Source organism: Paracoccus shandongensis (assembly GCF_017315735.1).
Classification (GTDB): Bacteria; Pseudomonadota; Alphaproteobacteria; order Rhodobacterales; family Rhodobacteraceae; genus Paracoccus; species Paracoccus shandongensis.
This window is the reverse complement of the sequence record NZ_JAFLRK010000027.1, coordinates 1-48,291: the sequence shown is the minus strand read 5'-3', so window position 1 is coordinate 48,291 and position 48,291 is coordinate 1. Positions and strand designations below refer to the sequence as shown.

Sequence of the window (48,291 nt, the reverse complement as noted above, 5' to 3'; positions counted from 1 at the left end):
TGGCGCCGGTGGACAGCCGGCCCGCTGACGCGCCCGCCGTGCCTGGGCCCGCCGTGCCCGCGCCTGCCGTCGCGTCACCGATGCAGGCGGCGAACGACCCCGTGGCCGCAGCGGGCGGCAGCCCGCGCCGCATCGCCGGGATCCGCCGTTCGGACATGAAGGACCACTAAGTGGCAACCCAACACGTCGATGAGCTGGACGACAGCTCGGCCCCGCTGATCGAGCACCTGAAGGAGCTGCGGACCCGGATCATCTGGTCCGCGCTGGCCTTCGTGGTGGCGATGATCCTGTGCTATATCGTCTGGAACCCGATCTACAACTTCCTGACCCGGCCGATCTGCGCCGCGCTTGAGGATCGGGGCCAGGAATGTGGCCTGATCCTGCTGAAGCTGCAGGAAGGCTTTACGGTCGCCATCCGCATTTCCTTTTTCGGGGGCTTCATCCTGGCCTTTCCGGTGATCGGATACCAGTTGTGGCGCTTTGTCGCGCCGGGCCTGTATCGCAGCGAAAAGCGGGCCTTCCTGCCGTTCCTGATTGCCTCTCCGCTGATGTTCGCGCTTGGCGCGGCCTTTGCCTATTACATCATCCTGCCCATGGTGTTCACATTCTTCCTGGGCTTCCAGCAGGGGCCGCTGGCGCTGCCGGACGATCCCGACACGGCGCAGGGGGCATCGCATCTGGCGGGGATCGTGTTCCAGGGATCGGTCAGCGAATACCTGAACCTGACCACGCGCTTCATCCTGGCCTTCGGGCTGTCCTTCCAGCTGCCGGTCGCGCTGGCGCTGATGGGCCGGGCGGGGCTTGTTTCTGCCGAAGCCCTGGCCAGTACGCGCCGCTATGCCGTGGTCGTCATCCTGGTGCTGGCCGCCTGCCTGACGCCGCCCGACGTGGGCAGCCAGCTGGTGCTGTTCTCGGTCATCTACGGCCTTTACGAGATCTCGATCCAGATCGTCCGCCGCATCGAGAAAAAGCGTGACGCCGAACTGCGCGCCGAGGGTCTGCTGGACGACGATGAATGATGCGTGACCTGACCGACACCGACGCCCTGGCCCGCATCGCCGCCGCGCTGGAACGGCTGGCCCCGCCGCCCGTGCCCGCGCCCTCCTTCACCGAGGCCGCGGCCTATGTCTGGCATCCCGATCCCGACCGGCTGGAGCCCGTGGACACGGTTTCCCGCGTCGATCTGGTGCAGCTGATCGGCATCGACCGGGCCAAGCAGATCCTGCTGGACAACACGCTGCAATTCGCGCGCGGCTTTGGCGCGAACAACGCCCTGTTGTGGGGCGCGCGGGGGATGGGCAAGTCGTCGCTGGTCAAGGCCGTCCATGCCGAGGCCGTGGCCCAGGGCCTGCCCCTGGTGCTGGTGGAAATCGCCCGCGACGACCTGGGCTCGGTCGCGCGGCTGCTGGCGATCCTGGGGCGCGCGAAGGACAAGCGGTTCCTGCTGTTTTCCGACGACCTGTCCTTCAGCCATGACGATACGCAGTACAAGTCGTTGAAGGCGGTTCTGGACGGCGGAATCAGCGGGCGGCCAGCGAACGTGATCCTCTATGCCACGTCGAACCGCCGCCACCTGATGCCGCGCGACATGATCGACAACGAACGCGCCACCGCCATCCACCCCGGCGAGGCGGTCGAGGAAAAGGTGTCGCTGTCCGACCGCTTCGGGTTGTGGCTGGGCTTCCACCCCTGTTCGCAGGACGAATACCTGGCGATGATCGCGGGCTATTGCGAGGCCTATGGCCTGGCGGTCGATCCCGCCACCCTGCGGGCCGAGGCGATCGAATGGCAGGCCACGCGCGGCGGCCGGTCGGGCCGGGTGGCCTGGCAGTTCTTCACCGACCTGGCGGGGCGGCACGGCCTTGCGGTCTAGGGTCTTCCCGGCAAGGTAATTTACGTGAAGGCACCCCACGTCGCGGCTTGCGGGTTTGCTTGTCCCTGCCTAGGTTCCGGCGACCCTTCTGGCCATCGCGGTGTATCATGACGACTGATCAGCTTTCCCGTTCGTGGCCCATCGGCGGCGGCGTCTGCGGCAGGCTGGTGCGGGACTTCGACTGGCGGCAAACCTCGTTGGGCCCCATCGACACCTGGCCCCGGCACCTGCGGATCAAGGTCAATTCGCTGGTCAACTCGCCGATCCCGCAGGTGCTGATGTGGGGACCGGATCACGTGATGATCTACAACGACAGCTATGTCGAGATCGCGGGGAACCATCACCCGCGTGCCCTGGGCGGCACCGTGCCCGCCATCTGGCCCGAAATCTGGGACTGGAACCGCCGGATCCTGGAACGCGGGCTGCGGGGCGAGGTGCAGGCCTTCCGCGAACAGCCGCTGGTCCTGAACCGCAACGGCACGCCGGAAGAGGTGGTCTTCGACCTGTTCTATACCCCCATCCACAGCGAGGACGGCGCCCGCGTCGATGGCGTCCTTTGCACCGTCCTGGACATCACCGACACCGTCCGCGCGCGCGAGGCCCTGGCCGAAAGCCGGGCCGAGCTTTACCACCTGTCCGACGCGCTGCCGATCCTGGTGGGCTTTCTGGACCGCGCGCTGGTCTTCCGCTTTGCCAACCAGTGCTATCTGGATGTCTTCGGCGTCACCCATGACCAGGTGATCGGCAAGCGCATCACCGACATCCTGGGGGCCGACCGGGGCGCCCAGACCGAGGAGATGCTGACCCGTGCCCTTGCGGGCGAGACGGTGAATGTGGATGCGACCGTCCATCTGCCCGGCAAGGGGGCCCGCGCCTTCGAGATGCGCTGCCTGCCCCGCACCGCGGGCGAGGGGCGGATCGACGGCGTTTACATGATCCTGATCGACATCGAGGATCGCAAGCAGACCGAAATCCAGCTGCGCGACAGCAACGACCGCTTCCGCGCCGCCGTGGATGCGATCCACAGCATCCTGTGGACCAACAGCGCCGATGGACGGATGGTCGGCGAACAGCGCGGATGGGCGGCCCTGACGGGGCAGGGGTTCGACGAATACCAGGATTATGGCTGGTCCGACGCAGTCCATCCCGACGACCGCGAGGGGACCGTCGGGGCCTGGCACCAGGCGCTGGAGGCGCGTTCCACCTTTGAATGGGAACACCGGGTGCGCTGCGCGGATGGCGAATACCGCATCTTCAGGGTCCGCGCCGTGCCGATCCTGGACCCCCGGGGCGCCGTCACCGAATGGGTGGGCGTCCACACCGACATCACCGAACAGCGCATGACCGAGGCGCAGTTGCAGGCCCAGGCCGAGGATCTGCAACGCCAGATCAACCACCGCCAGCGGGCCGAGGATCAGCTGCGCCAGTTGAACGAAACCCTGGAAGCCCGCGTCCGGGACGAGATCGAACAGCACCGCAAGACCGAAGCCGCGCTGCACCGCGCGCAGAAGATGGAATCCATGGGCCAGCTGACGGGCGGCGTGGCGCATGATTTCAACAATCTTCTCCAGGTGATCGCGGGCAATCTTCAGATGCTGTCAAAGGATGTCGAGGGCAACGACCGCGCGAACCAGCGGGTCGAGAACGCGCTGTCGGCCGTGGCGCGCGGGGCCAAGCTTGCCAGCCAGCTTCTGGCCTTCGGCCGCCGCCAGCCGCTGGAGCCCCGGGTCATCCAGCCCTGCCGCCTGGTGGCCGAGATGGACGAACTGCTGCGCCGGTCGCTGGGCGAGACGATCGAGGTCGAGGTGATCGTGCCCACGAACCTGTGGAACATCTGCGTGGACCGGGCGCAGCTGGAAAGCGCGCTGCTGAACCTGGCCATCAACGCCCGCGACGCCATGGACGGCCCCGGCCGCCTGACCATCGAGATGGGCAATACCCAGCTGGACGAGGCCTATGCCACGGCCGCGGGCGATGTCGCGGCGGGGGATTACGTCATGCTGGCCGTCACCGATACCGGCTGCGGGATGCCCCCCGAGGTGCTGGAGCGGATCTTCGATCCCTTCTATTCCACCAAGCCCGAGGGGCGCGGCACCGGCCTTGGCATGTCGATGGTCTATGGCTTCGTCAAGCAGTCGGGCGGCCATGTGTCCGTCTATAGCGAGCCGGGCGAGGGGACGACCGTGCGCATCTATCTGCCCCATTCCGAGAGCGAGGAGGAAACCGACGCGCCGGTCTATAACGGCCCTGTGGTCGGCGGCACCGAGACGGTGCTGGTGGTCGAGGATGACGAGGCCGTGCGCACCACCGTGGTCGATCTGCTGACCTCTCTGGGCTACACGGTGCTGACGGCCCGGGACGCGCAGGCGGGGCTGGCGGTCGTGGAAAGCGGGCTGCATATCGACGTGCTGTTCACCGACGTGGTGATGCCTGGCACCTTGTCCAGCCGCGACATGGCGCGCCGGGCGCAAGAGATCCTGCCGGGCCTCGGGGTGCTGTTCACCTCGGGCTATACGGAAAATTCCATCGTCCACGGCGGCAGGCTGGATCCGGGGGTTGAACTGCTGTCCAAGCCCTATCCGCGCGAGGCCCTGGCCCGCCGCTTGCGCCATGTCATCGCCAATGCCCAGCAGGCGGCCAAGGCGGCCGAGGCCCTGCGCGCCGCAGAGCCCGCGCCCGAGCCCGCGCCCGCCCCCGACCGGCCCGTCTCGATCCTGCTGGTCGAGGACAACGCCCTGATCCGCGCCGACACCGCCATCATGCTGGAGGAGATGGGCCACACCGTCGCCCAGGCCGGCAAGGCCGCGCCCGCGCTGGAACGGCTGCAAGGCCAGGGCTTCGACCTGCTGCTGACCGACCTGGGCCTGCCCGACATGAACGGCAACGACCTGGCGCAGCGCGCGGTGGAAATCCAGCCGGGGCTGGCCGTGGTCTATGCCACGGGCGACAGCCACCTGCCCCCGGGCTGCCCCGCGCAGACGGTCCTGTTGTGCAAGCCTTACGGCGAGGACCAGTTGCGCGGCGCGGTGCAGGAGGCGCTGGCCCGCATCGGCTGAGCCCCCTTGGCGAAAGGGGGGTTGCGTGCTATGCAAGATCCGTTCTCAGGGCGGGGTGCAATTCCCCACCGGCGGTCACAGCCCGCGAGCGCCCATCGGCAACGGTGGGGTCAGCAGATCCGGTGAAACTCCGGGGCCGACAGTATAGTCTGGATGAAAGAGAACCGTGGCCGCGTCCTTTCCCGAGGGGCGGTCATGGCTCATGTCCTGGGACCATACGCAAGTCAACGTAAGGTTCCTGAAAGATGACCCACAAGACCCCTCGCATCGCCTTTATCAAGGCCCGCTGGCATTCCGATGTCGTGGACCGCGCGCATGACGGTTTCCTTGCCGAACTGGGGCGCCTGATCCCCGGCGCCGAAGTCGTGGCCTATGACGTGCCCGGCGCCTTCGAGATGCCCTTGCTGGCGAAAAAGCTGGCCCAGACCGGGCGCTATGACGCCGTGGTCGCCGCCGCGCTGGTGGTGGACGGCGGCATCTACCGCCACGATTTCGTCGCCACTGCCGTCGTGACCGGGCTGATGACTGTCGGCCTGGAAACGGGCGTGCCCTGCTTCTCGGTCTCGCTGACGCCGCACAATTACCAGGAAACGGAATTGCTGACGGGCTTTTACCGCGACCACTTCGTCAAGAAGGGCGCCGAGGCCGCGCAGGCCGTCCACCAGATGCTGGACCTGGACGCCCGCATCGCCGCCGAGGGCCGCGCGGACGCGGCATGAGGAAAGGGCGCGCGGGGTTGGCCCGCGCGCCTTGCTTGACTCTCGCAGGATCATGGACCAGCCTTGGTCCATCCAATCTGCCAGGGGGTCGCCATGACGGTGCAGATGAATGTCGCCGAAGCCAAGGCCAGGCTGTCCGAGCTTCTTGCGGCGGTCGAAGCGGGCGAAGAAGTCATCATCGCCCGGGGAGGTGTTCCCGCCGCACGGCTGGTGCCCATCGCCAGGGCGGGCGTTCGCCTGGGCCTTCTGGAAGGCGTCGTGGATCCGGGCTCGGTCCCCGATTTCCTGGCACCCATGAGCAAGGAAGACCTTGCGGAGTGGGGTGCTTGAGCCATGTGCTTGTTGATACGCATGTGCTGGCCTGGTCGCTGGTCGCGCCTTCATTCCTGACGGCTGCGGCGCGAAGCTTGCTGGAAAGCGGGGCAACGATCCATGTCCCGCCCTGTGCCTTTCACGAGATTGCGTCAAAGGTGCGCAAGGGCAAGTGGGACGCCATGCTGCCTTATGCCCGCAGTCTCGACAGCCTGTGTTCGGCGCAGGGATTCAGCATCGCCCCCTATACGGCGCGCATGGCAATGCTGTCCGGGTCGATGGAATGGGACCATCCCGATCCCTTCGACCGCATGATCGCCGCGACCGCCATCGAAATGTCTTGTCCGCTGATATCGAAGGACACGGCCTTTGACGGGCTGATCGGGTTCGCGGGGTGGAAAGGCCGCATCTGGTAACGCGGCCCCGCGCCTTATTCCACCGTCACCGACTTCGCCAAATTGCGCGGCTGGTCCACGTCGGTGCCCTTGGCGACCGCGGTGTGGTAGGCCAGATACTGCATCGGGATCGCATACAGGATCGGCTGGAACAGCCCCCCGCCCGAGGGCATCCGCAGCGTGGCCTGCACCCCGTGGCTGGCCGCCGAAAGCCCGGCCTCGTCCGACACAAGCAGGATCGGGCCGTGGCGGGCCATCACTTCCTGCATGTTGGATACCGTTTTCTCGAACAGCGCGTCATGGGGGGCCAGCACGATCACCGGCACGTCGCGGTCGATCAGCGCGATAGGCCCGTGCTTCAACTCGCCCGAGGCATAGCCTTCGGCATGGATATAGCTGAGTTCCTTGAGCTTCAGCGCCCCTTCCAGCGCCACCGGATAGAGCGCGCCGCGCCCCAGGAACAGCACGTCGCGGGCCTGCGACAGCCATTCCGACAGCGCCCGGCAATCGTCCGACAGGGCAAGGGTCTGCTGCATCAGCCCCGGGATCGACCGCAGGTCGGCCAGATGCGCGGCCAGCGCCGCGTCGTCGATGCGGCCCCGGTCATGGGCGGCCTTCAGCGCCAGGATCGCCAGAACGGTCAACTGGCAGGTGAAGGCCTTCGATGACGCCACGCTGACCTCGATCCCCGCGCGGGTGGGCAGGGCGATGTCGGAATCTCGCGCGATGGCGGAGGTGCCGACGTTCACCAGCCCGACCGTGCGGGCGACGTGATCCTTGGCATAATGCAGCGCGGCCAGCGTGTCCGCCGTTTCGCCTGACTGGCTGACGGCGATGAACCAGCTTTGGGGCGACAAGGGCGGCTCGCGATAGCGGAATTCGGACGCCACGTCGATGTCGCAGGGCAGGCCCGCCAGTTGCTCGAACCAGTATTTCGCGACATGGCCCGCCAGATGCGCGGTGCCGCAGCCGACCAGGCTAATGCGGTCCACGTTGCGGAAATCCATGCCGTCGGGCAGCACGATCCGGTCGTCCTTGACGTAATGGGTCAGCACGTCGCCGATCACCACCGGCTGTTCGGCGATTTCCTTGGCCATGAAGTGCCGGTATCCGCCCTTGTCGATGGCGGTGGCCCCGGTGTCGATGCGCGCCTCGGCCCGGTGGGTCTGGTTGCCCGCCGCGTCGAAGATCTGCGCGCCCGCACGAGTTAGGATCGCGTGGTCGCCGTCCTCCAGATAGGTGATGCGGTCGGTGAAGGGCGCCAGCGCCACGGCGTCGGACCCCAGGAACATCTCTCCGTCGCCATGGCCGATGGCTAGCGGGCTGCCCTTGCGGGCGGCGATCATCAGGTCGGGCTGGCCGTCGAACAGGAAGGCCAGGGCAAAGGCGCCCCGCAGCCGCGCCAGGGTGCTGCGCGCGGCCTGGACCGGGGATTGCCCCTGGTCCATGTAATGCGCCGTCCACAGCGCCACGGTTTCCGTGTCGGTCTGCGATTGCGGCTGGATGCCCAGGGCCGCCAGTTCCTCGCGCAACTCGCGGAAGTTCTCGATGATGCCGTTATGGACCACGGCCACGGGGCCGGACTGGTGGGGATGGGCGTTCACCTCGGTCGCAGGACCGTGGGTGGCCCAGCGGGTGTGGCCGATGCCGATATGGCCGGGCAGGGGGTCGTGGACCAGCCGGTCGGACAGGTTCACCAGCTTGCCCACGGCGCGGCGGCGGTCCAGACGGCCGCTGGCATCGACCGTGGCGACCCCGGCGCTGTCATAGCCGCGATATTCCAGCCGCCGCAGCGCATCGACCAGTTGCGGGGAAACCTCGTGAGATCCGAGGATACCGATGATGCCGCACATCAGCGGGCCTCCTTCTTCGCGCGCAGGGCGGCCATCAGGCGGGTGGCAAGGCCGGGCTTCGTCACCTGGCGGGCGCGGCCAAGCGCAAGCGCGCCGTCGGGCACGTCTTCGGTGATGACGGAACCCGACCCGGTCAGGGCGTCGCTGCCCACGCGCACGGGGGCGACCAGCATGGTGTCGCTGCCGATGAAGGCGCGGGCGCCGATTTCCGTGCGGTGCTTGCCGACGCCGTCGTAATTGCAGGTGACGGTGCCCGCGCCGATATTGGTATGCTCGCCCACATGGGCGTCGCCCAGATAGGTCAGGTGGCCGACCTTGACGCCTTCGTCCAGGACGGCGTTCTTGATTTCCACGAAGTTGCCGACATGCACGTCGCCACCCAGTTCCGCGCCGGGGCGCAGGCGGGCAAAGGGGCCGACCGTCGCCCCGGACGAGATATGGCAGCCCTCCAGATGGCAGAAGGGCAGGATCTCGGCCCCCGATTCCACCGTGACGCCGGGGCCGAAGACGACGTTCTGCCCGATCACCGCGTCGCGCCCGATGGCCGTGTCCAGCGCGAACCAGGTGGTCGCGGGATCGGCCAGCGTCACGCCATTCTCCAGCGCGCGGGCGCGGGCGCGGTCCTGGAAGGCGGCCTCGGCTGCGGCGAGTTCGGCGCGGGTGTTGATGCCCAGGGTTTCCGCCTCGTCGCAGGTGACGACATCGGTGCTGCGGCCTTCCGCGCGGGCCAGCGCCACAAGGTCGGTCAGGTAGTATTCGCCCGAGGCGTTCTGGTTCGTCAGCCGCACGATCAGTTGCCGCAGCAGCGCCGCGTCCAGCGCCATCACGCCGCTGTTGCAAAGCGCGATCTCGCGCACCGCCGCGTCGGCGTCCTTGTATTCGACGATCCGCTCCAGCCCGCGCCCGGTCACGATCAGGCGGCCATAGCGGCCCGGATCCTCGGCCTCGAAGCCCAGCACCACCAGGTCGGCGGGGTGCGAGGCCAGGGCGGCCAGCGTGTCCTCTCCGATGAAGGGGGTGTCGCCGTAAAGGACGACAACCTTGCCCTCGAAGCCCTCAAGCTCGGGCAGGGCCTGGCGGACGGCATGGCCGGTGCCAAGCTGTTCGGGTTGCAGCACGATCCGCGCATCCGGGTCGATCCTGCCCACGGCTTTTGTCACCAGATCTGCGCCATGGCCCGCGACCACGATCACCTGCTCGGGTTCCAGCGTGCGGGCCACCGCCAGGGCGTGCCCCACCAGCGGCATCCCGCCCAGGCGGTGCAGCACCTTGGGCAGGTCTGATTGCATCCGGCTGCCCTGGCCGGCCGCCAGAACCACGATCGCCACCGGCTTCTCTGCCATGCCTGCCCCTCATTCGCCTGTTCAAATTCCTTGGCAGGCGTTCTAATCGGGACCGGACGCCTGGGGAAGCCCCGCGCGTTCACCTTTGGTGTCGGATCATTGCGGGAAGGGCAGGGGCATGGCGGGAACGGTGGTCTTCGATCTGGACGGCACGCTGGCCGATACCTCGGCCGACCTGATCGCGGCGGCGAATGCCTGCTTTGCGGCGCGGGGGCTGGATGTGGCGCTGGACCCGGTGGCCGACGCGCTGACGGCCTTTCACGGCGGGCGGGCGATGCTGCGGGCGGGATACGGCCGGATGGGGGCCGACCTGCTGCTGCCCCCGGGGGCCGAGGACGAGGATTATCCCCGCCTGCTGGCCCATTACGGCGAAAACATCGCCGTGCACACCAAGCTTTATCCGGGGGTCGAGGCGGTGCTGGACCGCCTGCAATCGGACGGGCATATCCTGGCCGTCTGCACCAACAAGCCGGGCGCCCTGGCCGAAACCCTGCTGCACGCGCTTGGGGTGCGGGACCGTTTCGCGTCGATGATCGCGGCCGATACGCTGCCGGTCAGGAAGCCCGATCCGCGCCCCTATCGCGCGGCGGTCGAACAGGCGGGGGGCAGCGTGCCCGCGTCCTTCCTGGTGGGGGATACGGAAACCGACCGCAAGACGGCGGCGGCGGCGGGGGTCCGGGTGGCGCTGGTGTCCTTTGGCCCCGAGGGCGAGGCGATTTCCCGCCTCGCCCCCGATGCGCTGATCGGGCATTTCGACGAACTGCCCGACCTGGCGCGGCGCTGGCTGGGATAGGTGTCGCTCGGTTCCCGACAGCAGGGCTGACCCTTTAGACATGTTAACAAGGCGGCAGCCCCCCGATATGCAGGGGGTGTTAACAAGTTGTTCATGTTTGTCGGTGCCATTGTTCAAGACCCGCAAGGCGGGCTGGATTGCTGATGTCGGCACGTTGTCCCGAGTGTCGCGATGCAGCCTCTTTGCACGTTAGAAGATCAATGCCTGAATTTCTTTCCCCATATGGGATTCCGGCCCGCGATCCACGTTGTCGAGCGTGACCAGTACGGGGACCGCATGATCCTGGTCGTGGGCGACGACAGCCCCATGGAGGGCAAGGTTCCGCCCGGCTATGACGACTACATGCTGCTGGTCGATCCCTATGCGGTCGCGGGCGCCCCGTCCGGCCCGGGCATGGTCGCGCTGACCCAGGGTGCGTCTTCGGGGTGGGGGGCGCCATCCTTTCCGGGACAGGGGCCCGGTCCGTGGATCCAGGACGCATTGACAAACACGCCCGAAAGCGGCCGCCCGGTCAAGCCGGTGCTTCCGGTCAAGCCCGTGCTTCCGGTCACACCCCTGCCTCCGGTCAAGCCGATCATCCCCACGCCCGAAATCCCCGTGAACCCCGAGCTTCCGCCCCTGGCGCCCGTTCCCCTGCCTGATGCGGCGCCGATGCTGATCGCATCGCTGCTGGCCCTGGCCCTGCTGCGCCGCATCCGGGGCTAGGGCACCCCCGGCAAGGGAACGGGAGTCCGTCCTATTCCGCCTTGTCCGCAGGCTTGGCGTTCAGCTGGCCATAGTTCTGGGCGCCGATCGTCTCGTAAAGCTGGATCTGGGTTTCCAGGAAGTCGATATGGCCTTCCTCATCCTCGATCAGGTCGTCGAACAACGCCTTGGACACCTGGTCGTTGACGCTGGAGCAGTATTCCCGCGCTTCCAGATACAGGGTGCGCGCGTCGTGTTCGGCCGCCAGATCCGCTTCCAGCGTTTCGCGCAGGGTCTGGCCGATGCGCAGCGGGTCCAGCTTCTGAAGGTTCGGATGGCCTTCCAGGAAGATGATTCGCTTGATCAGCCGGTCGGCGTGGTGCATCTCCTCGATCGACTCGGCGCGCGACTTGTCGGCGATATGGCCGAAGCCCCAGTCTTCCTGCAGGCGGTAATGCAGCCAGTACTGGCTGACGGCGGTCAGTTCAGACCGCAGCGCCGCGTTGAGATAGTCGATGACCTTTGCGTCGCCCTTCATGGGGGGTATCCTTTGCAACATCTGATTTCGCCCGCAAAATCGGCGGGGCTACGCCCAGATTATCGCAGTGACGCATGGTGTCCAGAAAGAGCGGCATGCACCCGCCGCAATCGGCGCGTTTGCCCAAGGCGTGATAGATCTTGCCCGGCGTGATGATCGTCTGGGGATCGGCCGTCCGCATCCAGTCGATGGCCGCCTTGATCTCATGATCCGAGATTTGCGTGCAGTGGCAAACGATCATCGCGCAACTCCTGTTCGCCGGAAACATAGGGATTCTGTCGGATATGTAAAGCCGAGTTTTTTACTTGGGGTGGGGACGGCTTGACGCAGGGCCGGGCGGGGCGCAGAAGCGGCGGCCATGAAACTGTCCGATTTCGATTTCGACCTGCCCCCGTCGCTGATCGCCACGCGCCCGGCCCGCCCGCGCACGTCGGCGCGGCTGCTGCTGGCCCAGGGCGGCGCGATCGCCGACCGGCGCGTCAGCGACCTGCCCGACATCCTGCTGCCGGGCGACGTGCTGGTGCTGAACGACACCAAGGTCATCCCGGCGCGGCTGACCGGCACGCGGACCCGCCCGACGCCGCAGGGCGAGGCCACGGCCCGGATCGAAATCACGCTGCTGGAACCCGCCGCCGATGGCTGGCGCGCGCTGGCGAAACCCCTGCGCAAGCTGCGCGCGGGCGAGGTGATCCGCTTTGGCGACACACTGTCCGCCGAGGTCGCGGAAATTGCCGAGGGCGAGCTGCGCCTGCGTTTCGACGCCGAAGGGGACGCCTTCGATGCGGCGCTTCAGCAGGTGGGGGCGATGCCCTTGCCGCCCTATATCGCCGCCTTGCGCGCGCCCGACGACCAGGACCGGCAGGATTACCAGACGGTCTGGGCCGCCCGCCAGGGCGCCGTCGCCGCCCCCACCGCCAGCCTGCATTTCGACGCGGCGCTGCTGGAGGCGCTGGCCGCGAAAGGCGTGGAATTCGTCCATGTCACGCTGCATGTCGGCGCGGGCACCTTCCTGCCCGTCAAGGTCGAGGACGTGACCACCCACCGGATGCACGTCGAATGGGGCGAGGTCGGCGCGGATGCCGCCGCCGCCATCACCCTTGCCAAGGCGGAAGGCCGCCGCGTGATCCCGGTCGGCACCACCGCGCTGCGGCTGATCGAATCGGCGGCGCAGGACGACGGCACGGTCCGGCCGTTCCAGGGGACAACGGACATCTTCATCTATCCCGGCTATCACTTCCGGGTGACCGACGGGCTGATGACGAATTTCCACCTGCCGAAATCGACGCTGCTGATGCTGGTCTCCGCCCTGATGGGGCCCGAAAAGATCAGGGAAATCTATGCCCATGCGGTGGGGCAGGGGTATCGCTTCTTCAGTTATGGCGATGCGTCGCTGCTGGTCCCCTAGGGTCGCTTTCCGGGTAGCCCCCCGGCGCCGGATGGGCGAGACAGGGCCAACCCCGCCACCCGAGTTGAGACCACCCATGCTTTCCGTTCTGCGCACCACCTGGCCGCTGTTCCTGGGCATCCTCTTGCTGATGGTCGGCAACGGGATGCAGGGCACGCTGCTGGGCATCCGCGGCGGGATCGAGGGGATCCCGACCTTCCAGATGTCGGTGGTCATGTCGGGTTACTTCGCGGGCTTCCTGCTGGGCAGCCTGACGGTGCCCGGCCTGATCAAGAACGTGGGCCATGTGCGGGTCTTCGCCGCGCTCGGGTCCATGATCTCGTCCGTGCTGGTGCTGTACGCGGTGGAGCCCAACTGGATCTGGTGGACGATCCTGCGCACCATCATCGGCTTCTGCTTCTGCGGGGTCTATATCACGTCCGAAAGCTGGCTGAACGCCGGGTCCACCAATGAAAACCGGGGCCAGACGCTGTCGGCCTACATGATCGTGCAGCTTTTGGGGATCGTGGCGGCGCAGGCGCTGCTGAACACCTCCGATCCGGGCGGATACACGCTGTTCATCGTGGCATCCGTGCTGGTGTCGCTGGCCTTCATGCCGATCCTGCTGTCCGCGCGCCCCGCCCCGCAGTTCCAGACGATCAAGCGCATGACCTTCGCCCGGCTTTACCGTGCATCCCCGCTGGGCTGCGTGGGGATCTTCCTGATGGGCGGGGTCTTTGCGGTGCTGTCGGGGATGTCGTCCGTCTGGGGGGCCTCGGTCGGGCTGTCGGTGGCCGAGATCTCGGCCTTCGTGGCGGCCAGCTATGCGGGCGGGCTGGTGATGCAATATCCGGTGGGCTGGATTTCCGACCGCTACGACCGGCGCAAGCTGGTGCTGATGCTGGCCGCCGTGGGCGCGGTGACGGGGGTGGTGGCCATCGCCGTGCAGCCGGGGACATGGGGGCTGGTCATCGCGGGCGCGCTGATGGGGGGCATCGCCAACCCGATCTATGCGCTGCTGGTGGCCTATACCAACGACTATCTGGAGCAGTCGGACATGGCCGCCGCATCCGCCGGGCTGCTGTTCATCTATGGCATCGGGTCGATGGGCGGGCCGGTGATCACCGGCTGGCTGATGGAGGTGATCGGCCCCGACGGCTTCTGGGTCTATATGGCGGTGCTTCTGGCGCTGCTGACCGCCTATGCGGGCTGGCGCGCCACCCGCCGCCGGGCGCTGACGCCCGAGGAACAGGGCAACTTCGCCGTCATCACGCCCAACGCCACCACCATCGCGGTCGAGGCCGCGCTGGACGAAAAGCAGTCCGATCCCGGCGACCGGCGGGCGTCCGACGCGGCGTAAGCGGGCTGCTTGTTCCCCCCCTGCGATTGGTTTAACGCTGAACTATCGTGACCTGACAGGGGAAACCTATGGCCCAGAATTTCGACATGGTGGTGATTGGTGCCGGGCCGGGCGGCTATGTCGCCGCGATCCGGGGCGCTCAGCTGGGCCTGAAGGTGGCCTGCATCGAACGCGAGCATCTGGGCGGCATCTGCCTCAACTGGGGCTGCATCCCCACCAAGGCGCTGCTGCGGTCGGCCGAGGTGTTCCACCTGATGCACCGTGCCAAGGATTTCGGGCTGTCCGCCGAAGGCATCGGCTTCGACCTGGAAAAGGTCGTGGCGCGGTCGCGCGGCGTCGCCAAGCAACTGACCGGCGGCATCGGCCACCTGTTCAAGAAGAACAAGGTCACGACCATCATGGGCGAGGCGCGGCTGGTCGCGCCGGGCAAGGTCAGCGTGAAAACCGACAAGGGCACCGAGGAAGTCACGGCGAAGAACATCGTCCTGGCGACCGGCGCGCGGGCGCGCGAACTGCCGGGGCTGGAGCCGGACGGCAAGCTGGTCTGGAACTACAAGCACGCGCTGGTGCCGCCGCATATGCCCAAGCGGCTGCTGGTCATCGGATCGGGCGCCATCGGCATCGAATTCGCCAGCTTCTTCAATACGCTGGGCGCGGATACCACCGTGGTCGAGGTGATGGACCGCGTGCTGCCGGTGGAGGATGCGGAAATCAGCGCCTTCGCCAAGAAGGCCTTCGTCAAGCAGGGCATGACGATCCTGGAAAAGGCCACGGTCAAGAAGCTGGACCGCAAGGGCTCGACCGTGACCGCCCATATCGAAACCGGCGGCAAGACCGAGACGCAGGACTTCGACACGGTGATTTCCGCCGTTGGGATTGTGGGCAACGTGGAAAACCTCGGGCTTGAGGAACTGGGCGTGAAGATCGACCGCACCCATGTCCTGACCGACGAATACTGCCGCACCGGCGTTCCCGGCCTTTACGCCATCGGCGACGTGGCAGGCGCCCCCTGGCTCGCGCACAAGGCCAGCCACGAAGGGGTGATGGTGGCCGAACTGATCGCGGGCGGGCACCCGCATCCGGTCAAGCCCAGCAGCATCGCGGGCTGCACCTATTGCCATCCGCAGGTGGCGTCGGTGGGCCTGACCGAGGCCAAGGCCAAGGAACTGGGCCATGACATCAAGGTGGGCCGCTTCCCCTTCGTCGGCAACGGCAAGGCCATCGCCCTGGGCGAGCCGGAAGGCATGATCAAGACCGTCTTCGACGCCAAGACCGGCGAACTGCTGGGCGCGCACATGGTCGGCGCGGAAGTGACCGAACTGATCCAGGGCTATGTCATCGGCCGCCAGCTTGAGACGACCGAGCAGGATCTGATGGAAACGGTGTTCCCGCACCCGACGCTTTCGGAAATGATGCACGAGGCGGTCCTGGACGCCTATGGCCGGGCCATCCACTTCTGAACCCGTTGCGTGGGGCGGGGCTGCAACGCCCGCCCCCTCAAGGTGGCGTTAACCGTTTCGTAACTATCCCTTCACCCATGCGCCTGCCGCGGCTGAAGGAGATAGGTCATGAACATCGCGATCACCAACGGGCTTTTGCTGATGCCGCCCGCCTTCCGGGGCGGGCTGAACGCCTGGTCCCGGACGGACGGCACGCCGGGCAGCGCCACCTGGGCCTCGGCCGACAATGGCGCGCTGGTCCCGGCGGACCAGGACTTCGGCACCTGCCTTGAGGTGATCAAGCATCAGACCACCACCTCCGTCCGCTTCATGGGCGAGACGCCGATGATCCCGGGCGTCTATCTGCGCGTCTCGGCGCGGATCAAGGCAGTCGCTGGCGCGCTGTGTTCCGCGCGCATCGCCGGATGGGCGGGCAACGGGTCGCGCGCCCATGTGACCGGCCTGGTCGAGGTCGGGCCCACCGTGCCCCTGACCGCCTATGGCGAGGTGGTGGAAATCAGCGCCATCGTCGGCGTGGGATCGCGGCGCGGCGTGGACATGGCCTGGGGCACCGCGCCCGTCTATGGCCATTTCGGGCTGGACCTGGTGGGCGCGAACGGCGGCGCCTTCCGCATCGAATCGGTGCGGATCGAGGACGTGACGGCGGCCTTCATCCCCTCGCTGATCGACTGGGTGGACGTGCGCGACTATGGCGCCAAGGGCGACAACGTCACCAACGACCGCGCGGCCTTCATTGCGGCGGACCAGGCGGCCAATGGCGGCTGGATCCTGGTGCCCGAGGGGAAGTTCTTCATCAGCGGCGACCTGGGCATCAACAGCCGGATCCGCTTCAAGGGCACCATCCGCACCCCCGCCGAGACCACCGTGTCCCTTCTGCAAAGCTACAACTTCCCCACCTATGCCAGCGCCTTCGGCAGCGAGACGCTGGGCATGAAGAAGGCGCTGCAGGCGCTGTTCGGCTATACCGACCATGTCTCGCTGGACCTGTGCGGACGCCGCGTCGACCTGGAGGAGCCGCTGGTCATCCGCGCGCTGGCCCCGGACCTGACCGGCTTTTCCAACCGCCGCGTGATCTGCAACGGCAGCATCGGCGTCACCGCGGGCCCCGCCTGGGAAACCGGCAAATGGACCAGCACGGCGACCTATGACCCCGCGCAACCGCTGCGGCTGTCGGGTGTCGCCAACGTCGCCGCCATCGAGGTCGGCAGCCGCGTCAGCGGCAACGGCGTGGGACGAGAGGTTTACGTCAACGCCAAGGACGTGGCGGCCAGGACTCTGACCCTGTCGCAGCCGCTGTATGGCGGGGCCGGGACGCGCAACTATACCTTTGAACGCTATCGCTATCTGTTCGACTTTTCCGGCGTCGAGCAGCTGTCGCGCCTGAACTTCGTCGATCTGGACCTGAACTGCGAAGGGATCGCCAGCGGCATCATGCTGCCCCCCAAGGGGGACATGATCGCGCTGCGCGACTGCTATGTGACCAAGCCCCGGGACCAGGGCATCACCTCGATCGGGCGGGGCTGCCAGGACATGCTGGTGGACCGCTGCCAGTTCCTGTCGAACGAGATGGACCTGCCCGCCCAGCAACGCAACACCATCGCCATCAACGTCAACGGCAACGACGTGAAGATCCGCGACAACCGCTTTGTCCGCTTCGCGCATTTCATGGTGGCCGACGGCGGCGGGCACATCATCTCGGGCAACCACCGGTTCCAGGGCGACGGCTCGGGCGAGGGGTTGCGTTATGCCGGGCTGGTGCTGACCCAACCCAACGTGCAGACCACGATCAACGGCAACTACATCGACAACGCCTCGATCGAGTGGACCAACGAACACAGCGCCACGCCCAATTACTCGGGGTCCGAATTCAGCTTTGGCGGATTGACCATCACCGGCAACACCTGCCTGTGTTCCAACACCGCCGCCTGGTTCACCTGGCTGACCGTGAAGCCCCATGGCACGGGGCATTTCATCCACGGGCTGACCGTGACCAGCAACGTCTTCAAGGCGCTTTACAGCGACATCGACCGGATCGAGCGGGTCGATACCTCGATCGCCGACCTGAACTACAACAACATGCGCAACCGGCAATTCGAGGGGAACACCTTCAACGGGGTCAGGAACTATGTCTCGAACCCGTTGATGTTGCAGCATAACCAGACTTCGGCTTCGACGGCCTGGACCTTGCCGGTGATCGAGGGGCTGCCCTTCAAGGGTTGGGCCAAGTCGGTCCAGTCGGTGATCGCGGAAACCGCCATCACCACTGCGGCCGGGGCGCGCGTCGATGCCGCCCCCTGGGTGCAGACCGAGATCGGCACCACCAAGCGCCAGATCCGCCTGAACTGGCCTTCGGCGGTCAAGGGCAGGGTCAGCATCTATGCCCGGATGGACCGCCCGCAGTAAGGAACCAGACCGCCGCGGCACCGTCGCGGCGGTTTTTCATGCAAGGCCAAGATCGGCGGGCGTCAACCGGAACGCCGCGCCGAAGCCTGCGTTCAGGAAGCCCGCTTGGGGCGTCAGCCGCCAGAAGCGGAAATCGGGCAGGTCGATGAAGACCGCCGCCTTGGGATGCGCCCCCAGCCAGCGGTCCCGCAGCCCGCCGGGATCGGCGATCACCTGGGCCACCACCTGCAAGGACAGGCGCGGCCAGGTCATCGGATCGCCCCGGTCCCCCTGCATTTCCACCAGCAGCGCCGCGCGCGGATCGGCAGCCAGCGCCCGGCTGTGGACCGCCAGCCCGGACAACAGCGCGACCGGAACGCCGTCCCCGTCGATCTGGCAGGCGATCTTCGACAGATGCGGATGGCCCGTGGCCGAATCGTTCACCGCCAGCACTGCGTGGCGCATCATGGCCAGCATCTGCCGGGCCGAGGACCGGGCATCGTCGGTCGTGCTGCGGATCGGACCCTTCATCGCCAAAGGCTGCCGTTCCCGCAGGGGCTTGGCAACGGTTGTGAAAAATTTACAGATCGGCCTGCGATTCGGTCAATTAATTTTCAGAATTTCCGTTTTCATAAAAACACTTAACAGAAATTCCCGAATGTGCTTAACATGCCCTTGGGGAATGGCAGAACGCTTGCCGACGCCGCCAGGCAACTGCGGCCCGCAAGCGTCGCGAGGAGGGAAGATGACCACCGAAACGATTGAAAAGCATCCGATTCCGGCAGGATTTGCAAACGCGCATTGCGGCCCGGGCGATTACGCCCGCCTTTATGCCGAATCGATCAGCGACCCGGAATCGTTCTGGGGCCGCGAGGGCAGGCGCCTGGACTGGATCCACCCCTACAGCATCGTCAAGAACACCGACTTCACCTTCGGCAAGGTGTCGATCAAGTGGTTCGAGGACGGGATCCTCAACGCCTCGGTCAACTGCATCGACCGCCACCTGCCCGCCCGCGCGGGCCAGACCGCGATCATCTTCGAGCCCGACGATCCCGCGACGCCCGCCCAGCACATCACCTATGCGGAACTGTCCGAAAAGGTGAACCGCTTCGCCAACGTGCTTTTGTCCCAGGGCATCATGCGCGGCGACCGGGTGGTGATCTATCTGCCCATGATCCCCGAGGCGGCCTATGCGATGCTGGCCTGCGCGCGGATCGGGGCGATCCATTCCATCGTCTTCGCGGGCTTCTCGCCCGACGCGCTGGCCAACCGCATCAACGACTGCGGCGCCAAGGTGGTGATCACCGCCGACACCGCCCCGCGCGGGGGACGGCGCACCAACCTGAAATCGAACACCGACGCCGCGCTGCTGCATTGTTCCGACCGGGTGCGCTGCCTGGTGGTCAAGCATACGGGCGACCAGACCACCTGGATCGGGGGCCGCGACGTGGACGTGAAGGCGCTGATGGAAACCGCCAGCCCCGACTGCCCGCCCCGCCCGATGAGCGCCGAGGATCCGCTGTTCATCCTTTACACCTCGGGGTCCACCGGCAAGCCCAAGGGGGTCGTGCATACGACCGGCGGCTATCTGGTCTATGCCGCGATGACTCACCAATACACCTTCGACTACCAGGACGGCGATGTCTTCTGGTGCACGGCCGATGTCGGCTGGGTCACGGGCCACAGCTATATCGTCTATGGCCCGCTGGCCAACGGCGCGACCACCGTGATGTTCGAGGGCGTGCCCACCTATCCCGACGCGGGCCGGTTCTGGGAAGTCTGCGCCAAGCACAAGGTGACGCAGTTCTACACCGCGCCCACCGCGATCCGGTCGCTGATGGCCAAGGGCACCGAGCCCATCGAGAAGCACGACCTGTCCAGCCTGCGCCTGCTGGGGTCCGTGGGCGAACCCATCAACCCCGAGGCCTGGAACTGGTATAACGAGAACATCGGCAAGAACCGCTGCCCCATCGTCGATACCTGGTGGCAGACCGAAACCGGCGGCCACCTGATCACGCCCTTGCCCGGCGCCATCGAGACGAAGCCGGGTTCGGCCACGCTGCCCTTCTTCGGCATCAAGCCCGTGATCCTGGAAGCCGAGTCCGGCAAGCCCGTCGAAGGCAACCCAGCCGAGGGCGTGCTCTGCATCGCCGACAGCTGGCCGGGGCAGATGCGCACCCTGTGGGGCGATCACCAGCGCTTCATGGAGGCTTATTTCCAGCAATATCCTGGCTACTACTTCACCGGCGACGGCTGCCGCCGGGACGAGGACGGCTATTACTGGATCACCGGGCGCGTGGACGACGTGATCAACGTCAGCGGCCACCGCATGGGCACCGCCGAGGTCGAGAGCGCGCTGGTCGCCCATGAGAAGGTCGCGGAAGCCGCCGTGGTGGGCTATCCGCATCCGCTGAAGGGGCAGGGCATCTATGCCTATGTCACGCTGATGAACGGCGTCCAGCCCTCGGACGAGCTGCGGGGCGAGCTGGAGAAATGGGTCCGCACCGAGATCGGCCCCATCGCCAAGCCCGACGTGATCCAATGGGCGCCCGGGATGCCCAAGACCCGTTCGGGCAAGATCATGCGCCGCATCCTGCGCAAGATCGCCGAGAACGACTATGGCAGCCTGGGCGACATCTCCACCCTGGCCGAGCCCGAGGTGGTGGACGACCTGATCGCCAACCGGATGAACCGGGGCTGATTTCCGCGGCGGGCCGCCCGGCCCGCCCGCGACCGCGCAAGGGCGGCATCCGGTGAGGAGGACCGGGCGCCGCCAGACCTGCCTGACAAGCGATCCCCCGCCCGCGTTTCCCTTGAAGCGCGACCGGAGAAGGCTTGCCCGTCAGGATCCCATGCCAGCCGGCGGCTGGTTCAACAGGAGGAGGATTGATGGCTTACGCATCGCCCGACGCGACGACCCGTTCGCGTCCCATGACGTCCGAGGAAAAGAAGGTCATCCTGGCCTCGTCCGCGGGCACCATCTTCGAATGGTACGACTTCTACCTTTACGGTTCGCTGGCCGCGATCATCGGGGCGCAGTTCTTCACCGCCTTCCCCGAGGCCACCCGCAACGTCTTCGCGCTTCTGGCCTTTGCCGCGGGCTTCCTGGTGCGTCCCTTCGGCGCGCTGGTCTTCGGCGCCCTGGGCGACCTGATCGGCCGGAAATACACCTTCCTGGCCACCATCCTGATCATGGGCTTCTCGACCTTCCTGGTCGGCCTGCTGCCGGGCTATGCGTCCTGGGGCATCGCCGCGCCGATCATCCTGATCGCGCTGCGGATGCTGCAGGGCCTGGCGCTTGGCGGCGAATACGGGGGCGCTGCGGTCTATGTGGCCGAACACGCGCCGGCGAACCAGCGTGGCTATTTCACGGCCTTCATCCAGACCACCGCGACGCTGGGCCTGCTTCTGTCGCTGGTGGTGATCCTGCTGGTCACGTCCTATGTGAACGCCAACTATCCGGCGGTGCCGCAACTGGGGCTTGACGGCCAGCCGCTGCTGGACGCCACGGGCGCGCAGGTGATGCTGGATCCCTTCAAGGCCTGGGGCTGGCGCATCCCGTTCCTGGGGTCGGTCTTCCTGCTGCTGATCTCGCTCTACATCCGCCTGCAGATGAACGAATCGCCCGCCTTCAAGAAGATGAAGGAAGAAGGCGCGCAGTCGAAAGCCCCGCTGAAGGAAGCCTTCGGCAACTGGAAGAACGGCAAGATCGCCCTGATCGCCCTGCTGGGGCTGACGGCGGGGCAGGCCGTGGTCTGGTATTCGGGCCAGTTCTATGCCCTGTTCTTCATCCAGAACGTGGTGAAGGTGGACCAGTTCAGCGCCAACGTCTTCGTGGCCTGGTCGCTGATCCTGGGCACGGCGGGCTTCCTGTTCTTCGGCTCGCTGTCCGACAAGATCGGGCGCAAGCCGATCATCCTGGGCGGCTGCGCCCTGGCTGCCGCGACCTACATGTGGGTCTTCCCGATGCTGACGGCGACGGCCAACCCGGCGCTGGCCGCGGCGCAGAACACGCCCGTCACCGTGACGGCGGCGCCCGACGACTGTTCCTTCCAGTTCAACCCGGTGGGCACCGCGCAGTTCAACAACAGCTGCGACATCGTCAAGGCGACGCTGTCCAAATCCTCGGTCAACGTCCAGGAAACGGTGGATGCCCCGGCGGGCACCGTGGCCTCGGTCAAGATCGGCGACACGGTGGTGCAGTCTTATGACGGCAACGCCCTGACAGGCGACGCGCTGAAGGCCGAAAAGGACCGCTTCACCGCCGAGGTGAACGCAGCCCTGACCGCCGCGGGCTATCCGCTGGTGGCCGCCGACAACACCACCGTCGCCAAGGCCGACCACTTCTTCGACATCTTCAACGGCCAGAACATCAAGATCGTGCTGATCCTGACCTATCTGATCGTGCTGGTGACGATGGTCTATGGTCCGATCGCGGCGCAGCTGGTGGAACTGTACCCGACCCGCATCCGCTATTCCGGCCTGTCGCTGCCCTATCACATCGGCAACGGCTGGTTCGGCGGCCTGCTGCCCGCGACCGCCTTCGCGATCTCGGCCCAGACCGGCAACATCTATGCGGGCCTGTGGTATGCGATCGTGATCGCGGTGATGACGGTGATCATCGGCACCATCTTCGTGCCGAACGGCACCCACAAGAAGAACATCTTCGCGGACGACAACGTCTGATCCCTGCACGAAGGGCGGGCCGGATCATCCCGGCCCGCCATCCCTGTTTCAGATCGGGAAGGCGCGGCCCATGGCCAGGATTCTTGTCGTCGAGGACGAGGACAACATCGCCATCGCGCTGGAATTCCTGCTGGCCCGCGAGGGACACGCCCATTCCCGCCTGTCCGAGGGCGGCGCCGCCTTGGCGGCGATCCGCAACGAACGCCCCGACCTGGTGCTGCTGGACGTGATGCTGCCCGACATGTCGGGATACGAGATCGTCGAGCTTCTGCGCGCCGATCCCGGTCTGTCGGGGGTGCGCATCCTGCTGATGACCGCGCGCGGATCGGTGGTCGAACGCCGCCGCGGGCTTGCCCTGGGCGCGGACGGCTTTATCGCCAAACCCTTTGAACTTGCCGAACTGCGGGCCGAAATGTCGCGCCTGCTGAGCTGAGGCTCATCCCCGGCGCCCTTGCCACAGAGACCACAGGGCCAGACCGATGCCAAGATAAACGGCATTGACCAGAAGCCCCGTCATGACCTGCGCGGCCAGCGGCTCGGGGCGGGTGGTGGCGCCGGTCAGCGGGATGATGACCGCGACAAAGACCGCCCCCGCCGCCAAGGGCAGCAGCATTCCCGTGATCGGCCTGTTGCGCAGCGTTGTCAGCATCAGGGCGATCAGCAGGCCGATGCGGAACACATCCGTGGCCTGGGCCGCAAGCAGGTCCGATATCATCCATTCCCCCGTCTTTTCCGCAGCCTAGACCGGGGATCGCCGGGCCGTCCAGCGTGATTACAACTGGATTTCCGGCTGGTCGGGATCGACCGGAACCCGGGGCGGGGCAGGGGCGGGATCGCCCGGCCCGCGCAGCGATTCCCCCAGCGGCGGCGGCGGGGGCGCACCGGCCTTGCGGCGGATCAGGACATCGCCATTCTCCAGCCGCTCGGGCGGGTCATAGTTGCCCAGGTCGTCCACCAGCACCGCCAGATCCTCCAGCATGGGCGCAAGATCGGACAGCACGCCGCCCATGTCCCGGCCCAGGCGGTTCAGGTCGAGGCCAAGCTCGTTCCACAGGTTTTCGGCGATGATGCCCAGGCCGCGTTCGACAAGGCCAAGCCCGTCTTCCGTCCCGGTCTGGGCGGGTGCCTGTCCCGGCATGGCAAGCAGGACCAGGATCAGAAGCCTGCGCATGATCACCCCGCATTGGCTGGCCTGGCCGATGCTACGCCCCCGGGGGACGGCCTTCAACGGAAAAGGGCTGGCCAAAGGCCAGCCCTTTATACCTGACGGAACCGCGGTTCCGTTCAGAAATCAGCTGTCGTCGTCGTCCGAAGCAACCGCGGCGATGACGCCCAGCAGCAGCAGGGCCGGGACAACCAGGCCAGCGTTGGTCGACGCGGGCTTTTCTTCCACGACGACGGGTTCGACGTCGACGACGGGGGCGACATAGCCACCGGCCAGAGCCGACGAAGCGGTGAGGCCGAGAGCGGCAGCGAAGGTAGCGAATTTGGTCATGATCATGCTCCGTTTCGTTGAAGGCTGCCGTCACCGGCAACATCGAGGCGACAGTTGCACAATCCCCCGGGGTTTGAAAGCCGCATTGATTCAAATCCGTCGCGGGCTTGTGCCGACTGTTGCATATTGGCCAACACCCCCGGGAACGTCCGGTTCCGGGGCAAAAGGGCGGCCCGGGACAGGTGTGGCAATCCTGCACTAGCCCCGCCGAAAGGCCTGCGAAACGGCGAAAATCAGGGCGGCGGCGGTGACGATCGACGGGCCTGCGGGCGTGTCCAGCCGCAGGCTGGCCGACAGCCCCGCCAGCACCGCGAAGCTTGCGATCAGCGTGGCGTTGCCGACCATCCGTTCGGGCGTGCGCGACAATCCGCGGGCCGCTGCCGCCGGAACGATCAGCATGGCCGAAATCAGCAGCGAACCCACGACGCGAATCGACAGGGCCACCACAACCGCCAGGGCCAGCGACAGGATCATCCGTTCGACCCGGGGATCGATTCCCGCGGCCATCGCCAGTTCCTCGTTCACCGATGCGGTCAGCAGCCGCTGCCAGCGCCAGGCCAGCAGGGCCAGCACCCCCGCCGCGCCCGCCCAGATCAGCGCCAGGTCGGTGCGGCCCACGGCCAGGATGTCGCCGAACAGATAGGCCGACAGGTCCGAGCGCGCCTGCGGCACGAAGCTGATCGCCACCAGCCCGACCGCCAGCGCGGAATGGGACAGGACGCCCAGCACCGTGTCCATCGCCTGCCCGCGCGTGGCCAGCACGGACACGGCCAGCGCCATCGCCAGCGCCACCAGCAGCGTGCCCGCATAGATCGAGGCGTTGAAGGCCAGGCTGACCGCCACCCCCAGGATCGCCGCGTGGGCGGTGGAATCGCCGAAATAGGCCATGCGCCGCCAGACCACGAAGCTGCCCAAAGGCCCCGCCACCGCCGCCACGCCAAGCCCCGCCAAGACGGCTCGGATGAAGAAATCGTCCAGCATCAGGATGCCCCGGCGTGGTGGTGCGGATGCAGGCAGGCCGCATCATGGTCGTGGTCGTGGTCGTGGTGGTGCTGGTAGAGGGCCAGCGTGCCTTCCGCCTCGGCCCCGAACAGGGCGCGGTATTCGGGGGCGCTGCTGACATGCTGGGGCGTGCCCTCGCAGCAGACATGGCCGTTCAGGCAGATCACCCGGTCGGACGCGCGCATCACCACCAGCAGGTCGTGGCTGACCATCAGGACCGCCGCGCCGGTCTGGCGGCGCACCTCCTCGATCAGCTTGTAGAAGGCGACGATGCCGGGCTGGTCCAGGCCCTGCGTCGGCTCGTCCAGCACCAGCAGATGCGGGTCGTGCAGCAGCGCGCGGGCCAGCAGCACGCGCTGGAACTGCCCGCCCGACAGCTGCGTCAACTGGCGCGCGCCGACCTCCTCGACGCCCGTGTGGGTCAGAACCCTTGCCGCGACATCACCGGACACGCGGCGGGGCAGGGACAGGAAGCGGCGCACGGTCATGGGAATGGTCGTGTCCACCTGCACCCGCTGCGGGACATAGCCGATGCGCAGGCCCGCCTTGCGCGCGACCCGGCCCGCCGCCAGCGGCACATGCCCCAGCAGCGCCCGGATCAACGAGGACTTGCCCGATCCGTTCGGCCCGACCACGGTGACGATCTCCTGCGGCTCGATGCGGAAATCCACGCCTTGCAGCACCGTGTCATGGCTGCCGGGCCGGTGGATGGTCAGGCCCTTGGCCTCGATCAGCGCGCTCATGCGCCCGCTCCGGCCTGGGCCTCGGCGCAGGCGGGGCAGAGGCCCAGGGCCTCGATGGTGACGCGTTCGACCGTGAAGCCGGTTTCGGCCGCCAGATCGGCCAGGGCGGCGCGCAGGGGGGCGGCGGGCAGTTCGGCCAGCGTGCCGCAGGTGCGGCAGATCAGGAAGGCGGGCGCGTGGTCCTGGCCGGGATGCAGGCAGGCGGCAAAGGCGTTCAGCCGTTGCAGGCGGTGCGCAAGGCCGTGTTCGACCAGGAATTCCAGCGCGCGATAGGCGACGGGCGGCTGGCGGCCAAAGCCTTCGGCGGCAAGGCGGTCCAGCACCTCGTAGGCGCCCATGGCGCGGTGCGATTCCAGCAGGATCTCCAGCGTGCGGCGGCGCACGGGGGTCATGCGGCCGCCCTGTTCGGCCAGCCGGTCCGCAGCCTCGTCCAGCGCGCGCGCCTCGCAGGCGCGGTGGTCGTGGGGGGCAAAGGCCGGGATCGTCCTGGCGTTGTCCTGGGTCAATGTCGTTACTTTATCACATTCCGGTTGACGTGTTATCATGTAACATGGAAAGGAACGGCCCTGCAATCGACGAACAAGGGACATCCGATGCGCATCCTGCTTTCCACGCTGGCCTTGCTGGCCACACCGGCCTGGGCCGAGCCGCCGCAGGTCGTGGCCGACACGCCCGTGACGGCCTCGCTGGTGGGCCAGGTGATGGGGGATGGCGCGCCCGTGCAGGTGCTGCTGCCGCAGGGGGCCAGCGCGCATCACCACCAGATGCGCCCGTCGGACGCGCGGGGGTTGCAGGATGCCGGGCTGCTGGTCTGGACGGGGCCGGAACTGACGCCCTGGCTGGATCGGGCTGCGGGGTCGCTGGCCGACGGGGTGGCGCAGCTTCGCCTGCTGGAGGTGCCGGGGACGCATCTGCGCAGCTATGGCGAGGAGCAGGGGCATGACCACGATCATGGCGGCATCGACCCCCATGCCTGGCTGGATCCGGCCAATGCCCGGCTTTGGCTGACGGCGATTGCCGAGGTTCTGGCGGCGGAGGATCCCGGCAATGCCGAAACCTATGCGCGCAACGCGGCCCAGGCGGGCCAGCGCATCGCTGACCTGGACGCCAGCCTGAAGGCGCAGCTTGCCCCGCACACAGGGGCCAGCCTTGTCGTCTTCCACGACGCTTACGGCTATTTCACCGATCATTACGGCCTGCGCCCGGCCATCGCGGTGTCGCTGGGCGATGCCAGCGCGCCGTCCGCCGCGCGCCTGTCGGCCATCCGGGACCGGATCGGGACGGCAGGGGCGGCCTGCGCCTTTCCCGAATATGCCAGCGATCCGAAGCTGGTCCAGACGGCCATCGAGGGATCGGGCATCCGCATGGGCGACGCGCTGTCGCCCGAAGGCGGCACCGCTAGCCCGGGCCCCGGTCTTTATTTCGACCTGCTGAGCGGCATGGCACAGGCCATCGACGGTTGCCTGTCCCGTTAAGCCCCTGTTTTCGGCAGGTTATGAAGCCCCCCGCAGCGCCGGAAGATTTCCGACTAAATTACTTTGACATTCCTAAGCGGTTTTGTCAGATTTCCCGGGACCAAGGCTTGAACCCTGAGAGGCTGACCATGACCGCAGCGCGCCCCGCCGATTTCCAGCAACCCGCGACCAGCGTCCTGTCGCGCATCCCGCAGCATGACGCGACGGCCCTGACGCGGGGCGGCAACCAGGCGCTGATCATCCTCGACGAGCAGATCTACCAGTTGCGCATCACCCGCGCGGGCAAGCTGATCCTGACGAAGTGATGCCGTCTCTGGCCGCGCGGATCACCCGCGCGGCTTGCCCCCGGGCCGGCCACCGGGTTTCCCCCCAGGACGTCCGCCCGGCTTGCCCGCAAAGCGGGCATCCCCGCCCGAGCCGCCGCGCGCCGGTTTCGGCCCCCCGGGCTTGCCGAAGCTGCGATCCCCGCCGGGCTTTCCCTCGCCGCGCGGCTTGAACCCACGCTCGCCCGCAGGCTTGCCGTCACGCGGACCGAAGCCGGGTTTCCCTTCGCCACGCGGTTTGAAGCCGCGCTCGCCCGGCTTGCCCTCTCCACGCGGCTTGAAGCCGCGTTCGCCTTCGGGCCGGTCGGCCTTGGGCTTGAAGCCACGATCCCCTTCGGGCCGGTCGCCGCGCGGCTTGAACCCGCCCTCGGGACGATCCCCGCGCGGCTTGTAGCGGCCTTCGCCCTCGGGCCTGTCGCCCCGGGGTTTGAACCCGCCTTCCGGCCTGTCGCCGCGCGGCTTGTAGCCGGGCTTGCCGCCCTGGGTGTCGCGCGCGGGCTTGGCGAAGCGCGGGCGATCCTCGGCGCCTTCCGCGCGGGGCTTGCCGGACCAGGACCGCGCGGGGCGATCCCCCTCTTCCCGCGCAGGGCGGGGCTTGCCGCCGAAACGCGGCCGGTCGGCATCGTCGCCGCCAAAGCGCGGCTTGCCGGGCTTGTCGCCCCAAGGCCGGGCAGGGCGGGCCCCGTCGCCGCGCGGACCGGCGGGCTTGCGGGCAAAGCGGCTTTCGCCTTCCGCACCGCCCGCAGCCGACCGGAAGGTGCGGCGCGGCGCGTCGCCGTCCTCGCTCGGCCTGCGGGGGCCTTCGGCGCCGCGCGGGCGCATCTCGCGCTCCTTGGGGGCGGTTTCCTCGCCCGTCAGCAGCCCGCCAAGCTGGTCGCGCAGGACGCGGCGCTTGACCTCGACCACCTCGTTCTTTTCCATGCCGGTCAGCTTGAAGGGGCCGTAACCGATGCGGATCAGCCGGTTCACCTGCAAGCCCACATGGGCCATGGCGCGGCGGATTTCGCGGTTCTTGCCCTCGCGGATGCCCACCGTCAGCCAGGCGTTCGCGCCCTGCTGGCTGTCCAGCTTGATCTCCATCGGCGCAAATTCCTCGCCGTCGATGGTGGCGCCCCGGCGCAGGGGGGCGAAGGTCATGTCGTTGGGGGTGCCGTTCACCCGCACCCGATAGCGCCGCAGCCAGCCGGTCGAGGGAAGCTCCAGCCGCCGCTTCAATTCGCCGTCATTGGTCAGCAGCAGCAGCCCTTCGGAATTGAGGTCGAGCCGCCCCACCGTCATCACGCGCGGCAGGTCGCGGGGCAGGGCGTCGAACACCGTCTGTCGGCCCTTTTCGTCGGCTTCGGTCGTGACCAGCCCCAGGGGCTTGTAATACAGCCACAGCCGCGTTTCCTGCGGCTCGTCCAGCTTCTTGCCGTCCACGGTGATGCGGTCGGTGGGCAGCACGTCCAGCGCGGGGCTGTCGATCTTTTTCCCGTTCACCGTGACGCGGCCCTCGGTGATCATGCGCTCGGCCTCTCGCCTGCTGGCGACACCTGCGCGGGCCATCACCTTGGCGATGCGGTCGGGGGACTGGTCCGGGGTCGGGACGGGGGTGGGGGTCGGGGTGGCGTCGTCGGTCATGGCGATCTCCTGCGCATCGCTGCGGTGGTAAAGGCGCGCTTCTAGCGGGTGCGCGGCCCCAAGGAAAGGGCGGCTTGCACCACGGCTGCGCCCTTGCGACAAGCGGAGCATGATCCGCTTCACCTCTCATATGGAGCTTGCCCTGGCCGAGGCAAGGGCCGCCGCCCTGCGGGGCGAGGTGCCGGTGGGCGCGGTCGTGGTGGCCCCGGACGGGCGCGTCGTCGCAGTCGCGGGCAACCGCACGCGGGAACTGTCGGACCCCACAGCCCATGCCGAGATCCTGGCGATCCGCGAGGCCTGCCGCATGGCGGGATCCGAACGCCTGCCCGGCCATGACCTGTGGGTCACGCTGGAGCCCTGCCCGATGTGCGCCGCCGCCATTTCCGCTGCGCGGATCGGGCGGCTGTATTACGGGGCCAGTGATGTGCGCATGGGCGGGGTGGAACATGGCGCGCGGGTGTTCACCCATCCGCAATGCCACCACCGGCCGCAGGTCTATGACGGGGTGGGCGCCGATCAGGCGCGGGCGCTGCTGCGGGGGTTCTTCCAAGGGCGTCGATGACGGTTGCACGCCCCGCGCGGCTGACTTATACCGGCCCCACGCGGGTGTAGCTCAATGGTAGAGCAGCAGCCTTCCAAGCTGAATACGTGGGTTCGATTCCCATCACCCGCTCCATCCCCTTCTTGCAGATCAATCGATGGAACGGACGTTGCTGCGCAGCACGGACTGCACCTGCAGGCTTTTGGGATCGACCCGCACCAGATGCCCGTCCGATATCGCATAGCGGCTGCCGCGCAGGTCGGAACCCAGGCCGTAATGGCCGGGGCGTTCGATGAAGTGGACCTCCTCGGACTTCAGCACGTCGCCGGGGGCCAGGGCGCGGGCTTCCTTGCGGGCGGCGTCCGGCGGGGTGCCCTGGGCCTGCGGCGCGAGGTTGGCTGAGAACATGACCAGAACGGCCGCCGCCAGGGCAGTCAGGATCAAGGATGGCTTGAGAGTCATGGTCGTCTCGTCTGGCGCTGTCGATCTGGGGGGAAAACTTGCCCGGGGCAATGCAAGTTCCGCCCCATGGCGCAGGTTCCGCCCGCCTAGCGGTTTTTTTCGACGAAGCGTGGCAACATTGCCGAAAAGTCGCGGCCGCGCCCGTCTTCGTCCTCGACGAACTGGTGATACAGTTGTTGCGCCAGGGCCCCCATCGGCGTGTCCGCCCCCGCCGATGCGGCGGCGGCCTGCGACAGGTTCAAGTCCTTGAGCATCAGTTCGGCGGCAAATCCCGGCTTGTAGCCGTTGTCGGCGGGCGACTTGGGCCCCACCCCCGGCGCGGGGCAATAGCTGTTCATCGACCAGCTGGACCCCGAGGATGTTGACACCACGTCGAACATTTTTTGCCGGTCCAGCCCCAGCTTGTCGGCCAGGGCGAAGGCCTCGCAGGTGGCGATCATGGTGACGCCCAGGATCATGTTGTTGCAGATTTTCGCCGCCTGGCCCGCGCCGGACGCGCCGCAATGGACGGCCTTCTGGCCCATGATGTCGAACAGCGGCCGGACGGTGGCGAAGGCCGCGTCCGACCCGCCCACCATGAAGGTCAGCGTGCCCGCTTGCGCGCCGCCCACCCCGCCCGAGACCGGCGCGTCCAGCGCATCCAGCCCCGCCGCCCGTGCCTTGTCCGCCACCGCGCGGGCGCTGTCCACATCGACGGTGGAACAGTCGCAAAGGATCGCCCCTTGCTTCATGGCCGCGATCACCTGGTCGGCCACCGCGCGCAGGATCTGTCCGTTGGGCAGCATGGTGATGACCACGTCGGCATCCGTCGCGGCTGCGGCGGCGCTGTCGGCCAGGGCCAGGCCTTCGGGCCGGGCGGCGGTGTCGAAGCCCGTGACCTCGTGCCCCGCGCGGGCCAGGTTCAGGGCCATGGGCGCACCCATGTTGCCAAGGCCAATGAATGCGATCTTCATGCCGGTTCCTCCAGGGTCAGTTCATGCGGTCCCAGGGGCGCCAGCAGCGCGGCCACATGGGCGGGGCTGGCGTCCGCCATCCACCGGGGCTTGCGGTCCTTGTCGATGATCTGCGCCCGCACGCCTTCCAGAAAGTCGGTGTCTTGCGTGGCGCGATGGGTGAAGCGGTATTCGCGGGCCAGCGAATCCTGCATCCGGGCGTCGTTCCGCGCCGCGCGCACCATCGCCAGCCCCGCCGCCATGGACAGGGGCGAATTGCCCGCCAGGATCTTCAGGGTCTGGGCGTTGCCGTCCTCCTCCAGCGCGTCGATGATGTCGGCAACCGTGTCCTTGGCGAAGGGGGACAGGTCCATCGTGCGCAGGGGGGCGGTGGGGGCGTCCTCGCCCCGGGTCAGGGACAGGTCGCCGGTGGCTTCCAGCCGGGCGATCAGGTCGGGCCACTCGCCTTCGGGGATATAGCTGTCGGCAAAGCCCGCATGGATCGCGTCGCCCGCGCCCATCCGCGCGCCGGTCAGCGCCAGGTATTCCCCGATCCGCCCCGGCGCGCGGGACAGAAGCCACGTTCCGCCCACGTCCGGGATCAGGCCGATGCCCGATTCGGGCATGGCGATCTGGGTGGTGTCGCCGACGATGCGGTGGCTGGCGTGTCCCCCCACGCCCACGCCCCCGCCCATCACGAAGCCCCCCATGAAGGCCACGATGGGCTTCGGATAATCGGCAATGGCCGCGTTCATGCGGTATTCGTCCGCGAAGAAGCGCTGCCCCAGGGCATGATCGCCCGCCAGCCCCGCGCGATAAACCGCCGCGATGTCGCCGCCCGCGCAGAAGGCGCGGTCCCCCTCGGCGTCGATGATGACCAGTTCGACGCGTGGGTCGTCGCGCCAGCCGTCCAGCGCGCGATGGATCGCCAGCGCCATGTCGTGGCTCAGCGCATTCAGCGCCTTGGGCCGGGTGAAGGTGATGCGCCCGGCGCGGCCCGAGATGCGGATGTTCAGGTCGTCCATCAGTTCCCCCGTTCGGCCAGCATCGCCCGGGCGACGATCAGGCGCATGATCTCGTTCGTGCCTTCCAGTATCTGGTGGACGCGCAGGTCGCGCACGATCTTTTCGATCCCGTAATCGGCCAGATAGCCGTATCCGCCGTGCAGTTGCAGGCAGCCGTTCGCCACCTCGAAGGCGCGGTCGGTCACGTGCAGCTTGGCCATGGCGCAGAACCTGGTGGCGTCCGCTGCGCCGGTGTCCAGCTTCCACGCCGCCTGGCGCAGGAAGACGCGCGCCGATTGCAGCGCCGTTTCCATCTCGGCCAGGCGGAATTGCAGCGCCTGGAACTGGTCGAGGCTTTGCCCGAAGGCGCGGCGTTCGCCCATATAGGCCAGCGTCGCGTTCAGCGCCGCCTGCGCCCCGCCAAGCGCGGCGGCGGCGATGTTCAGCCGCCCGCCGTCGAGGCCCGCCATGGCATAGGCAAAGCCGCGCCCTTCCTCGCCCAGCAGGTTGTCGGCGGGGATGGTGCAATCGTCGAACTGCACCTGCGCGGTGGGTTGGGCGCGCCAGCCCATCTTGTCCTCGGGCGCGCCGAAGGACAGGCCGGGGGCGCCGTCGGGGACGATCACCGCGCTGATGCCCTTGGGGCCATCGGCCCCGGTGCGGGCCATGACGATATAGGCGTCCGAATAGCCCCCGCCCGAGATGAAGGCCTTGGTCCCGTTCAGGCGCCAGCCGTCGTCCGTCCGGTCCGCGCGGGTGCGCAGGGCGGCGGCGTCCGATCCGCTGCCCGGCTCGGTCAGGGCATAAGAGAACACCGTGTCCATGGCGCAGAGGCCCGGCAGCCAGCGCGCCTTGGTGTCGGCGGATCCGAACTTGTCGATCATGCCGCCGCACATGTTGTGGATCGACAGGAAGGCCGCGACCGAGGGGCAGGCCATCGCCAGCGCCTCGAAGACCAGGGTGCCGTCCAGCCGCGACAGGCCCGCGCCGCCGTATCCTTCCGCCACATACAGCCCGCCAAGGCCAAGGGCGGCAACGTCGGCCCACAGCTCGCGCGGGATGGTGCCCTCGGCCTCCCACGCATGGGCATGGGGCGCGATCCGGTCACGGCCGAAATCGCGGGCCATGTCGAAGATGGCCGCCTGTTCCTCGGTCAAGGCAAAGTCCATGTTCCGTCCCCCCGGAAATTGAACATGCGTTTAATTGCCCTGTGCGGGCCGTCTTGGCAAGGCTGTCACAGCCCTTGGCGGCGTTCCCGGACCGGCTGGACAGGCTCCGGCAAGGCTGCCCGATCGTGCCCGCCGCAAGGGCCTGCCCCCGACGGGAAGGGCGGGATCTGCCCGCCCTTCCCGCGGCTCACTCCATGGCGCGGAAGTTGAATTCCCCGCCTTCCTTGATGCCCGAGGGCCAGCGGGCCGTCACCGTCTTGGTCCGGGTATAGAACCGGAAGGCGTCGGGGCCGTGCTGGTTCAGGTCGCCGAAGCCCGATTTCTTCCAGCCGCCGAAGGTGTGATAGGCCAGCGGCACCGGGATCGGCACGTTGATGCCCACCATGCCGATGTTGATGCGGCTGGCGAAATCGCGCGCGGTGTCGCCGTCGCGGGTATAGATGGCGGTGCCGTTGCCGTATTCGTGGCTCATCGCCAGGCCGATGGCTTCCTCGTAGGAACCGGCGCGGACGGTGGACAGGACGGGGCCGAAGATCTCGGTCTTGTAGATGTCCATGTCGGGGGTCACGCGGTCGAACAGGTGCGGGCCGACGAAGAAGCCGTTTTCATACCCTTGCAGGTTGAAGTCCCGGCCATCGACGACCAGTTCCGCGCCCTGGTCGATGCCCGTCTGCACCAGCCGCAGGATGTTGGCCTTGGCGGCGGCGGTCACGACCGGGCCATAGTCCACGTCGTTGCCCGCCGTGTAGGGGCCGACCTTCAGCTTCTCGATCCGCGGGATCAGGCGTTCGATCAGCGCGTCGGCGGTCTTTTCGCCCACCGGCACCGCAACGGAAATCGCCATGCAGCGTTCGCCCGCCGCGCCATAGCCCGCACCCACCAGCGCATCCGCCGCCTGGTCCAGGTCGGCGTCCGGCATGATGATCATGTGGTTCTTGGCGCCGCCGAAGCACTGCGCCCGCTTGCCCGTGCTTGCGGCGCGTTCATAGATATACTGCGCGATCGGCGTCGATCCGACAAAGCCCACCGCCTGGATCACCGGGTTGTCCAGGATCGCGTCCACGCTGTCCTTGTCGCCGTTGACGACCTGCAACACGCCATCGGGCAGCCCGGCCTCTTGCAGCAAGGCGGCCAGCATCAGCGGGACCGAGGGGTCGCGTTCGGACGGCTTCAGGATCATCGCGTTCCCGGCGGCCAGCGCGGGGCCCATCTTCCACAAGGGGATCATCGCCGGAAAGTTGAAGGGCGTGATGCCCGCGACCACGCCCAGCGGCTGGCGCATGGAATACATGTCGATGCCGGGGCCGGCGCTGTCGGTGAATTCACCCTTCAGCAGGTGGGGCGCGCCCACGCAGAACTCGATCACCTCAAGCCCGCGCTGGATGTCGCCCTTGGCGTCGGGAAAGGTCTTGCCGTGTTCGGACGACAGCACCTCGGCCATCTTGTCCATGTCGCGGTTGATGAGGCGCACGAACTCCATCATCACGCGGGCGCGGCGCTGCGGGTTGGTCGCGCCCCATTTCACCTGCGCTTCCGCCGCGCGTTCGACCGCATGGTCAAGTTCCGCCTTGGTGGCCAGCGACAGGTGCGCCTGAACCTCGCCCGTGGCGGGGTTGAAGACATCGCTGAACCGGCCCGAGGTGCCCTTGTATTCCTTGCCGTCGATCCAGTGGTGAATCTCTTTCATCGCATCCTCCTTGATTGCGGGCAGCCTAGCCTTGCGGATTTGCCGGATAAAGGGGCATGGTGGCAAAGACGTTTTGCGATTCTGCAAAGGGGCGGGATGGACTGGGACGACCTGCGCATCTTTCTGGCGGTCGCGCGGACCGAAAGCCTGTCGGGCGCGGGGCGACGGCTGGGCATGGACGCGTCCACCATCGGCCGCCGCATCGCCCGGCTGGAAGCATCCGTCGGCGCCGCGCTGTTCGCCAAGACGCCGCAGGGATACGCCCTGACCGCCGAGGGCGCGCGCCTGGTCGCCCCCGCCGAGGCCGCCGAGCAAGGGGCCAATGCCGCCGCCGAGGCCGTGCGGCGAGAGGCCGGGCTGACTGGCCAGTTGCGCATCGGCGCGCCGGACGGTTGCGCGAACTACCTGCTGCCGCAGATCGCGCGCGACTTGTGCACCGCGCATCCGGGGCTGGAAATCCAGATCGTCGCCCTGCCGCGCGTGGTGAACCTGACCAAGCGCGAAGCCGACATGGCCGTGGCCGTGTCGCCCCCCGACACCGGGCGGCTGACGGTGCAGCGGCTGACGGATTACCACCTGCACCTAGCCGCGCACGCCGATTACCTGGCAGCCACCCCGCCGATCCGGGATCTGGCCGATCTGCGCCATCACCGGATGATCGGCTATATCCCCGACATGATCTTCGACCGGGAACTGGACTATCTGTCGGAAACCGGGGTGCAGTCGGCGGCGATCACCTCGAACTCGGTTTCCGTGCAGATGCAGGCGATCCGGGCGGGGGCGGGGGTGGGGATCGTCCACGACTTCGCCATTCCCTTCGCGCCCGGCGTCGAACGGGTGCTGCCCGACCGCATCGCCCTGAAACGCAGCTTCTGGCTGATCCGCCATGCCGACGACCGCGCCTCGCGCCGGCTGTCGCTGCTGGCCGACCTCTTGGCCCAGGGGCTGCGGGCCGAGGTCGCGCGCCTGGAATCGCAGCTTCGTCGCACTTGACGGATCACGATTCGGGGAAAAGGATGGTCCCCAGCACAATCGCCACCGGAGGATGCACCATGCTTGTCAATCAGTTGCTGTCGATGAAATCCGGCTCGGGCAAGCCGGGGATCGAGGCGCAGACGATCGTGACCATCCGCCCCGACGCCACCCTGGGCGATGCGGTGAAGATGCTGGCCGAACAGCGCATCGGCGCGGTCGTGGTGTCGGATGACGGGAAAAAGCCGCAAGGGATTCTCTCGGAACGCGACATCGTGCGCCAGTTGGGCACCCACGGTCCCGGCGTGCTGTCCACCCCCTTGTCCGAGGTGATGACCCGCGACGTGCAGACCTGCACCATGGGCGACGACGCGCTGGTGATCCTGGAACGCATGACCCAGGGGCGGTTCCGCCACCTGCCGGTCGTGGATCCCGACGGCAACATGGTGGGCGTGGTTTCCATCGGCGATGCGGTCAGCGGGCGGCTGAAGGAGCTCGCCGCCGAGAAAGAGGCCCTGACCGGCATGATCATGGGCGCCTGAGGACGGTCCAAACGCTTGCAATCCACCCAGGAATCCGCTTTCCCTGCGGGGCAGCAAGCATAAGGGCGCCCGTTCATGCGCATCGGACTTTACCCCGGCACCTTCGACCCGATCACGCTGGGCCATGTCGATATCATCCAGCGCGCCATGGCGCTGGTGGACCGCCTTGTCATCGGCGTCGCCATCAACCGCGACAAGTCCCCCCTGTTCGGGCTGGAGGATCGGGTGGCCATGGTGCAGGCCGAATGCGACCAGATCACCACCCGCACCGGGGGCGAGATCGTGGTCCACCCGTTCGAGAACCTGCTGATCGACTGCGCCCGCGACGTGGGCGCGCAGGTGATCGTGCGCGGGTTGCGCGCGGTGGCCGACTTTGAATACGAATTCCAGATGGTCGGCATGAACCGCGCGCTCGACGCCAGCATCGAGACGGTGTTCATGATGGCCGACGCCCGCCGCCAGGCCATCGCGTCCAAGCTGGTCAAGGAGATCGCGCGCCTTGGCGGCGACGTGTCGAAATTCGTGACCCCCCCGGTCGCCCAGGCCTTGGCGGACCGTTACCGCGGATAAGGCTTGCGACAATCCGCCGCGGTGCTAGCATCATCGCGAACGCGCGCCATCTTTGACCGGAGGGATCCTTGACCCGATCCGACCTGCCCGCGCGCGACCACCACACCCTGCCCGACGAGATCCCCGAACCCCGCCACATCGCCCTGTCGGACCTGTCCGACGCGCTGACCCTGGGCTGGCGCGACTTCCGCCGCGCGCCGGCCTTCGGGCTGATCTTTTCGGCCTTCTATGTCCTGGGAGGCTGGGCGCTCGCCTCGGTCGCCTTCGCCTCGGGGCAGGACTGGTGGCTGATCCCCTTCATCCTGGGATTCCCGCTGATCGCCCCCTTCGCCGCCACGGGCCTTTACGAGGTCAGCCGCCGGATCGAGGCGAACGAGCCCCTGGACACCGCCCGCATCCTGCGCGTGGTCTTTGAACAGCGGCAACGCCAGATCCCGTCCATGGCGATGGTGGTCCTGCTGTTGTTCATGTTCTGGGTCTTCGTGGCCCACACGGTCTTCGCGCTGTTCATGGGCGTGTCGGCGCTGACCAACATCACCTCGTCGCCCGAGGTGCTGTTCGGGGGCCGGGGCCTGGTGATGCTGGTCCTGGGCACGATCATCGGTGGCGGCTTCGCGGCGGTGCTGTTCACCTTCACCGTGGTGGGCCTGCCCCTGCTGATGGAGCGCGAGGTGGACTTCATCACCGCCATCATCACGTCCTGCCGCGCGGTGGCGGAAAACCCCGGCGTGATGGCGGTCTGGGGGGCGCTGATCGCGATCTGGCTGTTCGTGGCGATCATCCCCGGCTTTTTGGGCCTGCTGGTCGTGCTGCCGGTGCTGGGTCACGCAAGCTGGCACGTTTATCGCCGCGTGATGGGCGGCTAACCCCGCCCGATAAAGGGCATGTTGGTGGCCATCACCGTCATGAACTGCACGTTCGCCCCTTGGGGCAGGCCCGCCATGTGCAGCACCGCCTCGGCCACGACCGACACGTCCATCAGCGGTTCCGCATCCGGCGCATTGGTGCTGACCTGCGTCAGCAATTCCGTCGCGGCATTGCCGATGTCGATCTGCCCGCAGGCGATGCCGAAGGGCCGCCCGTCCAGCGACAGCGATTTCGTCAGCCCCGTCACCGCGTGTTTCGAGGTGGTATAGGCGACCGACCCCGGACGCGGCGCATGGGCGGAAATCGAGCCGTTGTTGATGATCCGCCCGCCCTGCGGCGCTTGCCCGCGCATCAGCCGGAAGGCGGCGCGGGCGCACAGGAACATGCCCGTCACGTTGACCGCGATCACCTCGCGGAAGGTGGCGGGGTCCATCGCGTCGGGCGTGGCCGGGTCCGCCCCGCGCCCGGCATTGTTGAACAGCACGTCCAGCCGCCCCCATTCGGCATGGGCGCGGTCGAAGGCCGCATCGACGGCGGCCTCGTCCGTGACATCGCAGGGCAGGATCAGCGCGGGGGCGCTGCCCGCCGTTTCCCGCAGCGCATCCGCGTTGCGGCCCAGGACCGCGACCCGCCAGCCCGCGGCCAGGAAGCGCCGCGCGGTGGCCCGCCCGATGCCGCTGCCCGCGCCGGTGATGAGGATGGACGGCATGTCAGACGACCCGTTGCCGCTGCTGGCCCAAGCCCTCGATGCCAAGCCGCATCACCTGGCCGCGCCGCAGATAGACCGGGGGCGTCGCGCCCATGCCCACGCCCGGCGGCGTGCCGGTGGCGATCACGTCGCCCGGATGCAGCGTGGTGAACCGCGACGCATAGGCCACGATCTCCTGCGGGCCGAAGACCATCGTGGCGGTGGTGCCGTCCTGGAAGCGGTGCCCGTCCACCTCCAGCCACAGGCGCAGGGCGCAGGGGTCGGGGATTTCGTCCACCGTCACCAGCCAGGGGCCGAGGGGGCCGAAGCCGTCGTAACCCTTGCCCTTGTCCCAGGTGCCGCCGCGCCGCAACTGCCAGTCGCGTTCGCTGATGTCGTTGATCACGCAATAGCCCGCGATATGCCGGTCGGCTTGGTCCTGCGGGATGTCGCGCCCGCCGTCGCCGATCACGATGCCCAGTTCGACCTCCCAATCGGTTGCGGCCGAATCGGGGGGCAGCGCCAGGTCGTCGTCCGGCCCGGCGATGCAGTTGGTCCATTTGGTGAACAGGATGGGTTCGGTCGGCACCTCCATCCCGGCCTCGGCGGCGTGGTCGGCATAGTTGAGGCCCACCGCCAGGAACTTGCCCACCCCGCCCACGCAGGCGCCAAGGCGCAGATCCTGCTGGGGCGTTCCCTCGACCAGCGGCAGGCGGGCCGGATCCAGCGCGCGCAGCACGGCCAGCCCCGCGCGCGTCAGGCAGGTGCCCGAAATGTCCGCCACATGGCCCGACAAGTCGCGCACGCGCCCCTCGGCGTCCAGAAGCCCCGGCTTTTCAGCGCCTTTTGCACCGTATCTCACAAGTTTCATGCCTCTCCCTCCATGCGGTGACGGGCAAGCCTAGCCCAGGTCGCGGCGCGCGATTTCCCCGGATTGCCACATGCTTTATGCGGCAGGCGGCGAAAACCGGCATGACGAAACGGCCCGCGCATGGCGGGCCGTGATGGCAGGACGGATGGCTTACTCGGACGCGGGCGGGGCCAGCTTCTTGGTCGGGCCGTTGGCCAGGGGGTCTTCCTGCCGCTGGACCGAGCCCTCGAAATGCGCGCCGGATTCGATGGCGATGGTCTTGTGGATGATGTCGCCTTCCACCCGCGCGGTGGCGGTCAGGCGCACCTTCAGCCCGCGCACGCGGCCCACCACGCGGCCGTTCACCACGACCTCGTCGCCCACGATCTCGCCCCGGATGGTGGCGGTCTCGCCGATCACCAGCTGATGGGCGCGGATGTCGCCCTCGACCGTGCCCTCGATCTGGATGTCGCCCTCGGTGCGGATGTTGCCCACGACCGTCAGGTCCGAGGATAGGACCGACGGCGCGGACCGGCGCGCGGGCGTTGTCACCGGCGTTTCCGTCCGCTCGAAGCCGGGGGTCGCGGCGGGCGCATCGGGATTGCTGGTCGCGGTGCCAGGGGCAGGGGGCGTTTGCGGTTTCTCGGTCACGCGGGTCTTACTGAACATTGCTTGCAGCCTTGATGAAGCTCATCGGGTCAACGGCCCGACCCTTCATGCGCACCTCGTAATGCAGATGCGGCCCGGTCGAGCGTCCGGTATTGCCCATATCACCGATCAGATCGCCTTGCGACACCCTTTGGCCGACCTTCACGCGAATCCGGGACAGATGCCCGAAGCGGGTCTCGACCCCCAGTTCGTGCTGGATCTTGATCAGGTTGCCATAGGCGCCCTGGCGCCCTGCATGGATCACCACACCGTCGCCCGTCGCGTGAACCGGCGTGCCGACCGGGGCGGCCATGTCCACCCCCTCATGCGCGCGGCCCCAGCGGCGCCCGAAGCCCGAGGTATAGCGGAAGGACTGCTTCACCGGCATCGCCAGCGGCAGCTTTTCCATGGCGATGCGATAGGTGTTCATCTGGTCCAGCGTGACGATGATCTGGTTGGCCTTGGTCTCGCTGTTGGTCAGGGCCGCGTCGCCGCGCGTGGAATAGCCCATCGGCGTCAAGGGGCCGCCCTGGCCGGAATAGCCCTCGCGAATCGTTTCCAGCACGTCCTCGGGGTTCATGCCGACGGACCGGAACACCTCGTCCAGCGGCTCGACCGAGACGGTGACGGCGTCTTCCAGCTGGGTGAGGATTTCGTCGTTGCGCGCCAGGATCTGCGCGCGCTCGACCGACAGTTCCGCGACCGCCTGCCGGGCCTGCTCGGCCTCCTGCACGGCGGTGGCGCGTTCGTCGGCGGCCTGGCGCAACTCGCCCGTCACGATGTCCAGCGCGGCGGTCACTTCCGCGCGCCGGGCGGGGTCGGCCGCCGCATCGGTTCCGGCCGCATCGGCCACCGCCTGCTGCCCGTCGCGGTTGGCCAGCGCGTCGCGCAGCGAGGACTGGACCACGTCCAGCCCGGCCTCCAGCTCGCGGCGCCGTTCCTCGGCGGCCAGCAGTTGCGATTGCATCTGGGACACTTGCTCCAGCGCGACGGTGAAGCGGTTCTGCGCGGCCAGCGCCTCGGCCGCGCGGGCGTCGCGTTCCTGCGACAGCTGCGTCAGCCGTTCCTCGAACGCGGCCTGGGTGTGGATGATGCCGTCGCGCGACGATCCCGCGCCCATGGCGTCGATGGCCAGGACCGAACTGGCGACCAGCGTCCAGCCGAAGGCCAGCGTGATGCCGCCAAGCGCGGCCAGTTGGGTGAGGGGGCGCAGGCGAACAAACCGGGTTTCGTCGTCAGGCCGCAGGAACAGGCGCTTTTCGGGCAGGATCCGTTCCAGCGAGGCATTCAGGCGGTTGGTCACGTTCGGCACTTCAGGTCCCCCGTCATGGCGTCCCAAGTGAGTTGGGCGATCTGGTTCCAGTCCGCGCGGGGTAAACCCCATGTGTGCCTTCCTGGCAACAGCGGGTCGGCTTTCGGTTCCGGTCATGCGCGGAACCTTGCCCCAACGGGCGAAAATCCGCCGACACCCACAAGATGTTGATCCCTGGTCACGAGATTTCATAGGGAAGGGGTCCGTTGCGGTCCGCAGGGATCCGCAAGGGCCGGTCGATGGGCGGCACGGACCGCTGGTGGCAATCGGGACGCGGGCAGATGCGGCAGGAAATCCCGATGGGCTCGAAGGCACGCGGCTTGGTCAGGTCCAGCCCGTCGGCATAGACCACCGTGCCCGCGTGCGTCACCTCGCAGCCCAGGCCGATGGCGAAGCGGCGGACCGGGGCGTTGAAGGCGCCCGCGTGTTTCGACACGTCGCGCGACATCAGCAGGTATCGCACCCCATCCGGCGTTTCGGCCAGTTGCCGCAGGAAGCGGCCCGGCTGCTCGAACGCCTGATGGACGTTCCACAAGGGGCAGGCGCCGCCGAAGCGGGCGAATTGCAGGCGCGTGGCGGAATGGCGCTTGGTGATGGTGCCCGCCTGATCGACGCGGACAAAGAAGAAGGGCACGCCCTTGGCACCCGGGCGTTGCAGGGTGGACAGCCGGTGCGCCACCTGTTCCAGCGAGGCGCCGAAGAGATGCGACAACCGTTCCAGGTCGTGCCGTTCCGCCTGGGCCGCAGACAGGAACGCGCGATAGGGCATCAGCGCCGCGCCCGCGAAATAGTTGGCAAGCCCCACGCGGGCCACGTCCCGCGCCGTCTGGCTGCGAAAGCGCGCCAGATCCAGCGTGGCGTCCAGCAGGTCGGATTGCCGTTCCAGCGCGACAAGGTGCAGAAGCTGGAAAACCTGGGTCGGCCGTTCGGCGGCGGCGTTCACCTGGATGTCCTGGCCGTCGCGGCGGAAGACGGTGTTGACGGGCAGTTCGGTGCGCGTCACCCGGATGCCGCGCTGCGCCAGCGCCGCCACGCCCGCGTCCCAGGGGTCCAGCCGCTGGCCCGCCGGGCAGGCAAAGCGTTCCGCCGCCCGGTCCACGGCGTCGATATAGTTGTCGCAGTAATGGAAGAAGTCGCGCACCTCCTCCCACGGCGTCGAAAGCGCGTTCTGGCCGGATGCGCCGATCGCCTCGTCCAGCGCGGCCAGGCGTTCCTGGCCTTGGCGATGGGCGCGATACAGATCCAGGAAGGCGCGGGCCAGCACCGGCGCGTTGGTCGCGGCCAGGCGCAGGTCGGCCAGCGGCGGGGCCGCGTCGAACAGGGGGTCGGCCAGGGCCTCCTGCATGTCGATGACCATGCGTTCGGCGTCTCCCGCAGCCAGCGTGGACAGGTCCACCCCGAATTCCTGCGCCAGCCGCAGCAGCACGCCCACCGAGATCGGCCGGTGGTTGTTTTCCATCTGCGACAGATAGGGCAGGGACACCCCCAGCCGGTCGGCGAACCGCTTTTGCGTCAGTCCGCTGCGCGCCCGCGTTTCGCGCAGCGAGGTGCCAGCATAGATCTTCTGAGTCGCCATGATGTCCCCTCCCCTTTGCAAAAGCCGCCATAGCGTTTGCAAAGCGGCCCGGACAAGGGCCTTGATTCCGGGAAGGGGCGTCGCGGATGACAGGATCATGCACCCAGCCTGGCGCAAAAACCCTAAGATATCGTTGCGGCTTGCGCGGGCCGCGCCGCCGCGCTTTGATCGGGCCATGAAGCAGCATGGCAGCCGCATCCTGACCGGAACCCGCATCCGCGAACGCCGCCTGGCGCTGTCGCGGCGGCAGGCGGACGTGGCGCGGGCGGCGGGGATCTCGGCCGCCTATCTGAACCTGATCGAACACAACCGCCGTCCCGTGGGCGATCATCTGGTGCTGCGCCTGGCCGCCGCGCTGGAGGTTTCGGCAACCGAACTGGCCGAGGGGCGAGAGGAGGCGCTGATCGCCGCCCTGCGCGAGGCCGCCGTGCGCCTGCCCGACGATGCCGCCCCCGAGGTGGACCAGGCGCCCGAGCTGCTGGCCCGATTCCCAGGCTGGGCGGGGGCGGTGATCGCGCTCGCGCGGCGGGCCGACGGGCTGGAACGCCAGCTTGTCACGCTGTCGGACCGCATGACGCAGGATCCCTATCTGCTGACCACGCTGCACGAGGTTCTGTCCGCCGTCACCTCGGTCCGCTCCACGGCCTCCATCCTGGCCGAGGGGGGCGAGATCCCGCCCGACTGGCGGGCGCGGTTCCACGCGAACCTGGATGCGGACAGCCTGCGCCTGTCATCCACCGCGCAGGCGCTGGTGGCCTATCTGGACAGCTTCGACACGCAGGGCGCGATCTATACGCCGCAAGAGGAGGTCGAGGCCTGGCTTGCCGCAGGCGCCCCCCCGGTCGAAGGGGCGGGCGACCTGGCGTCCGACGCCGCGCGGGCGCTGGCGCGCGCCCATCTGCGGCAGATGGAGGGCGACCGCGCGGCGCTGCCCGACGACGCCCTGGCGGAAGCCGCCGTCGATCCCGACCCCCTGCGCATGGCCGCCCGGCTGCGCGTGCCGCTGGATCTGGTGATGCGGCGGCTGGCCGTGCTGAAGCCTGCAGGCTTTGAAGGGGCGGGGCTGCTGGTCTGCGACGGGTCCGGCGCGCTGACGCTGCGCCGCCCCGCGCCCGGCTTTCCCCTGCCCCGGCCGGGCGATGCCTGCCCGCTCTGGCCGCTGTTCCAGGCGCTTGCCATGCCCCAGACCGCCGTGGCCAACCTGGTCGAGGCGCCTTCGGGCCGACGCTTCCGCACCCTGTCGCTGGCCACGCGCGACCAGCCGCTGGGCACGGGCGGCCCGGTGCTGACCCGCGCGCAGATGCTGATCCTGCCCGAGGAACCCGGATCGCCCGCCCGCCCCGACCTGCTGATCGGCCCCGCCTGCCGCATCTGCCCGCGCGCCGACTGCGTGGCGCGGCGCGAGCCCTCGATCCTGGGGACGGCCTGAAGACAGGCTTTGACAGCCATGACCTTCGCGTCACATTATCGGGACAAATGCCCGAGGGAGAGGGGGCCCTGGCGGTATGCTCGACATCCTGATGATCGAGGACGAACCGAACATCGCCGAGGCGGTGCGCTTCATCCTGACGCGCGAGGGCTGGCAGGTCGGGCTGCATCCCGACGGCCTTGGCGGGATAGAGGCGATCCGCAGCGAAAAGCCCCGGCTGGTGATCCTGGACGTGATGCTGCCGCACCGCTCGGGGACCGAGATCCTGGCGGAATTGCGCGGCGACCACGATCCGCGCCTGGCCGCGACCCCGGTGCTGATGCTGACCGCGCGGGGGCAGGCGTCCCTGGCCCTGCCGCAGGCCGATGCGGTGCTGGCAAAGCCCTTTGCCAATGACGAGTTGCGCGCGCTGGTGCGCGGGATGCTGAACTAGGCCATGCCCGACCGGCCCTTGTTCCTTGAACGCGCCTCGTTCCGCCGCAGGCGGTTGGGCGACGCGGCGCGCGTGCTGCCGGTGCTGGCGGCGGGGCTGATCCTGGTGCCGGTCTGGTGGATGCCCGCGCTTGCCAGCTTTGCGGGCGGCGCGGTCTGGCTGTTCGGCATCTGGGCCGGTCTGATCGCCGCCATCTGGGCGCTGCACCGCGCCCTGCGCCGCGCCGACGCCGCCACCCTGCGCGCCAGCCAGGCCATCGCGGAGGAGGACGACCATGCCCTTTGAGGCGCTGGTCGCGGGCTGCCTGACCTATGTCGCGCTGATGTTCGGCGTGGCCTTTGCCGCCGACCGCGCGGCGTCGCGGGGGCGGGTGCGCTGGCTGGACTATCCGGCGGTCTATACGCTGTCGCTGTCGGTCTATTGCTCGGCCTGGACGTTTTACGGCGCGGTTGGCTACGCCAGCCGGTCGGGGCTGGAATTCGCCACGATCTATCTGGGGCCGACGGTGGTCTTCACCGGCGCCTGGTGGGGGCTGCGCCGCCTGGTGCGGGTGGCGCGGATGCACCATGTCACGTCCATCGCGGATCTCATCTCGGCCCGGTTCGGCAAGTCGAACCGGCTGGCGGCGCTGGTCACGCTGATCGCGGTGATCGCGGCCACGCCCTATGTCGCGCTGCAACTGCAATCGGTCAGCCTGTCCTTCGAGGTCTTCGCCACCGACAGCCTGACCGACATTCCGATGGTGGGAAGCGGCGGCACGGCGTTGTGGGTGGCGGCGGGGCTGGCGCTGTTCACGATCCTGTTCGGCACCCGCAACCTTGCCGCCGACGAGCGCCACCACGGCGTCGTCACCGCCATCGCGCTGGAGGCGCTGGTCAAGCTGATGGCCTTTCTGGTGCTTGGCGTCTTCGTGGTCTGGGGCCTGGCGGACGGCCCCGCCGACATGCTGGACCGCATCGCGCAGCGAAAGGGCGATCCGGGCTGGATCCTGCAACCCGACCGCTGGACCGCCCTGATCATCGTGTCCGGCGCGGCGGTCATCGCCTTGCCCCGCATGTTCCAGGTGTTGGTGGTCGAGGCCGCGGACGAGGATCGCCTGGCCACCGCCGGCTGGGCCTTCCCGGCCTATCTGTTCGCCATGTCGCTGTTCGTGCTGCCCATCGCCGTGATGGGCCGGCAGCTTCTGCCCCCGGATGCCAATCCCGACCTGTATGTCCTGACGCTGCCCGCGCAGTCGGGGCAGAACTGGCTGGCCTTCCTGGTCTTCCTGGGCGGATTCTCGGCGGCGACCTCGATGGTGGTGGTCTGCACCATCGCGCTGGCCACGATGATTTCCAACCACTGGCTGGTGCCGCTGTGGCTGATGCTGCGCCGCAAGCCGCAGGGGGACGACCCCGAGGATCTGCGCGGCTTCGTCCTGAACGCCCGGCGGCTGGCGATCCTGGCGGTCATGGCGGTGGGCTGGATCTATTACCAGGCCAGCGGCGGCACCGCCGCGCTGGCGGCCATGGGGCTGGTGGCCTTTACCGGCATGGCGCAGGTGCTGCCCGCGATGATCGGCGGGCTCTTGTGGCGGGGGGCCAACCGGCGCGGCGCCTTTGCCGGGGTGGGAAGCGGTTTCCTGTTGTGGCTGGCGATGATCTTTCTGCCCTCGGTCGGGATCGGGGCGCCCCCGCCGGTGCCTGCCGGGGTCGATCCGCTGGCCTTCGCGATCTTCCTGTCGCTGGCGGTGAACACACTGGCCTTCATCGGGCTGTCGATCTTCGGGATGCCCGACCCGGTGGAACGCCTGCAAGGCCTGTCCTTCGTCAGCGCCGTGGACCCGATCCGCCACAGCCGCCTCGCGCGCAGCGCCGACCAGGCCGAGCCGCTGCTGGTCATGGCCCGCCGCGTCTGGGGGGCCGAGGACGCCTTGCGCTTCTTCCGGTCCGAGGCCGCCTTCCAGGGCAAGTCGGGTTATCTGCCCGACCTGACGCCGCGCTTCCTGACGCGGCTGGAACGGCGGCTGGCGGGGTCCATCGGGGCGGCCACCGCGCACGCGATGATCGACAGCGTGGCGGGCGGGGCGGAACTGACCGTGTCGGACCTGATGCAGGTCGCGACCGAGGCGCAGCGCGCCAAGGAGGAAACGCAGCGCCTGGAAAACGCCACCGCCGAGCTGGCCCGCACCGCCCGCCAGTTGCGCGAGGCGAACGACAAGCTGACCGCCCTGTCGGTGCAGAAGGACGCCTTCCTGGGCCAGATCAGCCACGAATTGCGCACGCCCATGACCTCGGTCCGGGCGTTTTCGGAAATCCTGCGCACGCCGGACCTGCCCCCGGCCGACCGCGACCGCTTCGCCAAGATCATCTATGACGAATCGGGGCGCCTGACCCGGCTGCTGGACGACCTGCTGGATCTGTCGGTGCTGGAAAGCGGCCAGGCGCAGCTGTCGATCACGCCCGCCAACCTGCACGACCTGATCGAGCGCGCGCTGTCCGCCGCCTCGGCCACGCGGCCCGAGCGGGTGTTCCGCGTGGACCGGGAACCGCTGGCCGAATATGTGGGCGTGATCACCGATCCCGACCGGCTGCTGCAGGTGCTGATCAACGTCATCAGCAACGCCCGCAAGTATTGCGACGCCGAACCCCCCATCCTGACGATCCGCGTCCGCCGGACCCTGCGCGGCGGCGCGCAGATCGACATCATCGACAACGGCTCGGGGATCGAGACCGCGCGCCAGGCTCTCATCTTCGAGAAGTTCGCCCGCCTGAACGACCCCGCCCGGGCCGGGGGCGCGGGCCTTGGCCTGGCGATCTGCAGGGAAATCATGGCGAACCTGGGCGGGGAAATCACCTATCTGCCCGGCCAGGGGGGCGCGGCCTTCCGCATCCTGCTGCCTCGCCGCCCGCCGGTGCCGGTCAATGCGGGGCTGCGGCGGGCATAAACCCTTTCTCAACCGCTTCTTGCCACAGTGCGGAAACAGGAAACGGGCGATTCGGGGTTCATCATGGCGCAACAGGGACAGGCGGGACGGCTGCGGGCCTTGCTTCGGGCGCGGGCCCCGGGCGGCGCGGACAAGCCCGCGCGGCTGCCGCAGCCGCAGCCCCTGTCGCCCGCCCGCGCCGCCGCCA

48 protein-coding genes, 1 tRNA gene and 1 riboswitch are annotated in these 48,291 nt (G+C 68.0%); of the genes, 27 read left to right on the top strand and 22 right to left on the bottom strand.

Annotated elements, in window-relative coordinates; all coding sequences use genetic code 11:
- Positions 1 to 170 precede the first annotated feature (170 nt).
- The 6 genes from tatC to JX613_RS14820 all read left to right on the top strand — a co-directional run bounded on the left by tatC (position 171) and on the right by JX613_RS14820 (position 6,376).
- Positions 171 to 1,019, top strand: coding sequence for a twin-arginine translocase subunit TatC (gene tatC, locus JX613_RS14845; RefSeq protein WP_207102246.1), 849 nt, complete (start codon positions 171 to 173; stop codon positions 1,017 to 1,019).
- Positions 1,016 to 1,873 (top strand): ATP-binding protein, encoded by an 858-nt coding sequence (locus JX613_RS14840; RefSeq protein WP_237168595.1) that lies wholly within the window; start codon positions 1,016 to 1,018, stop codon positions 1,871 to 1,873. The genes tatC and JX613_RS14840 overlap by 4 nt, the downstream gene beginning before the upstream one ends.
- A 107-nt stretch (positions 1,874 to 1,980) precedes the next feature.
- Complete coding sequence (locus JX613_RS14835; RefSeq protein ID WP_207102245.1) at positions 1,981 to 4,929, top strand: hybrid sensor histidine kinase/response regulator; 2,949 nt, start codon at positions 1,981 to 1,983, stop codon at positions 4,927 to 4,929.
- Positions 4,930 to 4,966: 37 nt separating this feature from the next.
- A riboswitch (FMN riboswitch) is annotated at positions 4,967 to 5,098 on the top strand.
- A gap of 76 nt (positions 5,099 to 5,174) precedes the next feature.
- On the top strand, positions 5,175 to 5,648 hold the full coding sequence (locus JX613_RS14830; RefSeq protein ID WP_207102244.1) for a 6,7-dimethyl-8-ribityllumazine synthase: 474 nt from the start codon (positions 5,175 to 5,177) through the stop codon (positions 5,646 to 5,648).
- Positions 5,649 to 5,741: 93 nt separating this feature from the next.
- Positions 5,742 to 5,978: a type II toxin-antitoxin system Phd/YefM family antitoxin gene (locus JX613_RS14825; protein ID WP_237168594.1), complete on the top strand. Its 237-nt coding sequence runs from the start codon at positions 5,742 to 5,744 to the stop codon at positions 5,976 to 5,978.
- 5 nt (positions 5,979 to 5,983) lie between these two features.
- On the top strand, positions 5,984 to 6,376 hold the full coding sequence (locus tag JX613_RS14820; RefSeq protein ID WP_336512312.1) for a type II toxin-antitoxin system VapC family toxin: 393 nt from the start codon (positions 5,984 to 5,986) through the stop codon (positions 6,374 to 6,376).
- Between the two features lie 14 nt (positions 6,377 to 6,390).
- Here JX613_RS14820 and glmS read toward each other — a convergent pair whose 3' ends face one another.
- Positions 6,391 to 8,208 carry a glutamine--fructose-6-phosphate transaminase (isomerizing) gene (glmS, locus tag JX613_RS14815; RefSeq protein WP_207102242.1) on the bottom strand — a complete coding sequence of 606 codons (1,818 nt, stop codon included), beginning with the start codon at positions 8,206 to 8,208 and terminating at the stop codon, positions 6,391 to 6,393.
- On the bottom strand, positions 8,208 to 9,551 hold the full coding sequence (gene glmU, locus JX613_RS14810; RefSeq protein ID WP_207102241.1) for a bifunctional UDP-N-acetylglucosamine diphosphorylase/glucosamine-1-phosphate N-acetyltransferase GlmU: 1,344 nt from the start codon (positions 9,549 to 9,551) through the stop codon (positions 8,208 to 8,210). Before glmU ends, glmS begins: the two co-directional genes overlap by 1 nt.
- Before the next feature lie 118 nt (positions 9,552 to 9,669).
- Here glmU and JX613_RS14805 point away from each other — a divergent pair, with 118 nt between their 5' ends.
- Together JX613_RS14805 and JX613_RS14800 are read left to right on the top strand one after the other, a co-directional pair.
- Entirely contained in the window at positions 9,670 to 10,344 is a 675-nt protein-coding gene (locus tag JX613_RS14805; RefSeq protein ID WP_207102240.1) for an HAD-IA family hydrolase, read from the top strand.
- 222 nt (positions 10,345 to 10,566) lie between these two features.
- Positions 10,567 to 11,049: a hypothetical protein gene (locus JX613_RS14800; RefSeq protein WP_207102239.1), complete on the top strand. Its 483-nt coding sequence runs from the start codon at positions 10,567 to 10,569 to the stop codon at positions 11,047 to 11,049.
- 31 nt (positions 11,050 to 11,080) lie between these two features.
- On the opposite strand, the gene bfr is transcribed toward JX613_RS14800, so the two are convergent.
- Together bfr and JX613_RS14790 are read right to left on the bottom strand one after the other, a co-directional pair.
- Positions 11,081 to 11,566: a bacterioferritin gene (gene bfr / locus JX613_RS14795; RefSeq protein WP_207102238.1), complete on the bottom strand. Its 486-nt coding sequence runs from the start codon at positions 11,564 to 11,566 to the stop codon at positions 11,081 to 11,083.
- Complete coding sequence (locus JX613_RS14790) at positions 11,514 to 11,807, bottom strand: (2Fe-2S)-binding protein (protein WP_207102237.1); 294 nt, start codon at positions 11,805 to 11,807, stop codon at positions 11,514 to 11,516. The genes bfr and JX613_RS14790 overlap by 53 nt, the downstream gene beginning before the upstream one ends.
- Before the next feature lie 117 nt (positions 11,808 to 11,924).
- Here JX613_RS14790 and queA point away from each other — a divergent pair, with 117 nt between their 5' ends.
- From queA to JX613_RS14770, 4 genes are all read left to right on the top strand, one after another.
- Positions 11,925 to 12,971 carry a tRNA preQ1(34) S-adenosylmethionine ribosyltransferase-isomerase QueA gene (queA, locus tag JX613_RS14785; RefSeq protein ID WP_207102236.1) on the top strand — a complete coding sequence of 349 codons (1,047 nt, stop codon included), beginning with the start codon at positions 11,925 to 11,927 and terminating at the stop codon, positions 12,969 to 12,971.
- 76 nt (positions 12,972 to 13,047) lie between these two features.
- Positions 13,048 to 14,310, top strand: coding sequence for an MFS transporter (locus JX613_RS14780; protein WP_207102235.1), 1,263 nt, complete (start codon positions 13,048 to 13,050; stop codon positions 14,308 to 14,310).
- A 68-nt stretch (positions 14,311 to 14,378) separates the two neighbouring features.
- A complete protein-coding gene (gene lpdA / locus JX613_RS14775) occupies positions 14,379 to 15,770 on the top strand; it encodes a dihydrolipoyl dehydrogenase (protein WP_207102234.1) in 1,392 nt (463 codons plus the stop codon).
- Positions 15,771 to 15,878: 108 nt separating this feature from the next.
- Complete coding sequence (locus tag JX613_RS14770; RefSeq protein ID WP_207102233.1) at positions 15,879 to 18,173, top strand: glycosyl hydrolase family 28-related protein; 2,295 nt, start codon at positions 15,879 to 15,881, stop codon at positions 18,171 to 18,173.
- A 36-nt stretch (positions 18,174 to 18,209) separates the two neighbouring features.
- Here the strand turns inward: JX613_RS14770 and JX613_RS14765 are convergent, their stop codons facing one another.
- Positions 18,210 to 18,683: a pyridoxamine 5-phosphate oxidase gene (locus JX613_RS14765; protein ID WP_207102232.1), complete on the bottom strand. Its 474-nt coding sequence runs from the start codon at positions 18,681 to 18,683 to the stop codon at positions 18,210 to 18,212.
- A gap of 214 nt (positions 18,684 to 18,897) precedes the next feature.
- Here JX613_RS14765 and acs point away from each other — a divergent pair, with 214 nt between their 5' ends.
- From acs to JX613_RS14750, 3 genes are all read left to right on the top strand, one after another.
- Positions 18,898 to 20,853: an acetate--CoA ligase gene (gene acs / locus JX613_RS14760; protein ID WP_207102231.1), complete on the top strand. Its 1,956-nt coding sequence runs from the start codon at positions 18,898 to 18,900 to the stop codon at positions 20,851 to 20,853.
- A gap of 188 nt (positions 20,854 to 21,041) precedes the next feature.
- A complete protein-coding gene (locus tag JX613_RS14755; protein WP_207102230.1) occupies positions 21,042 to 22,838 on the top strand; it encodes an MFS transporter in 1,797 nt (598 codons plus the stop codon).
- A 70-nt stretch (positions 22,839 to 22,908) separates the two neighbouring features.
- Positions 22,909 to 23,271, top strand: coding sequence for a response regulator transcription factor (locus tag JX613_RS14750; RefSeq protein ID WP_207102229.1), 363 nt, complete (start codon positions 22,909 to 22,911; stop codon positions 23,269 to 23,271).
- Positions 23,272 to 23,274: 3 nt separating this feature from the next.
- On the opposite strand, the gene JX613_RS14745 is transcribed toward JX613_RS14750, so the two are convergent.
- The 6 genes from JX613_RS14745 to JX613_RS14720 all read right to left on the bottom strand — a co-directional run bounded on the left by JX613_RS14745 (position 23,275) and on the right by JX613_RS14720 (position 26,623).
- A complete protein-coding gene (locus tag JX613_RS14745; RefSeq protein ID WP_207102228.1) occupies positions 23,275 to 23,553 on the bottom strand; it encodes a hypothetical protein in 279 nt (92 codons plus the stop codon).
- 57 nt (positions 23,554 to 23,610) lie between these two features.
- The gene (locus JX613_RS14740; RefSeq protein ID WP_207102227.1) at positions 23,611 to 24,009 is read right to left on the bottom strand and encodes a hypothetical protein; all 399 of its coding nucleotides are present in this window, start codon (positions 24,007 to 24,009) and stop codon (positions 23,611 to 23,613) included.
- Positions 24,010 to 24,129: 120 nt separating this feature from the next.
- Positions 24,130 to 24,333: a hypothetical protein gene (locus JX613_RS14735; protein ID WP_419538837.1), complete on the bottom strand. Its 204-nt coding sequence runs from the start codon at positions 24,331 to 24,333 to the stop codon at positions 24,130 to 24,132.
- Positions 24,334 to 24,531: 198 nt separating this feature from the next.
- Entirely contained in the window at positions 24,532 to 25,314 is a 783-nt protein-coding gene (locus tag JX613_RS14730; protein WP_207102225.1) for a metal ABC transporter permease, read from the bottom strand.
- Positions 25,314 to 26,078: a metal ABC transporter ATP-binding protein gene (locus JX613_RS14725; RefSeq protein ID WP_207102224.1), complete on the bottom strand. Its 765-nt coding sequence runs from the start codon at positions 26,076 to 26,078 to the stop codon at positions 25,314 to 25,316. Before JX613_RS14725 ends, JX613_RS14730 begins: the two co-directional genes overlap by 1 nt.
- Positions 26,075 to 26,623 (bottom strand): Fur family transcriptional regulator, encoded by a 549-nt coding sequence (locus JX613_RS14720; RefSeq protein ID WP_207102223.1) that lies wholly within the window; start codon positions 26,621 to 26,623, stop codon positions 26,075 to 26,077. Before JX613_RS14720 ends, JX613_RS14725 begins: the two co-directional genes overlap by 4 nt.
- Positions 26,624 to 26,671: 48 nt before the next feature.
- Between JX613_RS14720 and JX613_RS14715 the strand changes: the two genes are divergently transcribed.
- Entirely contained in the window at positions 26,672 to 27,553 is an 882-nt protein-coding gene (locus JX613_RS14715; protein ID WP_207102222.1) for a zinc ABC transporter substrate-binding protein, read from the top strand.
- A gap of 128 nt (positions 27,554 to 27,681) precedes the next feature.
- Positions 27,682 to 27,858 carry a hemin uptake protein HemP gene (hemP, locus tag JX613_RS14710; protein WP_207102221.1) on the top strand — a complete coding sequence of 59 codons (177 nt, stop codon included), beginning with the start codon at positions 27,682 to 27,684 and terminating at the stop codon, positions 27,856 to 27,858.
- Positions 27,859 to 27,879: 21 nt separating this feature from the next.
- Here the strand turns inward: hemP and JX613_RS14705 are convergent, their stop codons facing one another.
- A complete protein-coding gene (locus JX613_RS14705) occupies positions 27,880 to 29,496 on the bottom strand; it encodes a pseudouridine synthase (RefSeq protein WP_207102220.1) in 1,617 nt (538 codons plus the stop codon).
- A gap of 112 nt (positions 29,497 to 29,608) precedes the next feature.
- Here JX613_RS14705 and JX613_RS14700 point away from each other — a divergent pair, with 112 nt between their 5' ends.
- Both JX613_RS14700 and JX613_RS14695 read left to right on the top strand, forming a co-directional pair.
- Positions 29,609 to 30,058, top strand: a complete 450-nt coding sequence (locus JX613_RS14700; protein ID WP_207102247.1) for a deaminase — start codon at positions 29,609 to 29,611, stop codon at positions 30,056 to 30,058.
- A 40-nt stretch (positions 30,059 to 30,098) separates the two neighbouring features.
- Positions 30,099 to 30,172: transfer RNA gene (locus tag JX613_RS14695), tRNA-Gly, on the top strand.
- 15 nt (positions 30,173 to 30,187) lie between these two features.
- Here the strand turns inward: JX613_RS14695 and JX613_RS14690 are convergent.
- The 5 genes from JX613_RS14690 to JX613_RS14670 form a co-directional block, all read right to left on the bottom strand.
- The gene (locus tag JX613_RS14690; protein ID WP_207102219.1) at positions 30,188 to 30,499 is read right to left on the bottom strand and encodes a hypothetical protein; all 312 of its coding nucleotides are present in this window, start codon (positions 30,497 to 30,499) and stop codon (positions 30,188 to 30,190) included.
- A gap of 86 nt (positions 30,500 to 30,585) precedes the next feature.
- Positions 30,586 to 31,452 (bottom strand): 3-hydroxyisobutyrate dehydrogenase, encoded by an 867-nt coding sequence (gene mmsB / locus JX613_RS14685; protein WP_207102218.1) that lies wholly within the window; start codon positions 31,450 to 31,452, stop codon positions 30,586 to 30,588.
- Entirely contained in the window at positions 31,449 to 32,456 is a 1,008-nt protein-coding gene (locus JX613_RS14680) for an enoyl-CoA hydratase/isomerase family protein (protein ID WP_207102217.1), read from the bottom strand. Before JX613_RS14680 ends, mmsB begins: the two co-directional genes overlap by 4 nt.
- Positions 32,456 to 33,604, bottom strand: a complete 1,149-nt coding sequence (locus JX613_RS14675; RefSeq protein WP_207102216.1) for an acyl-CoA dehydrogenase family protein — start codon at positions 33,602 to 33,604, stop codon at positions 32,456 to 32,458. The genes JX613_RS14680 and JX613_RS14675 overlap by 1 nt, the downstream gene beginning before the upstream one ends.
- A 187-nt stretch (positions 33,605 to 33,791) precedes the next feature.
- Positions 33,792 to 35,291, bottom strand: a complete 1,500-nt coding sequence (locus JX613_RS14670) for a CoA-acylating methylmalonate-semialdehyde dehydrogenase (RefSeq protein ID WP_207102215.1) — start codon at positions 35,289 to 35,291, stop codon at positions 33,792 to 33,794.
- A gap of 96 nt (positions 35,292 to 35,387) precedes the next feature.
- Between JX613_RS14670 and JX613_RS14665 the strand changes: the two genes are divergently transcribed.
- From JX613_RS14665 to JX613_RS14650, 4 genes are all read left to right on the top strand, one after another.
- Positions 35,388 to 36,284, top strand: coding sequence for a LysR family transcriptional regulator (locus JX613_RS14665; RefSeq protein WP_207102214.1), 897 nt, complete (start codon positions 35,388 to 35,390; stop codon positions 36,282 to 36,284).
- 59 nt (positions 36,285 to 36,343) lie between these two features.
- Positions 36,344 to 36,805 carry a CBS domain-containing protein gene (locus tag JX613_RS14660; RefSeq protein ID WP_207102213.1) on the top strand — a complete coding sequence of 154 codons (462 nt, stop codon included), beginning with the start codon at positions 36,344 to 36,346 and terminating at the stop codon, positions 36,803 to 36,805.
- 75 nt (positions 36,806 to 36,880) lie between these two features.
- Positions 36,881 to 37,375, top strand: coding sequence for a pantetheine-phosphate adenylyltransferase (gene coaD, locus JX613_RS14655; protein ID WP_207102212.1), 495 nt, complete (start codon positions 36,881 to 36,883; stop codon positions 37,373 to 37,375).
- 68 nt (positions 37,376 to 37,443) lie between these two features.
- Positions 37,444 to 38,241 (top strand): DUF2189 domain-containing protein, encoded by a 798-nt coding sequence (locus JX613_RS14650; protein WP_207102211.1) that lies wholly within the window; start codon positions 37,444 to 37,446, stop codon positions 38,239 to 38,241.
- On the opposite strand, the gene JX613_RS14645 is transcribed toward JX613_RS14650, so the two are convergent.
- The 5 genes from JX613_RS14645 to JX613_RS14625 all read right to left on the bottom strand — a co-directional run bounded on the left by JX613_RS14645 (position 38,238) and on the right by JX613_RS14625 (position 43,316).
- Positions 38,238 to 38,951 carry an SDR family oxidoreductase gene (locus JX613_RS14645; protein ID WP_207102210.1) on the bottom strand — a complete coding sequence of 238 codons (714 nt, stop codon included), beginning with the start codon at positions 38,949 to 38,951 and terminating at the stop codon, positions 38,238 to 38,240. The two genes, JX613_RS14650 and JX613_RS14645, sit on opposite strands and share 4 nt — an antisense overlap.
- Before the next feature lies 1 nt (position 38,952).
- Entirely contained in the window at positions 38,953 to 39,801 is an 849-nt protein-coding gene (locus JX613_RS14640; RefSeq protein WP_207102209.1) for a fumarylacetoacetate hydrolase family protein, read from the bottom strand.
- A gap of 150 nt (positions 39,802 to 39,951) precedes the next feature.
- A complete protein-coding gene (locus JX613_RS14635) occupies positions 39,952 to 40,449 on the bottom strand; it encodes a bactofilin family protein (protein ID WP_207102208.1) in 498 nt (165 codons plus the stop codon).
- Entirely contained in the window at positions 40,439 to 41,731 is a 1,293-nt protein-coding gene (locus JX613_RS14630; RefSeq protein ID WP_336512311.1) for a DUF5930 domain-containing protein, read from the bottom strand. Before JX613_RS14630 ends, JX613_RS14635 begins: the two co-directional genes overlap by 11 nt.
- A 187-nt stretch (positions 41,732 to 41,918) precedes the next feature.
- Entirely contained in the window at positions 41,919 to 43,316 is a 1,398-nt protein-coding gene (locus tag JX613_RS14625) for a helix-turn-helix domain-containing protein (RefSeq protein WP_207102206.1), read from the bottom strand.
- Between the two features lie 175 nt (positions 43,317 to 43,491).
- On the opposite strand from JX613_RS14625, the gene JX613_RS14620 reads away from it, so the two are divergent.
- The 4 genes from JX613_RS14620 to JX613_RS14605 all read left to right on the top strand — a co-directional run bounded on the left by JX613_RS14620 (position 43,492) and on the right by JX613_RS14605 (position 48,104).
- Positions 43,492 to 44,745 (top strand): short-chain fatty acyl-CoA regulator family protein, encoded by a 1,254-nt coding sequence (locus tag JX613_RS14620; protein WP_207102205.1) that lies wholly within the window; start codon positions 43,492 to 43,494, stop codon positions 44,743 to 44,745.
- Between the two features lie 76 nt (positions 44,746 to 44,821).
- A complete protein-coding gene (locus JX613_RS14615; RefSeq protein WP_207102204.1) occupies positions 44,822 to 45,178 on the top strand; it encodes a response regulator transcription factor in 357 nt (118 codons plus the stop codon).
- 3 nt (positions 45,179 to 45,181) lie between these two features.
- Entirely contained in the window at positions 45,182 to 45,463 is a 282-nt protein-coding gene (locus JX613_RS14610) for a hypothetical protein (RefSeq protein WP_207102203.1), read from the top strand.
- The gene (locus tag JX613_RS14605) at positions 45,453 to 48,104 is read left to right on the top strand and encodes an ATP-binding protein (RefSeq protein ID WP_207102202.1); all 2,652 of its coding nucleotides are present in this window, start codon (positions 45,453 to 45,455) and stop codon (positions 48,102 to 48,104) included. Before JX613_RS14610 ends, JX613_RS14605 begins: the two co-directional genes overlap by 11 nt.
- Positions 48,105 to 48,291 lie beyond the last annotated feature (187 nt).

Bases quoted from the DNA above. Each gene is read 5' to 3' on its own strand.
- JX613_RS14765 (WP_207102232.1), bottom strand. From the start codon at position 18,683: ATGAAGGGTCCGATCCGCAGCACGACCGACGATGCCCGGTCCTCGGCC.
- JX613_RS14715 (WP_207102222.1), top strand. From the start codon at position 26,672: ATGCGCATCCTGCTTTCCACGCTGGCCTTGCTGGCCACACCGGCCTGG.
- JX613_RS14835 (WP_207102245.1), top strand. From the start codon at position 1,981: ATGACGACTGATCAGCTTTCCCGTTCGTGGCCCATCGGCGGCGGCGTC.
- queA (WP_207102236.1), top strand. From the start codon at position 11,925: ATGAAACTGTCCGATTTCGATTTCGACCTGCCCCCGTCGCTGATCGCC.
- coaD (WP_207102212.1), top strand. From the start codon at position 36,881: ATGCGCATCGGACTTTACCCCGGCACCTTCGACCCGATCACGCTGGGC.
- JX613_RS14690 (WP_207102219.1), bottom strand. From the start codon at position 30,499: ATGACTCTCAAGCCATCCTTGATCCTGACTGCCCTGGCGGCGGCCGTT.
- JX613_RS14770 (WP_207102233.1), top strand. From the start codon at position 15,879: ATGAACATCGCGATCACCAACGGGCTTTTGCTGATGCCGCCCGCCTTC.
- JX613_RS14640 (WP_207102209.1), bottom strand. From the start codon at position 39,801: ATGAAACTTGTGAGATACGGTGCAAAAGGCGCTGAAAAGCCGGGGCTT.
- JX613_RS14665 (WP_207102214.1), top strand. From the start codon at position 35,388: ATGGACTGGGACGACCTGCGCATCTTTCTGGCGGTCGCGCGGACCGAA.
- JX613_RS14705 (WP_207102220.1), bottom strand. From the start codon at position 29,496: ATGACCGACGACGCCACCCCGACCCCCACCCCCGTCCCGACCCCGGAC.
- JX613_RS14780 (WP_207102235.1), top strand. From the start codon at position 13,048: ATGCTTTCCGTTCTGCGCACCACCTGGCCGCTGTTCCTGGGCATCCTC.
- JX613_RS14790 (WP_207102237.1), bottom strand. From the start codon at position 11,807: ATGATCGTTTGCCACTGCACGCAAATCTCGGATCATGAGATCAAGGCG.
- JX613_RS14805 (WP_207102240.1), top strand. From the start codon at position 9,670: ATGGCGGGAACGGTGGTCTTCGATCTGGACGGCACGCTGGCCGATACC.
- JX613_RS14750 (WP_207102229.1), top strand. From the start codon at position 22,909: ATGGCCAGGATTCTTGTCGTCGAGGACGAGGACAACATCGCCATCGCG.
- JX613_RS14660 (WP_207102213.1), top strand. From the start codon at position 36,344: ATGCTTGTCAATCAGTTGCTGTCGATGAAATCCGGCTCGGGCAAGCCG.
- JX613_RS14625 (WP_207102206.1), bottom strand. From the start codon at position 43,316: ATGGCGACTCAGAAGATCTATGCTGGCACCTCGCTGCGCGAAACGCGG.
- JX613_RS14725 (WP_207102224.1), bottom strand. From the start codon at position 26,078: ATGAGCGCGCTGATCGAGGCCAAGGGCCTGACCATCCACCGGCCCGGC.
- JX613_RS14670 (WP_207102215.1), bottom strand. From the start codon at position 35,291: ATGAAAGAGATTCACCACTGGATCGACGGCAAGGAATACAAGGGCACC.
- JX613_RS14730 (WP_207102225.1), bottom strand. From the start codon at position 25,314: ATGCTGGACGATTTCTTCATCCGAGCCGTCTTGGCGGGGCTTGGCGTG.
- JX613_RS14635 (WP_207102208.1), bottom strand. From the start codon at position 40,449: ATGTTCAGTAAGACCCGCGTGACCGAGAAACCGCAAACGCCCCCTGCC.
- JX613_RS14825 (WP_237168594.1), top strand. From the start codon at position 5,742: ATGACGGTGCAGATGAATGTCGCCGAAGCCAAGGCCAGGCTGTCCGAG.
- JX613_RS14610 (WP_207102203.1), top strand. From the start codon at position 45,182: ATGCCCGACCGGCCCTTGTTCCTTGAACGCGCCTCGTTCCGCCGCAGG.
- JX613_RS14840 (WP_237168595.1), top strand. From the start codon at position 1,016: ATGATGCGTGACCTGACCGACACCGACGCCCTGGCCCGCATCGCCGCC.
- JX613_RS14620 (WP_207102205.1), top strand. From the start codon at position 43,492: ATGAAGCAGCATGGCAGCCGCATCCTGACCGGAACCCGCATCCGCGAA.
- glmU (WP_207102241.1), bottom strand. From the start codon at position 9,551: ATGGCAGAGAAGCCGGTGGCGATCGTGGTTCTGGCGGCCGGCCAGGGC.
- hemP (WP_207102221.1), top strand. From the start codon at position 27,682: ATGACCGCAGCGCGCCCCGCCGATTTCCAGCAACCCGCGACCAGCGTC.
- JX613_RS14615 (WP_207102204.1), top strand. From the start codon at position 44,822: ATGCTCGACATCCTGATGATCGAGGACGAACCGAACATCGCCGAGGCG.
- bfr (WP_207102238.1), bottom strand. From the start codon at position 11,566: ATGAAGGGCGACGCAAAGGTCATCGACTATCTCAACGCGGCGCTGCGG.
- lpdA (WP_207102234.1), top strand. From the start codon at position 14,379: ATGGCCCAGAATTTCGACATGGTGGTGATTGGTGCCGGGCCGGGCGGC.
- JX613_RS14720 (WP_207102223.1), bottom strand. From the start codon at position 26,623: ATGATAACACGTCAACCGGAATGTGATAAAGTAACGACATTGACCCAG.
- JX613_RS14680 (WP_207102217.1), bottom strand. From the start codon at position 32,456: ATGGACGACCTGAACATCCGCATCTCGGGCCGCGCCGGGCGCATCACC.
- JX613_RS14735 (WP_419538837.1), bottom strand. From the start codon at position 24,333: ATGACCAAATTCGCTACCTTCGCTGCCGCTCTCGGCCTCACCGCTTCG.
- JX613_RS14605 (WP_207102202.1), top strand. From the start codon at position 45,453: ATGCCCTTTGAGGCGCTGGTCGCGGGCTGCCTGACCTATGTCGCGCTG.
- JX613_RS14755 (WP_207102230.1), top strand. From the start codon at position 21,042: ATGGCTTACGCATCGCCCGACGCGACGACCCGTTCGCGTCCCATGACG.
- acs (WP_207102231.1), top strand. From the start codon at position 18,898: ATGACCACCGAAACGATTGAAAAGCATCCGATTCCGGCAGGATTTGCA.
- JX613_RS14645 (WP_207102210.1), bottom strand. From the start codon at position 38,951: ATGCCGTCCATCCTCATCACCGGCGCGGGCAGCGGCATCGGGCGGGCC.
- JX613_RS14830 (WP_207102244.1), top strand. From the start codon at position 5,175: ATGACCCACAAGACCCCTCGCATCGCCTTTATCAAGGCCCGCTGGCAT.
- mmsB (WP_207102218.1), bottom strand. From the start codon at position 31,452: ATGAAGATCGCATTCATTGGCCTTGGCAACATGGGTGCGCCCATGGCC.
- JX613_RS14675 (WP_207102216.1), bottom strand. From the start codon at position 33,604: ATGGACTTTGCCTTGACCGAGGAACAGGCGGCCATCTTCGACATGGCC.
- glmS (WP_207102242.1), bottom strand. From the start codon at position 8,208: ATGTGCGGCATCATCGGTATCCTCGGATCTCACGAGGTTTCCCCGCAA.
- JX613_RS14745 (WP_207102228.1), bottom strand. From the start codon at position 23,553: ATGATATCGGACCTGCTTGCGGCCCAGGCCACGGATGTGTTCCGCATC.
- JX613_RS14800 (WP_207102239.1), top strand. From the start codon at position 10,567: ATGGGATTCCGGCCCGCGATCCACGTTGTCGAGCGTGACCAGTACGGG.
- JX613_RS14740 (WP_207102227.1), bottom strand. From the start codon at position 24,009: ATGCGCAGGCTTCTGATCCTGGTCCTGCTTGCCATGCCGGGACAGGCA.